Consider the following 53,148-nt stretch of genomic DNA (forward strand, 5'->3'; position numbering starts at 1 on the left):
ATAATCGACGTCTTCATATTCAACCTCTTCTGTTTCTCCCTCAATACGTCCGATCAAGGAGTTGAAGCCATAGGTTTTAAAAAGTTCCAACACATCACGTGACTGATATCCTTCATAGTTTAAATCCTCGATCGAGATTTCAATCGGTGAATCCGTGTTGATCGTTACTAACTTTTTACTCATGAAAGCATCGTCTTTATGATTTTCTAGATTTTCTTTCAGTTTCTTACCTTTGACCTCATCTAAATGTTCATAGACCTCTTCCAGCGTACCGAATTGTTTAAGCAATTTGACAGCGGTTTTCTCACCCACTCCAGGAACACCTGGGATGTTATCAGATTTGTCACCCATCAATGCTTTTAAGTCGATGATTTGTTCTTTAGTAATTTCCATTTTTTCTTCAATATAAGCTGGTGTGTATTCCTCGATGTCTGTGATCCCTTTTCGTGTTAAAGCGACCGTTGTCTTATCTGAGGCAAGTTGTAACAAGTCTTTATCACCAGAATAAACTAGCACATTTTGCTTTTTAGAAGTTGCCTGTTTGGAAATCGTGCCGATGATATCGTCTGCTTCGTATTGACTAAGCTCATAGTGCTTAATTCCAAAAGCATCCAATAACTCCTTCACGACTGGAAATTGCTCTGATAATTCAGGTGGTGTCTTCTGTCTACCGCCTTTATATTCTTTATACGTTTCATGACGAAATGTCGTTTTTCCTGCATCAAAAGCAACCAGCATATGACTTGGCTGTTGTTCTTCAAGTATTTTCAATAAAATATTAGCGAACCCGTACGCGGCGTTTGTATGTACCCCTTGATCATTGCTCAATAAGGGTAACGCAAAAAAAGCTCGGTACAGTAAACTGTTTCCATCAACTAGAATGATATCGTCTGCCACAATTAAACACCTCTCGATTTGATTCATTTCTGTAATTATAACAGAAATTATTATTGAATAGTTTGTGGGAGGCGTACAGTGATTGTCGTGCCTTCATCCATTTCGCTCGAAAGTTCGATGCTTCCTTCATGTGCTTCTACAATGTGTTTCACGATTGAAAGACCAAGGCCAGTTCCTCCTGAATGTCTGCTTCTGCCTTTATCGACACGATAAAAGCGCTCGAAGATTCGTCCTTGTTGTTCCCTAGGAATACCAATACCTTCATCACAAACTTCAATGATTCCTTCATTATTTTCCAAACGGTATTCACAAATGACTTTCCCCTCATCATTACTATAGTGAATGGCGTTCGATAAAAGGTTCATCATCATTTGATAAACCTTATCGCGATCAGCATAAAGAACTGGTGCTTCGGTTTCATTTATAATAAAATTAATATTTTTCTCTTCGATCTTTGAGGATAACACGATTCGTATTTCTTGGACTAGCTGCTCAAATGAGAATTCTGACCTGTTCAATACGAAATGATCTTTTTCCAATGTAGATAATTCCAGTAAATCTTGAATCAATTGATTAAGCCGTCTACTTTCCCTCTCAATAATAGTTAAGAAGTTTTCAACCGTCTCTTGATCATGGGTATTACCATCTAACAACGTTTCAGCAAACCCCTGGATGGAAGTGATCGGTGTTCTCAGTTCATGCGAAACATTAGCGACAAAGTCCTTACGAACATTCTCTAGTTGTTTAATATCAGTTATGTCATGACAAACAATGACGACACCTTTCCAATTTTCTTCTTCATTTCGGATGGGTGCTAAGTATACCTCGAAGTAAGTTCCGTCCTCTAAAGTGACCGATGTCTGCTTTTTCTGCTCCGTGAAGATCACTTCTTGGATGGCTGAATTGAGCTCTTGATGATTAATAACTTCATAGTAAGGTTTTCCAATATAAGTTTCAGTGTGATTGGTGAAATGTTTATAAAAAGATTCATTGGTGAGTCGCGTGATCCCTCGCTCGTTTATTAATAAAAGACCACTGTCCATATTATTTACAACTGTTTTCAAACGGTCATTTTGATTCTTATATTTAGACGTGATTGACCCCAAATTTCGAGCCAGACGGTTAACTGCTTGACTCAACTGTGACGCGATACCATACGGCGCATCATATATACGAGCTTCGTAATCTCCATCCGCCAATCGAGTTGCTGTGTCAGTTGCCTTTTGAATCGGATGGACATAGTTTTCATACACACGATTTCCGAAACTCCAGAGAAAAATAATTACTACAACAGCAACTCCAGCAATAATCCACCATATAGTTGCATTTACCATTGATAAGTTTCTCATGTCTTGAACGACGACTATTGTTTCCTCTGAACTCATTTGATAGGGATATAAAAGAGAATCTCCATAAGTCGTCCGGCTATTTACGTTTTCTTCTCGCAAGTGCTGTAAAATGTATAACTCGGCTCCTGCGAAGGTATGTACTTGTTCTTCAGATTGACTATTCTCATAAAATATATTTACTGGGAAAGAACGGCTATATTCAGCCATTCCTTGTTGAAGTTCGTTTAACGTCATATCATCACTAATGATCTCATCAGCCACATATGTCGCATGGTCTTCCACTTGGTTTTCAAAAGAGGCAACTACAAAAAACCTCGCTACTTGGGTGAAGACCACCCCAAGTGCAAGAACAAATACTAAGCTGAGTAAAATATAAATAACTAATGTGCGTTTTTCCATCAATTTGTTCATTATTATCCCTCTAACTTATAACCAATACCTCGCACTGTCTTAATCAGCTTTGGTTTTTTTGGCTCATCTTCCAACTTCTCACGTAGATGGCTAATGTGTACATCGACAATCCGTGTGTCTCCAATAAAATCGAAATCCCACACATCTTCTAAAAGGATTTCTCTTTTTACTGGCTTATTTAGGCGTTCTGCTAAAAATAAGAGGAGATCAAATTCTTTCTTAGTGAATTCGACTTTTTCATCGCCCTTGTATACTTCATAAGTTTCTATATTAATGGTCACATCTCCTGCTTTAATAACATTCGCATTTTCTTTGGTTGATCCGGTCCTTCTTAAAACAGCATTGATTCTAGCTATCAATTCCTTGGGGCTGAAAGGTTTCGTCATATAATCATCAGCACCCACGTCTAATCCAGCAATCTTATCTTCTTCCTGTCCTTTGGCTGTCAGCATAATAATTGGTGTATATTCACTTGATTGCCTTAGTGTCTGGCAAACATCAATTCCGCTTATTCCTGGTAACATCAAATCAAGCACAATTAGATTAAATGACTCTTTTTCAGCTTTCTCAAGGGCTGATTCACCATCATGGACAACAACTGTATCGAATCCGGACTGCTTCAAATTGTAGTTAATCAAAGTGGTAATCGACTGCTCATCATCAACTATTAATATTTTCTGGGTCATTGACTTCACCTCGTCATCATGAATGAAATAATGTACTTTAACTTTATCATATCAACCAGGAGATTAAATGATTCCTGAACCGAAATAGTGTTAAGATTTTGTAAATTAATTATGTGTAATTTTCAATATATATTCCGCCTGACCTCTTAACGATAATTTTCCTAATTATTGAGTCAGTTAACAAAAAAAGAGTGACTCATATTTGAGCCACTCTAACTGTTCTATGCTTTATAATCTTTCGGTTTGATTTCTTCACCATTTTTTCCTGCGTACCGTAATCCCCAACCTGTAATAGCTGCAATAAGCATTACAATCAGTAATCCCCAACCTTGGAATACAAACGGGAATACTTCTGTTGGATTGACTACTGGTATGAAATCGTAATTCTCAGCAGCTCCACGAATCGTCGTCCAAGCTAGCAATACTCCACCACTCCATGGGAAGATGTATCCTAAAGCTGAACTGACGGTGTCCAAGAAATTCGCTCGACGATAAGGATGCAAGTTCATTTCTTTACCGATTTTACTTACGAACGGTGCTGCAGCAATTTCTGCAGCAGTATTGATTGTAATAAATGAATTCAAAAATGCGACAATCGCAAAGATTGAAAGTTCTGCTCGTCTAGTTACTCCATTGATAATATTTAAGAAAAAGTCTTTGATACGTTCCATCGTACCAGCTAGCTCAAGTAGATATGAGGCTGATAAAATAAATAAGATTAAGATTGCCATGTTGAAGTAACCGCTAAGACCACTCATTAAAGCCCCCTCAGCAACAGCACCATCTTCTCCTTGATATATGTGCACGATGTCTGTTAGTGGAAGACCCAATATCACAAACATGACGATTGAAGTTACAATTCCCCATGTCAATGAAGTTAATAGATGGTGTCCGCTCAATGCTAAGTAGAGTACTAGAGCGAATGGGATCAGGAATATTAGTCCTCCGGGAGCAACTTCTTCTTGCAATTGAGCAAGTGCTGCTCCGTCACCACTTCCATCTCCGCCACCTAAAATGACGAATAAGATTAATGCTGGAATTGCAGCTGCGATTGAATACTTGAAACGGGAGCGAACCACCCCTGGAACATCAGCTTCCTGTGTAGTAGCTGATACGATAGTCGTATCCGATACCGGAGCTAGGTTATCCCCGAACACTGCACCTGAAAGAATAGCTGCAAGTAATATTACGGGGTCTGCACCAAGGACAATCCCCGCTGGATACATAAGAATACCGAACGCTGCAACCGTTCCGTAACCAGTACCTACTGCAGTAGAGAAGAGTGCAGCAAGTAGAAAAGTTAATCCCACAAATAGGCCAGCTTCTAATCCTGTCTGAAACCCTAACCATATCAAACCATCGACCAGTCCGCCTGCTTGTAGAAGAGTTGCAAACATGCCAGCCCAGAACCACGCTATGATTGCCACAACCCCAATAGGTTGCGCCATTCCATCAAATAACCCTTGAGCATAGTCAGACCATTTGGATTTGGATAATAAAAGACCCAAAATCAAACCAATGACCATACCTAGGATAAGAGCTTGTTCAGTCACCAACTGTGCTACACTTAATGAAATTGCCCAAACTATAAAGAATACTAGAGGGACTGTAGCAACAAATGGTCCACCGCGAAATTCTAATTTACTAATTTTTTTCGAAGCTGTAGCTTCATTCAATTCTTCATTCTTTTCTGCCATAATTGTTCTCCTCCCTAAATTTAATCCACATTATACAAGAAATCAGAAGCATATTCAAAACGGAAGTTTTCAATTTTTTCAAAAATAAAGTAGTTATTTGATTAATTTAACCTACATAACACCAAAAACACATACAATATAAAAAACTCCGAGCTTTTGAAAACTCGGAGTTTTTGTATGGTTCATAAATATTATTCGTTTTCTTTTAGTACTTTCATAACATTTTTCACTGAATCAGCTGATTTATCAAGCTCAGCTTTCTCCTCATCAGTAAGTTCTAGTTCAAGAATTTTTTCCAAACCGTTTCCGCCTAAGATAGTAGGTACACCAAGATACATGTCGTTATATCCGTATTCGCCATCTAATAATGCGATAGCAGGTAGGATACGACGCTGATCCTTTAAGATCGCTTCTACCATTTCTGTAATAGATGCAGCTGGTGCGTAATAAGCGCTACCGTTACCAAGTAGGCCAACGATTTCCCCGCCACCTTTACGGGTACGCTCTACAATCTCATCTAAACGTTCTTTGGAGATGAGCTTCTCCAAAGGAATGCCACCTGCGAAAGAGTAACGAAGCATTGGTACCATGTCATCGCCATGGCCACCAAGAACGAATCCTGTTACGTCCTTCACTGATACATTCAATTCTTGAGCGACGAAAGTACGGAACCTTGCTGTATCAAGTACACCAGATTGTCCAATAACTCTCTCTTTTGGAAGCCCTGCTTCTTGGAATACAGAGTAAGTCATTGCATCTACTGGGTTTGTCAGCACGATGATGATCGTGTCTGGAGAGTGTTTCACGATTTCTTTCGTTACACTCTTCATGATTTTGGAGTTCGTTGCGACTAAGTCATCACGGCTCATGCCCGGCTTACGAGCGATACCGGCCGTGATAACGACGACATCTGATCCTGCAGTGTCTGCATAATCAGAAGTACCAGTAATTTGAGAATCAAAGCCTTGCACTGGACTCGCTTCAAGCATGTCAAGTGCTTTACCCTTTGTCGGATCTTCCATATCAGGAATATCAACTAATACTACGTCAGCTAGTTCTTTTTGAGCAACCATCAATGCTGTTGTTGCACCAGTGAATCCAGCACCAATTACTGACACTTTTCTTCGTTTTATCGTCATGATTAGCCTCCTATGAACTTGTATTAATTAGCCCATATTTTTAATTAGTTCATCTGCAAACTCAGAACACTTAACTTCTCTTGCACCGTCCATCAAACGAGCGAAGTCATATGTTACAACTTTGCTTCCGATAGTCTTGTCCATTGATTTAGAGATCAATTCACTAGCTTCTCTCCAGCCTAAATGATCAAGCATCAATGTACCAGATAAAATAACAGATGATGGGTTTACTTTGTCCATACCTGCATATTTTGGTGCAGTACCGTGTGTGGCTTCAAAGATCGCGTGACCAGTTTCTTGGTTAATGTTCGCTCCTGGTGCAATACCGATCCCACCAACCTGTGCAGCTAATGCGTCAGATACATAGTCGCCGTTCAAGTTCATTGTTGCAACTACATCGAATTCTTTCGGACGAGTTAAAATTTGTTGTAGGAAGATGTCAGCAATAGCATCTTTTACGATAATTCTTCCAGCATCTTCTGCTTCACTTTGAGCCTTATCTGCTGCTTCTCTACCTTTTTCTTCAACAATTTGATCGTATTCTTTCCAAGTAAAGACTTTATCTCCATATTCACGTTCTGCTAAATCGTAACCCCAAGCTTTGAATGCACCCTCAGTGAACTTCATGATGTTTCCTTTATGAACTAGAGTTACACTCTTCTTGCCTTCTTCGATCGCGTAGTCAATTGCCGAACGGACTAAGCGCTCCGTACCTTCTTTAGATACAGGTTTTACACCAATTCCTGAAGTTTCAGGGAAACGGATATTCTTAACACCCATTTCGTCTTGTAAAAACTTGATAACTTTCTTAACTTCATCAGAACCTTCTTGCCACTCAACACCCGCATAAATATCTTCTGTATTTTCACGGAAGATTTGCATGTCCACATCTTCTGGACGCTTAACTGGGGATGGAACACCAGTGAAGTGGCGTACAGGACGTAGGCAAGTGAATAGATCCAATTCCTGGCGAAGTGCTACGTTCAATGAACGGATTCCACCCCCGATTGGAGTTGTTAAAGGTCCTTTGATAGCTACTTTATAGTCACGGATCGTATCTAAAGTTTCAGCTGGTAACCATTCACCTGTTTTATCGTAAGCTTTCTGACCTGCTAATACTTCTTTCCAAACGATACTCTTTTCACCGTTATAAGCTTTGTCTACTGCTGCTTGAAGTACACGAGAGGCTGCTGCCCAGATATCTGGACCAGTTCCGTCACCTTCAATGAATGGGATAATTGCGTGATTAGGGACATTCATCTGTCCATTTTCAACTGTAATTTTTTCACCTTGTGTCAATTTCATTACCTCCTAAGTATAATTTACATCACAATAGCCGGTTTCCCGGCTATTGTGTAAGTGTTTATTTTAATTAATAGAACCTATTAGCGTTGATCCATTGGTACATATTTCTGCTTGTTAGGACCAACATATTCCGCACGAGGTCGGATCAGACGGTTGTCTGCATATTGCTCAAGAATATGCGCTAACCAACCTGACACACGACTTGTTGCGAAAATTGGAGTGAATAAGTCATGGTCGATTCCTAAGCTGTGGTAAACAGACGCTGAATAGAAGTCGACGTTTGCAGGAAGACCTTTGTGTTCCTTGATATAGTCTTCAATTTTGACTGACATGTTGTACCACTTTGATTCACCAGTGATTTCAGTCAATTGGCGAGACATTTCACGCAAGTGTTTTGCGCGTGGGTCTCCGTTTTGATAAACACGGTGTCCCATCCCCATAATCTTTTCTTTTTTCTCAAATTTATCATTGATATAGTCGATTGCTTTATCTTCATCACCGATCTCAGATAGCATCGCCATCACTCGCTCGTTGGCACCACCGTGAAGTGGACCTTTAAGTGCTCCGATTGCTGCAGTAACACCAGAATACACATCAGATAGTGTTGCTACACATACACGAGCAGTGAAGGTAGACGCATTTAATTCATGGTCAGCGTGGAGAACTAATGCTTTGTTGAATGCTTCAATCTCAACATCCTTAGGTTCTTCACCGTTTAACATATACAAGAAGTTAGCAGCAAAGCCAAGTTCTTTTTTAGGTTGAACAGGATCCTTACCATTTCGGATGCGCCCGAATGCAGTTACGATCGTAGCAATTTTTGCTTGTAAGCTTAGAGCTTTTCTGCGATTCGCTTCTTCGTTCATTTCATCTGCTTCTTCATCATAAAGTCCTAACATAGAAACAGCCGTACGTAATGCAGCCATTGGGTGAACCGTGCTTAGATCATAAGACTTTAGATGATCTATGATTCCCTGAGGAACGGCCATTTGGTCTGCTAGTCCATTTTTAAAGTCATCTAACTCATCTTTTGTAGGCAACTTTTTGTTCCATAAAAGAAAGATAACTTCTTCAAAGCTTGAATTCTCAGCTAAATCATCAATTTCAAAGCCAACATAAGTTAACTGGTCATCAATAATAGAACTGATGGATGATTCAGTTGCAACAATGTTTTCGAGTCCTTTAGTGTTTGACATTTATTATCGCTCCTTTTCTAAATAACTGATCTGTGTCTTCAAACAGTGTATGTACACACCATTAACTAGTTAAAATCCTAGTCTTCATCCCACAGACCATTATAAACAAAATTTGTAGTAAAGTGAAATTTTTTATCTGAAAAAAATAGCTATTCACCAATGTTTTTGATGAAATTACCCATTTTCCTCACAAGTTTTTCATCTTACACGCTTAAAAATGGGACCACTCATATAAGTTGTCCCATTTGCATAAGCATTAATATATATTCCCCATTTGATGATGATTAAACTAACGATTCGTTAGGTGAAAATCCCGAGAACCGAATCAACAAGCTTCATAACCATGTATGCAATCCCCGCTCCTATCAATGGGCCGACTGCTACACCTTGGAAAAAAACCACTGCTAGAATCGTGCCGATGATCAGTGCCGCTGTCAAATGAGGATCATTAGCTAATAGAACTAATCCGTCTTTAGCGATATAAGCAACAAACATACCAGCTATTAGAGCGATCCACCCGTAATAGGACTTGATACTATTATAAAGCTCAGCAAAACCTATTTCACCAGTTGCGATTGGAACAAGCACCGCCACAGTGATGACTACCACCCCGATAAATATCCCCTTCGAATCAAGTAAAGGAAAGAGTTTATCATCTAACCTCAGTAACTTGATTCCTAACAAAATATATACCGCGATTAAGATCGCTTGGTTTTTTGCAATGTAGCCTAATCCTAATAATATCAATAAAAACAATGTAGACATTGAAAACATATATTCACCCTCAATCGGAAATGGTTAGCGGAAAGGAAATGCTTGTGAATACTCAAATTCATTATACCAATCTTGCTAAACTAATTTCATTGTTATTAATTTTAATATTTATTTGCTATCTATTTTTTACTCATTTGTTCCCTTTTGCTATCAGCATTTTACTGGCCCTGGTACTTCATCCTTTAGTCAAAGTTACTGAACATTTTCTGCATTTACCGAAAAACTTAGCTATCGTTATTGTTATATTAAGTTTCACTCTTACATTTCTTTCGATTTCAAGTTTGGTGCTTATAGAAACTTTTCATTGGTTGCAAAATATTTCTACACTTTTACCCCACTTGATTGAACAGCTGACTATCAAAATTCAATCTTTTCAGTCTAGCTTGTTCTCTAAATGGTCCGAATGGATGGATCACACAGCCGAACAATTTGACCCTCAATCTAAAAATTTAGTGGCATCTATTATAGATGCATTGCTTGAACATTTTAAAAGTACAAGTGAGGACACGGTAGCCAATCTCTCTCACCAAGTGATCACTTGGTTAACAGCAATCTTAAGAGGAGGCTATTATAGTCTTTTCATACTAATCAGTACATTTTTCTTACTAAAAGATGGTCCTACTTGGCTTAGCAAATTATCTGTTCATATACCTTCTTCTTTCCGTGATAGTCTCTTACTATGGAAAAATAATATTTATGTGATGTTCAAAAAATATGTAGCTTCACAAGTATTAATAGCAACGATTACAGCTTTTTTGATATTTATCACATTACAAATCATCAACACGAACCACGTAATCACCATTACATTTCTAGCAATTTTATTTGATTTAATCCCCGTTATTGGTATTGGACTACTATTTTTCCCTTGGATTATTTATACTTTGATCGCACAAGACCACCTGATGACAATCCAATTATGTTCATTATATATTTTTGTTGTTATTGTCAGGAACTTGATTGAGCCACGTTTAATTGGTGGCTCAATTGGCATTCATCCTCTAGCATTAGTCGTTGGAATTTTCATAACGCTGAAGGTTTTCGGACCAACAGGAGTGTTAGTTACACCGTTTATCCTCATGCTGAGTGGCGCATTTTTGAAAAGTGGTGGGTTTTCCCATATTAAAAAGTATATATTGAAGTAATTAGGCGATCCTCGACTAAAAGTTTTGAAGGCAAAACCCACTCATTGAAAACCCACTCATTGATTCTAATAACCTAAAAAAGTCATTGAGATTCAGTATTTACCGAACCTCAATGACCCATTAATTATCTTCTGAAAACAGTAATCTTGCCGCTTTTTACCATATTCTGTACAGTCTTTTTCGCCCACTGTTTAGCAGGACGTCTTGTAGGTGGGATCAGCAGCAGAAAACCAATAGTATCTGTCAGAAACCCTGGTGTAAACAACAATACTGCCCCGACCAAAATAGCGATACCATCGAAAATCTCTTCTGTTGGCACTCTGCTGTTAGACATTTCAAATCGTGCCCGATTTAACGTTCCGAGCCCTTGTTGTTTAGCCAAAAATGCTCCTGCAAGTCCTGTCAATATAATACCGAAGAGCACAATCCAGACATTGAATGCGTTTCCTAGGCTTACAAATATGGCTATTTCTATTGCTGAAACAACGATGATTAAGATAAATAGGATTCTAAACAATTGAAATCCCCCGAGAATAATTATATGACATTTGTACGACCTTGGTAGACTATTCCGTTAGAAGGATCGATGGTGATTTCTTCACCATTTTGAATTAGTTTTGTTGCATCATTCGTTCCTACGATTACTGGTATTCCTAGATTTATTCCCACGACTGCAGCATGACTCGTCAAACCGCCTTCTTCAGTAATTACCCCTGAAGCTTTTTCGACCCACGGCATCATATCACGGTCCGTGCTATGCGTTACCAAGATATCTCCTTCTTGAAAGTCGTGTTCTAATTTTTCAACATCATTTGTTACGATAGCTTTACCTGCTGTTCCAACTTTACCAATACCTTGTCCTCTAGCAACAATATTTCCAACTACATGGACCTTGATCAAATTCGTTGATCCACTCTCACCCACAGGAACACCCGCAGTTATTACTACCCGGTCTCCATGTTCAATCAATCCAGTATCAAGTCCTTTTTCAACTGCAAGAGCTAACATTTCGTCTGTTGAGGCTACTGTGTTACCCATAGTTGCATGAACACCCCATACTAGACTTAACTGACGATTAACATGAGGGTGTGAAGTAACAGCGATGACTGGAGACTGAGGGCGGAATTTTGAAATCATACGCGCAGTATGTCCGCTTTCAGTTGGTGTAATGATGGATTTGACCTCTAGACTCTTAGCTAAGTCAGCTACTGAATGACTGATCGCATTTGGTATCGTTAATCCAGCTTCTTCTTTATGATTATGGGACATGAAATAGTCGTCCAACGTCTGTTCCGTATATACAGCGATATTGTGCATCGTCTGAACTGCTTCGACAGGGTAGTCCCCGGCAGCTGTTTCACCTGATAACATGATCGCATCTGTTCCATCATAAATCGCATTTGCAACATCACTTGCCTCTGCTCTTGTCGGGCGTGGATTATGATGCATGGAATCTAACATTTGAGTAGCAGTTATAACTGGCTTCGCTGCTAAGTTACAAGCACGGATCAAACGTTTTTGTACAAGAGGTACTTCTTCTGGTGGTATTTCCACACCTAGATCTCCACGTGCAACCATGATTCCGTCACTGACACTAACAATTTGCTCAATATTTTCTACGCCTTCACGATTTTCTATTTTAGGAATGATTTTGATATGTTCAGCGCTATGTTTTTCAAGTAGTTCACGTATTTCCAAAACATCAGATGTTCTTCTTACGAAAGAAGCTGCGATGTAATCTACTCCTTGTTCAATTCCAAAAACAATATCATTCGCATCTTTTTCAGTAATACCAGGTAAATTTACACTGACATTAGGAACGTTCACACCTTTTCGGTTCTTGATTATACCTGTATTCAGCACTTCTGTTTTAATCTCACGCTTATTCTTATCGATTTCTTTAACCTCTAAAGAGATTAAGCCATCATCAAGTAAGATTTGTTTACCAGGCTCGACATCATCTACCAGCCCTTCATAGCTGACTGAAAAACGTTCACTCGTCCCTTCAACTTCTTCCATTGCAAGGTAGACGGTTGAACCTTTCTTCAACTCTACCTCTTCCTCTTTGAAAAAGCCTGTACGTATTTCAGGTCCTTTTGTATCTAGCATGATACCGATATTTGCATTCAATTCATCAGCAGCCTGACGAATGTTCGCAATTCGTTGTCGGTGCTCATCGAAATTGCCATGAGAGAAGTTCAAGCGTGCTACATTCATTCCTGATTTTATTATTTCTTTTAGCGTATCTACCGTTTCTGAGGCAGGGCCAATGGTACATACTATTTTAGTTTTTTTCATTTAAAATACCTCCTCAAACCTAGTTTCACCTTTAGATCGATAACTGATTCGACAATTCATAAACACCAGTATCGATATGATTCTTCTTGTTAAGTATTTCAATAATATTGTGATGAACGAGTTTATTCTGTTCAATCCCAACCATACGACCTTGTTCACCTGATATTAACAAATCAACTGCATAAGCTCCGAGGCGACTGGCTAGTACACGGTCATTTGCAGTCGGCGAACCTCCTCGTTGAACATGTCCAAGTACGGTGTAACGTGTTTGTACATTGAGCTTTTCATTGATTCGATCCGCATAATCCACAGCACTCCCGACACCTTCAGCAAGTAGAATGATGCTATGACGCTTACCTCGATCATGACCTCGTCTGATTTTTTCTACTACATCATCAAAATCAGATTCTACTTCAGGGATAAGGATACTTTCTGCCCCTGCTGCTAGTCCAGCCCAAAGTGCAAGATCACCAGCATCCCTTCCCATGACTTCGATGACATATATTCGCTCGTGGGATGTGGCCGTGTCTCGTATCTTATCCACCGAATGGATGACTGTGTTAAGCGCTGTGTCAAACCCGATTGTAAAATCTGTGCCCGGAATATCATTATCGATTGTGCCTGGTACTCCAATGCAAGGAAAACCATCCTCTGTTAATTTCATCGCACCTCGGAAGGTTCCGTCCCCTCCGATAACAACTAATCCATCAATCTCATGTTGTTTCAATTGATTTATAGCTTTTTTTCTACCTTCTTCAGTCTTGAATTCCTCTGAACGGGATGAATAAAGCATTGTTCCACCACGTTGAATAATATCCCCTACAGAGCCGATCGTTAATTTTTTAATCTGGCCTTCGATTAAACCTTGGTATCCGTAATAAATTCCGTAAACTTCTACTCCATTGTAAACACAACTACGTACGACTGAACGAACTGCCGCGTTCATTCCTGGAGCGTCTCCACCACTAGTTAAAATTCCTATTCGTTTCATTCCATTCACCTCGATACATGCTTCATTGTTCCATTTGTATGTTTCATTTTAAATCAAACGTTGTATAAAAGCCATGCAAAGATATTAACGTACGAATATAAAAAGGAGCTGAGTCAACAGCCCCTCTTTCCTTAACCCTCATTTTTCACAATTGAAGTCACCGCACCGATTTTTTGGTACTTTTCCCACCTAGCATCCAATAGCTTTTCCTCAGACATTGGACTAAGTTCGTCAATCGATGTTCGAATTGCTTCTTTGATCTTGGTAGACTGAGATTCAATATCACGATGTGCTCCACCTTGAATTTCGTCGATAACGGCATCTATAACTCCTAATTCTTCCAAATCATATGATGTAATCTTCATTGTTTCGGCAGCTTTTTGTGCCAATGTAGAATCTTTCCAAAGTAATGCAGCTGCGCCTTCAGGTGATATGACGGAATAAGTTGAATTCTCCAGCATAAATAAACGATCTCCAACACTTATACCAAGTGCTCCACCGCTACCGCCTTCACCGATTACAATACAAATGATAGGAACAGTTAAGCCTGCCATTTCACGTAGATTTCTAGCGATTGCTTCACTTTGACCACGTTCTTCAGCTGCTTTTCCTGGATAGGCACCTTTCGTATCTATGAAAGTGATAATCGGTCGATTGAACTTCTCAGCTTGTTCCATCAAACGCAACGCCTTACGATACCCTTCAGGGTGAGGCATTCCGAAGTTACGTTTAAGGTTTTCTTTCGTATCTTTCCCTCGCTGATGACCAATTACAGTTACTGGGACACCTTCAAACTTAGCAATCCCACCTACAATCGCTTCATCATCTCCATAGTTTCGATCCCCATGCAACTCCATGAAATTAGAAAATAAGTGTTCAATATAATCAAGGGTCGTTGGTCTCAGTGGGTGACGTGCCATTTGGACACGATCCCAAGGAGACATATTACCATAGACTTCTTTCTCTAAATGAACCAGCCTCTGTTCAAGGTTTGCGATTTCCTCAGAGAGATCCACATCACTATCATCAGTGAATTTATGAAGTTCTGAAATCTTTTCTCTTAATTCAACAACAGGCTTCTCAAATGGGAGAACATGCTTCATGCCTGTCCACCTCCCGCTTGGTGAATATCTAACACTTGATACAATGTTTGTTTCATATCTTTTCGGTGAACCACTTTGTCTAGCTGTCCATGCTTCATTAAAAATTCAGCAGTTTGGAAATCATCCGGGAGTTTTTCACGAATGGTCTGCTCAATGATTCTCCGACCAGCAAAGCCTATAAGAGCCTGAGGTTCAGCAAAGTTGATGTCGCCTAGTGATGCAAAGCTAGCAGATACCCCTCCAGTAGTAGGATGAGTCATGAAAGAAATATATAATCCACCCGCACGGCTGAATCTTTCTAAAGCTACAGACGTTTTGGACATCTGCATCAAACTTAGGACTCCCTCTTGCATCCTTGCTCCACCGGAAGCGGTGAAAATGATGATTGGTAAACGTTCTTCTTGAGCCTGTTCAATAGCAGCTGATATCTTCTCACCAACAACAGAACCCATACTTCCCATACGGAACCTGGCATCCATGACAGCAATGGCAGTAGGTAAACCGTCAATTGTACCTCTTCCAGTAACTACCGCTTCATTAATGCCTGTTTTCTTTCGATCTTTCTCTAACTTATCAGTATAATCGGGAAATTCTAAGGGGTTCTCTGAGATCATCCCTTCATTCCACTCTTCGAAAGACCCTTCATCAAATAGACACTCTATGCGCTCATGAGCAGACATTTGATGATGATGATCACAGTTCGGACAAGTCATTAAATTCTTCTCCAGTTCCCTGCGATAATATATTTTTCGGCAAGACGGACATTTGATCATCATTCCTTCAGGAACATCTTCCCGCTCTTCTTGTTTTGAAACAGTGGCATATTTTCTCTTCTTTTGAAAAATATCTTTTAGCAAGCAAATTCCTCCTTCGGCCATTGACCCTCTTACTATAAAACATTACATATGCAAAGCTTGTCAGAATTTAAGAGTAAATTTACCTCTCATATAAGTGCTCAACTTTTTCCATCGCTTGCACGGTCTCTCCGTGTCTCAATAGCTCTATCATTTCCTTGTAGAAATGAGGGTTTTTATCAACATCAAATTTCGTTTGGAAAAACCCATCAACCAAGTGCCATATTTTTAACAACAAACGATTCTCTGTCTTCTCAAAAATGTTCATAAAAAAGCAAGTATGCAGATATTCTGGTTGACTGTCGCATTCCTTGAGGTCGTGTACCATAGAATCTAAATCGCTTGATGTCAAAACACCAGCAGTCTTTAAAATCCCTTGCTGCTCCAACATGCTTTTAACTTCAACTAGTTCACTCTTAGTATTTGATTCTCTTAGAACAAATGTTGCTAACAATTCCACCGAATGATATGGTCGGTAAGTTTTCAGAAAGGTTCCCTCACCATGTTTGGTCTCAATTAACCCCAATAATTCAATAGCTCTCAAAGCTTCTCGAACTGAAGATCGACCAGCATTCAGTTGTTCTGCTAACTCACGTTCGGAAGGTAATCGATCTCCTTCAGATAATTCATTCTCTTCGATGAAAATTCTTATTTGCTCGAGCACTTCTTGATAGACTTTCATTTTTGATTGGTTGGTCATCATTGACACCTCTAGCATCCTTTATTTGGATGATTCATCAATAGAAGTTAATTGCTCGGTCTTTCTTTTAACTTCCTCTGGATCCACATTGATACGTGCCACACCAGATTCCATAGCAGCTTTTGCTACTGCAGCTGCTACTGCAGGGGCTACTCTAGAATCGAATGGGTCAGGAATCACATAATCTACCGAAAGCTTGTCTTCACTTACTAAGCCTGCTATTGCCTCCGCTGCTGCTACCTTCATCTTTTCATTAATTCTCGTTGCCCTTACATCTAATGCTCCACGGAAGATTCCTGGGAAGGCTAATACGTTATTAACTTGGTTTGGGAAGTCAGAACGTCCTGTACCTATCACTTTCGCACCCGCTTCCTTAGCGTCATCTGGCATGATTTCAGGATCAGGGTTTGCCATCGCAAAAATTATCGGGTCATCGTTCATGCTCTCGACCATTTCCTTAGATAGCAGGCCTCCTACAGATACACCAATGAAAACATCAGAACCTGACATGACTTCTGCTAAAGAGCCTTCTTCTTTATCTTTATTTGTCATTTTAGCTATTTCATCTTTTACCTCATTCATACCGTATGAACGACCTTCAAATATTGCCCCTCGGGAGTCACACATTACGATATCACGAACACCGAAACTATATAATAATTTGATGATTGCGATTCCAGCTGCACCAGCTCCATTAGCTACTACTTTTATATCTGAAAAAGACTTACCTGATAATTTCAATGCATTGATCAAGCCTGCAACTGTAACAATAGCAGTTCCGTGTTGATCGTCATGGAATATTGGAATACTTGTTTCTTTCTTCAAACGCTCTTCGATAATAAAACAATTCGGAGCTGCGATATCTTCCAAATTGACCCCACCGAATGTCGGCTCCATCAATTTAACCGTACGAACAATTTCATCAACATCATTTGTACCTAGTGCAATCGGGAAGGAATCTACTCCAGCAAATCCTTTAAAAAGAGCTGACTTTCCTTCCATTACGGGTAGGGAAGCTTCAGCACCGATATTTCCAAGACCAAGAACAGCTGATCCGTCCGTTACTACAGCGACCATGTTCCCCTTCATTGTATAATCCCAGACAGCTTCTTTATTATCGTATATAGCTTTACAAGGTTCAGCTACTCCTGGAGAATAAGCTAAGCTTAAATCCTTTGAATTCGTGATTGGAACTTTGGAGTGTGTAGCGAGCTTTCCTTTATTGACTTGATGTATGTGTAACGCTTCTTCTCTTAGACTAGCCACATATACCTCTCCTTTTTTATTCATCTTAAGTATAATTTTTAAAATATAAGTTCATTTGATTCATTTTAAAATTCCTGGTCTGTTATGTCATCAATTTTATTAATCAAGATTTATAATATATTAGCTTCATAAAAATTTGGTGTTGATACAGAAAAATAGCTCGCTTTCCACGGGCAACGCCTCAGCCTCCTCGAAAGCTATGCTTTCTGTGGGGTCTTCAACTGTTGCTTTTCCGACGGACAGGAAGTGCTAGTGTCGACGTTGGTCACAGGACGTGACCGAACTTAGTCGACCCGCAGGAGTCTCGCTTTTTTTCTATATCCAATAACAAAGCCAATTTTTTGAATAAACACGTATAAAAAATGGTCAGACCACTGACCTAATTTATTATAACAGAACCGCTATTTGTGTAAAGAGATTCATTATTTTTGAATACTTTTCACTACCACATGATCATCTTGGAAAATATCCCTAAGTGATTCTAAGTTTTCAGAAGTCAACTCAAGATCATAGGACTCAGACAACTGATAGCTTTTCTTTTGGGTGGGTGAATAGACAACCACCTTCGTTCCCCCTGGGTACTGAGAGCTTAAATCTCGTAATTGAGCCACTCCATCTTTTTCATTACCTTCCGTCAACTTGATGAAAATTTGTTGATCGTTGGTTTTTGGGAGATCTTCAATCGAAAAATTGCTTACTTCCTTTAAAATCAATTGTCGTTTATCATTCCGTTCTTCAATTGTTCCTTTCACTTGTACGATTAATCCTTCTTCGATCCAACGACCAATTTCCCTGTGTACATCCGGGAAGATGACCCCATCGATATCTCCTGTTTCATCTTGGAGTGTAACGAAAGCCATCTGTTCTCCACGTTTCGTTCTTATTGATTTAATCGAATCAATGGAACTGACCATTTGAATCGTCTTCTTAATTTGAACGGTAAACGCTTGAGCAATTGTTTGCATCCCTTTTCGTGTCAAAGCTCGTCGCACATGAGAAAGGGGGTGATCGCTCAATGTAAACCCGAGCACTTGTTGCTCCATTTGTAATTCTTTGAGAATAGGGAATGGCTCAACATCTGTATACTCGACTTCAATATTAAAAAGTTCCCTATCCCATGAGATTTGTTGATCCATATCTGAGAACAATTCGCCTTGTTCTATAGCTTGCATAATCGACGCCAATACTTGTGCTCGATTTCGGTTCGTTTCATCAAATGCACCTGCTATCACCAGTGTCTCAATCGTAGACTGATTGACAGCGGATAATGAAACACGCTGACAAAAATCGAATATACTTTCAAAAGGTTTCGGTTTTCTCGCTTTAATGATTTCATCAAGCGATTGTCTACCGAATCCTTTGATTGCAAGTAGTCCAAAACGAATGTGTTGATTATTCGATACCGTAAACTTACCGAAACTTTCATTCACTGATGGCGGTAATATCTTAATCCCCTGACGCTTAGCTTCTTGAATATAGCGATATAATTTTTCATGATCATGCATGACTGAAGACATCAACTCTGCATAGAAATAGGCTGGAAAGTTAGCTTTGAAGTAAGCTAATTGATACGAAATCATTGAATAAGCAACTGCGTGACTTTTATTAAAACCGTAATCCGCAAATCGTTCGATCCAATCGAAAATTTCCTGGGCTGTCTCTTGTTGATAATCATTTTGTATGGCCCCGTCAATAAACTTGCGCTTCATCTGTTGGATGGCTGGAAGATCCTTCTTACTGATCGCTCTTCGCAATAGGTCAGCCTCTCCATAACTGAACCCTGCCATCTTACTAACCACTTGCATGACCTGTTCCTGATAAACCAGTACTCCATAAGTATCTTTTAAAATTGGCTCAAGGCTTTGGTGGATATATTTTACCTTTTCCCGGCCATTTTTCCTTTTTGCATAAGTCTCTATGAACTGCATAGGGCCTGGACGAAACAAAGCATTGACCGCCACAATATCTTCGAATTGGTTCGGCTGAACTAGTCGTAAGACACGTTGCATACCGTTCGATTCTAATTGAAAGACCCCAGTTGTTAAACTATTTCTCAGTAACTGGAACGACTTTTCATCATTTTGATCGATATCTTTTAAATTGATATAGATTCCTTCTCTTTCCCCAATCTGTTTCATCATGCGTTCTAGTAAAGTTAAGTTACGCAAACCGAGAAAATCCATTTTCAATAGCCCGATCGATTCTAAATCTTTCATTGGGAATTGAGTCAACAGAACACCATCTTGGCCTTGAATCATTGGAACACGATCGGTCATCGGTTTATCACCAATGACTACTCCCGCTGCATGAGTCGAATGGTGTCTTGGGAGGCCTTCAATTACAAAAGCAGCTTGAAATAACTTGATCAATTGATTGGATTTCTTAACGTAAGTTTTTAATTCTTCGGACTCCTTCACCACCTTTTTCAACGAGGTGACTTGCTGAGGTAAGAATTTCAGTAGCTGATTGACTGTGTCAGAATCTATTTGGAAGACTTTACTTAATTCTCTTATTGTAGATCTTGCTTGGAAAGTCCCGAAAGTAATGATTTGGGCTGCTCTCCCGGCATCGTATTTTTCGTTGACGTAACGAATGATTTCATCTCTACGATAATCAGCGAAATCAATGTCGATATCCGGCATGGATGTTCTTTCAGGATTCAAAAAACGTTCGAATAGTAGTTCATGCTTCAAAGGATCTACTTCAATTATGTCGAGTAAATAGGCCACAATCGAACCTGCAGCTGAACCTCTTCCTGGACCGACCATAATCTTCTGTTGCTTAGCGTAACGGATAATGTCCCAAACAATTAAAAAGTAATCAGAGAACTTCATGTTTTGGATAACAGATAACTCATACTCCAGCCTCTGCTTTGCTTCAGCATGATTATTCTTATACTTATGATCAATCTGTTTATTACAGAGTGCTTCAAGTTGTTCATCCGAAGAATCATACTTTTGCTGCTCGAATGTTGGGAGTGAAAACCACTGCCTTGGGAACTCTATCTGACATTGATTTGCTAGCATTGCAGATCGTTCACATTCATTAAACCAGTCGCCATCTATTCGATTATTCAATTCATCAACGCTCAATAAATGTGTTGCTGAGTTTGTTTCTGTCGCCACCGCTTCAACTGTCGATGTTTTTTTCATCGCCAACATCGCTTCATATGCGCTCTTGTGATCTTCTTTTAAATAGCGTACATCGCATGTGACAACCAATTGGTCTCTTCGATTTTGTGTCAATCCATTCAACCACTCATTTGTTTGCGTTGAATTGATCCGCAATGGCTCCACGTTTATGTACCATTGCTCAAATACAGAATCCATTTGTTCAAAAACACTATAAGGCACTTCCTCCTGTTGTAAAAACAACATTTCCTCTAGAAAAGTATCGTAAATGTTCAAGATTGGAAGCACATCATGGCGAAATGCCTTGAAGTCTTCCAATCTTAATTGTTTGTTATTAACTTGCACAGAATTGGAAAGCTGGACCAATCCTTGATAACCAATCCAGTTTTTTGCTAGCAAAGTCATCCGACAAGGGCGTTTTTCATCTTCAACAAAAAAGTCGATTGTCATGCCGATAATCGGTTTAATATGTTTGGCAATGCATTTTTTATAAAATTGATAGGCGCCATGCAGGTTCTCGTGATCTGTAAGGGCAATCTCATTAAGCCCTTCTTCTGCCGCCTTTTCAACATAGGAATCTATATCAATCGTGCTCTCTAAGAGTGTATAACTACTATGTACTTGTAAATGAACATAACCCACGTTCATCACACCTTTTCTGTTCCAAATGAACAATTCTAATTCTATTATATCGAAGGTTCTATCAACTTGAAATCATCAGCATATAAATTGTTGGACTTTCATAGGATACAACAAGAGACAGGCTTGCAGATGAGGGATATTTTATGGAAGAACGTTTTTTTGCAGCGATTATTAAATGCTTTTTCATTTCGTTTGGCGTCCTTGCAGGCGGTGCCTTATTTGGAAGCCTGAGTGCATATATAACTGGTGATCCACCAATTTCCGAATTGTTGATTACCGCTAAAAAGTTACGCATTTGGGCGATTGTAGCAGCTATAGGTGGAACCTTTGACGCCATATCGACGTTCGAAAAAGGCATTTTGGATGCATCCTCAGTAGAATTGATTAAACAGATCACATTGATTATCGCCGCGATGGGCGGTGTGAAAGCTGCCATCATTCTAATCAGCTGGATTACCAGAGGGGAAATCACCTGATGCACTTTCCACCATACTACAAGAAAAAAACATGGCAAGCTTTTTTCATAGGGATTTTCGCTGGTACGATTATCGGTTACATGATTTTTATCTATATGTACGGGGTTCATACTGAAAGGTGGATTGAAGAAAATCTTACCCTCAGAAATGAACTGAGTGAAGTACAAAACGAAAATGAACTATTGAAACAAGACAAAGATGACCTAAGTGAGGAGAATGAAAAAAAGTTTACCATACAAAAAGTTGAGATAGAATGGTTGAATGCTACTGAACTTAAGTTAGACCGTATCACTTTGCTCCGTTTGAATGAGAAAGTTCAAGCCCAGGTACAGCCAGTCATCGGCAGAAGCATTCAGTCTGTACATGACCAAAAGGAGCTATTAATTAGAACGATAGAAAACAAAACTTACCCTTTAAACGATATCAACTATCAAATGGAAGTGGTACACATGACATTGTCGACCACTATGACAATTTCTTTGAATATTGATACGACTAATTAAATTTGTCTAATTTTCGAAAGTTATGTCAAAAGCCTATAAATCCAACTTTAATCGGGTACAATATAAGTAGAAAGTAAAAATGTTTTAAAGGGGTGAAGTTCATGCTTGTTTTACAAAAAAGGGAATTAGCAGATCAAAAGTTGAACCGCTTGAAAAACGGCTATTCTGCTTATGCAGAAACAGAAGAACTCAGCCGAATGATTAAACGTAGAATAACTTCACAAAAATTAGACATCCATATCGACAATACAGAGAACGGATATTGGTTCATCCCAGTAAAATAACCTTCCACAATTAGTGGGAGGTTATTTTTTATTATCTTCTATTCTTTTTGCTCAAAATCCAAACAAACTTGATCAAGTGCTTCAATCATTTTTTCAGTTTCATCCCAAGAATACACCTTTGCGCCTGAGGCGAGCGGATGCCCCCCACCATTGAACTGGAATGCAACATCATTGATGACAGGACCCTGGGACCTTAAACGAACGCGTATGACATCGTCTTCTTCTACAAAAAACACCCAAGCTACGATTCCTTCTATATCACCTGCAATGCCAACAAAAGCTTGTGTTTCATCAGCAGTCAATTCATATTTTTCTAGCATCTCCTTTGTAATCTTGAACACAGCTAAGCCACTTTCGCGAGGAATTAACTCTTGTAATAATACTCCTTTGAATTTAGCTACATTCAACGGGATTTTATACATATTTTCGTATAGCTCTGATCGATCGAATTTAAACTGTGATAATTCTTTTGCTGCATTAAACGTTCTTTCAGTAGTACTGGGATACAAAAATCGTCCAGTATCAGCAACGATACCCGCATATAGTAGCCGAGCACTTTCATCACTCAATTCCCAGCCCTGTTTACGGCCTTCTAAATACAGTTCATAAATCATTTCACTTGCTGAAGAAGCCTCAGGATCTACCCACATCAAATCTCCATAAGGTTCGCGGTTCGGATGGTGATCAATCTTAATCACTAGATCACCCTTGACATATCTTTGGTCACAGATTCGCTCTTTGTTTGCTGTATCGCATACGATAATCAATGCACCTTCAAATTCACTATCTGAAATATCATCTAATCGAGCCAGGAAATTCAGTGATTCATCTTCTTCCCCTGCTAAAAGCACCTTCTTTTCTGGATATGTGTTCTTGATCATTTCACCCAAGCCTGCTTGAGAACCATAAGCATCCGGATCAGGTCTTTCATGTCTATGGATGATGATTGTCTCGTATTTTTCTATTGTATCTATTATTGAACTTTTCATGAATTAGCTTCCTTTCTTTACATTTATGCTAGATATTTTTCTGCGTGGTCGTTACAATTAACCCATCTGAGTATTGAAGGGAGTATCAATTGTGCCATTTTTTATATCAATTATAGTTATATCTTTTATTTTATATGTCTTTTTCAAGGTTAGGATATTAAACGAGAAAGAACCAGTGAAAATGCATTATACTAATGCCAAAGCACGGATGGCTCTCGGAACTTTCATATCTGCTTTTGGTATTAATCAATACGTATTTTACGAAACACAGTTAGCACTTTTTATCGGGATTGTATTCCTGATCCTCGGAATAGCGCAAATTGTGTATGGTTATAAATTGTTTAAGCATTTCCGGAATGAACTATTAAAGGTTAGCGATCAATAAACTGAGTCATAACCATCGCTTTACCTACAAGTTCCTCACCTGAAGATACTTCGACGTCCACCTTCGCAAATTTACGTCCGAGTTCCAACACTTCAGGCTTAATTGATAATGAACTACCAATCTGAACAGGTTTCATGTAGTATATCGATAAATTTTCGATAACCATGTCACCTGTTTTTTCTTGTTTCAGTGTTTGATTACAAACTTCAGTTACGAAAGACGCGAAAACCCCATACGATAACGCACCTAATTGATTCGTCATTTGAGGCGTGACTTCAGTCATGAAATGTTGTTCCAACTCATCATAGGTCAATTGACTTTGAACAATATCATCAATCGTTTCTCCAATTTGTGGTTGGCGTTGATTACTTTGAAGACCTTTAATAACATCCTGTCTCGTAATGACGCCTTGGAAAATCATTTGTTCATCCACAACAGGAAGCAATTCTATCCCTTGCCACACCATAGTATGTGCTGCACTAGCTAATGATGTATTAGGTTTAACAGTAATCGGTTGCTTCGTCATCAATTTCTCGATTTTACTTTCTCTACTTTTACCAATAACATCTTTGGATGTGACGATTCCAACCACACGATTTTCACTGTCGATGACAGGATATCGACTGTGCTTAGTCTCAGAATTGAAGTCATACCATTTGGAAAGCGTATCTGTTTCATTCAATACATAAGTTTCACTGAATGGTGTGTAGATATCATCTACGATAATGATATCTTTCTTAATTAACTGGTCGTAAATGGCTCGGTTGATCATTGTGGCAACGGTGAATGTGTCATAAGTACAGGAAATTACAGGAAGTTCGTATTGATCTGCGAGTGCTTTGACTTTGTCAGAAGCATCAAACCCGCCTGTAATTAATATTGCTGCACCTTCGTTCAAAGCCTTCTCCTGAGCTTTTACACGGTTACCTACAATTAAGAGTGATCCTTTTTCTGTATATCGCATCATATCTTCTAACTGCATGGCACCGATAACGAATTTGCTCAACATCTTATGTAAGCCACTACGTCCACCTAATACCTGTCCATCGACTATGTTCACGATTTCAGCAAATGTCAGCTTCTCGAAATTTTCTTTTTTCTTTTTTTCGATTCTAATCGTTCCGACACGTTCGATTGTGCTTACGATGCCAACATTTTCAGCTTCTTTGATCGCTCGGTAGGCCGTTCCTTCACTTACCTTAATATCTTTCGCGATCATCCGGACAGAAATCTTTTGTCCAATTGGTAATGATTCTATATAATTCAATATTTGTTCATGTTTCGTGGACACACGAATCACCTATTTCTTTTTACTTAGATATGTTTATTATACATTTACGGACAAGTGGCTTCAATTTTATGTAATGGAGTAGCCCGGACGGACTACCCTTTGAGTGAATTATAACGATAGTTGATCTCCTGGTTTCATCACTTTTCCTACTCCTGATTGTAACGAATCTACAAATGATTCAGGATCTTGTTTAATTACATCGAAAGTGTCAAAGTGAATTGGTACTACCTGCTTGGCTTTAATCCACTCACAAGCTAATTGTGCGTCTTCAGGTCCCATTGTGAAATTGTCCCCGATTGGAACAAAAGCTAAATCGATATCATTGCGATCACCAATCAACTTCATGTCTGAAAACAGACCTGTATCTCCCATGTGATAAACCGTTTTACCACCGATGGTAAGAAGAATTCCACTTGGCATACCTGTGTATACAATTGAACCATCATCTTCAAAGAATGCAGAACCATGAAAAGCTTGAGTCAGCTTTACAGTTCCGAAATCAAATGTATGTGCTCCTCCTATATGCATAGGGTGTGCGTTCAACCCTTTATTTTCAAAGTAGGTCGCGAGCTCGAATGGTGCAATGATTAGAGCATCATTGTTCTTTGCAATCTGTTCAGTGTCTCCAACATGATCATTATGACCATGTGTCAACAAAATATAATCAGCCTTCACTTCATCAGCATTTAAGTCACATAACTCATTTCCTGAAATAAAAGGGTCGATAATAATTTTTTTGTCGTTGTCCTGAACCTGAACGACTGAATGACCGTGATAAGAAATATTCATAGAAACATCCTCCTAAAAAAGTTTTATAGAAATAGTTCTATACAGTTCATTTATTTCCCTTGTTTCGTTATGATTACACTTAAAGTCATCAAATATTAGGAGTGTTTATATGGAAAAACGAATAAAAAAAGTTCGAGAATCAATGAAGGAACGCGATGTCGATGCAGTGTTCTTAACATCTAAAGCAAATGTATTTTATTATTCAAACTTGTATGCCGAAGCACATGAACGCTTAATTGCTTGCTACATCGACCAAAACGGGAATCAAATGTTGATCGTTCCAGCATTAGAGAAAGAAGATGTGAAGAATGCTGGCTGGCAAGGAGATACTCTCACTTATTTCGACCATGAAGATCCATGGGATATATTCGCAAAATATTTACACGATCAAAATGCAAATGTCAAAACTATGGCTGTAGAAAAAGGGCAGCTCAATGTAGAACGTTTTGAACGGTTGGTAGGATTGTTGCCAGATGCACAGTTTGCTGATGGACAAGAAATGCTCAACCAAATACGTGTACAAAAAGATGAACAAGAACTGAAGATTTTAAAAGAAGCAGCAAGCTTTGCCGACTATGGAGTGGAGACAGCTGTTAAACACATTGCTCCAGGGAAAACTGAACTTGAAATTGTTGCTGAAGTTGAATACGCCTTGAAGAAAAAAGGAATTCGTCATATGTCTTTTTCTACACTGGTTCTTACTGGCGAGAAAACGGCCTCACCTCACGGAAATCCTAGCACTACAAAGATCCAGTCTGGTGACTTTGTATTGATGGACTTAGGGGTAGTTCATAAAGGATATTGTTCAGATATCACTCGAACCGTCGCTGTCGGTGAAGTTTCAGATGAGCAGAAAAAAATATACGAAACAGTTCTTGAAGCAGAATTAGCCGGACTCGATGCATGTAAAATCGGTGAACCTCTTGGCTCAATTGATCAAGCTGCACGTAATGTTATTACAGAAGCTGGATACGGGGAATATTTCACCCACCGCATTGGCCATGGGCTTGGAATAGATGTTCACGAATACCCTTCGATGGCTTCAAATAATCAGTTACCTTTAAGAAAAGGGATGACATTCACAATCGAACCTGGCATTTATCTACCTGGTGTTGGTGGTGTCCGAATCGAGGACGATGTTTACATGAGCGAAGAAGATGGTCCTGTTCGGTTGACTGAATATCCGAAGGAATTAATCATTTTATAGAAGAAAAGAGATACAATATACATGAAAGCTCCCTTGCGATTTCTTAAGCAAGGGAGCTTTTATGTTCAATACTATAAAGTTTTTCTCGCTCTTCTTTTTCTGAATTTACGGAACAACGGATAAATGATTGGTCCAAATTTAAAGATTTTACGTAATAGTCCCATGTTGTATCACTCCATTGATTTAGGATTTACTTTAGTATTCCTGAATCCAACCTTTTTAAAACATGTCCACTCAAAAAGAAACTTCGCAATAGGCTTTAAAGCCTTGCGGAGTTTAACTTATTAGTATTTTATAATAATTCATTCAGATCTTTGAAATCCAATTGATGGGCATCGGCTACTGCTTGATAAGTGACATATCCATCAAGTGTATTGATTCCTTTACGCAAATGAGCATTGTCATTAACGGCTTTCTTGTAGCCTTTATTAGCAAGTTGCATTGCATAAGGTACAGTAACATTAGTTAGTCCCAATGTAGATGTTCTTGGAACAGCACCAGGCATGTTAGCAACCGCATAATGCACAACTCCGTGCTTGTCGTATGTTGGAGCGTCGTGAGTAGTGATACGATCCACCGTTTCTACAATCCCACCTTGGTCGATTGCTACATCTACAATTACCGATCCTTCCGGCATATCTTTTACCATTTCTTCAGTTACTAATTTTGGAGCTTTAGCACCTGGAATGAGGACAGCCCCAATCAGTAAGTCTGATTTTTTCACTGCTTCGTGTATATTAAGTGGATTAGACATGACCGTGTTGATCGAAGTACCGAAAATATCATCTAGTTCGCGTAAACGTTCAGGGCTTAAATCGACAATCGTGACATCTGCTCCAAGACCCATTGCGATTTTCGCTGCGTTCGTACCAACAACTCCACCACCAATAACGGTTACATTACCGCGAGCAACACCCGGAATACCACCTAGAAGAATACCTTTTCCTCCACGTGATTTTTCTAGGAACTGCGCACCAATCTGTGAAGCCATTCTTCCAGCAACTTCACTCATCGGTGTTAATAATGGTAGCGAACCATTGTCTAGTTGAACCGTTTCATAAGCAATTCCAACTACTTTGTTATCGATCAGAGCTTTCGTCAATTCAGGCTCCGCAGCTAAATGAAGATAGGTAAATAAGATAAGTCCTTCATAAAAGTAATCGTATTCTTCCGGAAGTGGTTCTTTTACTTTCATGACCATCTCTTGAGACCAAGTTTCTTTAGCAGTAGAGGTAATTGTCGCCCCCGCTTCTTTGTACTGCTCGTCCGTAAATCCAGAACCCAAACCAGCCTCTGTTTCAACAAATACTTCATGACCAGCACTCTTGAAAGCAACCACTCCAGCAGGTGTTAATGCCACGCGGTTTTCGTTGTTTTTAATCTCTCTAGGTATTCCGATTTTCATGTTATAAACCTCCCATTTCAAAAAATATATATGTGTATTAATTTACCCTCAAATAAGTAATCGCTTTAACTATAACACTAGAAATCCAATTAGGGAATAGCTCTTTACAAATGCCTATGAATGACATCCAAACCGCCTGTAACCTCAATAACCGAACCAGTAATCATATCCGAATCATCTTTACAAAGGTATCCAACCGTCCGAGCAATATCTTCCCCTGTTCCAGGACGTCCGATAGGAGTCTCTGTCGAATTCTTCTTTCGACTTTCCTCAATGTTAGCTTCCTTCATTTCTCCAGAAATATTACCTGGAGCAACCATGTTCGCTGTAATACGGTTTTCTGCTTCCTCTAGTGCAACTGACTTTAACAAGGATGATAATCCGACCTTCGCAGCAGCAAATGCTGATCGATAGATCCAACCAGAACTATGATTGGCCCCTTGAAAGCCAAGGAAAACCAGTCTTCCAAACTGTTGTTTTCTCATAATAGGAAGTACATTTTTTAATATATGAAAAGAGGCATCCAAATTACCTCGGATCATCTCGTTCCATTCCGAATCAGAATAATCATGAAGCTTTTTCCGCTCGAAAATATATGGGCCAGCATTGTTAACAAGACAATCAATCCGGCCGAACTTTTGATAAGCACGACTAATGACTCGCTCTATTTGTGTCGGGTCCAGGACATCTAGTTGCTCTATGTGGATCCTGTCGGTATCATTGGGGTTCTCTTCTAATAATTGATCAGCTTTAGCCAGGTCCGAAAAATATGTAGCAGTGACACTGTATCCATGTTCTAGAAAATAGTCCGTCATTTTCTTCCCAAGACCTTTTGTGCCTGCGGTAATCACAACATGTCGCATATGAATCCTCCATTTGAACTAGATTGAACTATATTTTATCACGAGTGGTTCACGAACTGAAACCAATTAACTTCACTGAAAAATTATTAGATCTCCTTATACATTTTGAAATTATGTAAGAAATTAAAACTTGAAGGATTAGCATTCGGAGGAAGCTAAATTTTTCTCATTATTAAAAATTCTTAATGCATGATATACTAAACTTAAAATAAGGGGGTGCCAATCCATGGCTTTCGAATATCATGATATTGTCATAGCTGTTGATGGTTCCAAGGCTTCCGACTTCGCTTTTCAAAAAGCAATCGATATTGCCAAAAGGAACCATGCAAAACTGATTATCTCCCACGTAGTCGACACCCGTGTATACTCAACAATTGAAGCTTATGACCGAAGTGTTTCAGATCGTGTTCAAAACGATGCAATGGAATTATTGAAAAGCTATCAAGAACGGGCAGAAAAAGCCGGAATAGATAATGTTGTCGTCGATTTAGAACATGGATCGCCCAAAGTCAAAATTGCAAAAGAAGTTGCACCTAAACATGGCGCAGATTTAATCATCTGTGGGGCAACTGGAATGAACACCGTCGAAAGATTCTTCATCGGAAGCGTATCAGAGCACATCACACGTTATGCAAAGGTTGATGTTCTCGTTGTCCGTCCTGAAGATATGGTCCAGTAATGCATGTAATTTAAAGTATTGAGAAAAACTTGGCTTATCGCCAAGTCCTAATGGCGAAAGTCTTTGTTCTTCACACACTTTAATCCTTTAACAAAGTTAGACATTCTTAAAGTATAAAACGAATGGATGGAGTTATTTACTCCATCCATTTTTCTCATGAATCAACCGGTATTGGTAAAATTTCTTTGCAAAATCACTCACTTGTTTCGCTAATTTATAATTAGAGACAGCCCCTATCCCAACACTGACAATCGGTATGCCTTGCAACATTTTTTTCTTGAACATCACAATCGCTAGCGTCTTGAAAAGGTTTTGAAGAGGTGGTTCTAACCAACTCTCGTCAGTAATCCATTCCTGTTCATCCATGATTCCTTCCAGCTCTTCCATACTACCCTTCAACTCTTCCCAAGCAAGGTACTGCATTCGCTTTGGCATCGCTCCCGCATGAAATACTTTCAATGCAAGTATCATTTCAAGAGGGTTGTGCATGTTGTAACCAAAACATGTGCCAATCAATTGAACACTCCGAAGGTTAAGAGCAATCATCATAGGAAAATCGAGTCCAAGAAGCAGCCAACCGCCCGTACCAGTGATTCCTCCTTGGGAAAAAGCATATAACCGATTGCGTGCAACTTGCTGATCAGCCATATAAGTCAGCTTCTCAATCGAAATCGACCGCAAATCCTCCACTCTTTCAATAGATTCGTCATACGTCCGACCGACTTGCAAAATACGGTTCGTGGCATCCACTTGAGCGTTTGTGCTTTGCAAAAATGTGTACGTATACAATATCCATTGGTCCATCACTTCAAAAAAACGATGCTGGGTGTTGTCTGGCAATTTAGCGAATTGATCTTTTACCCATATCTCATAGACTTTCTCAAAATCATTGGATACATAATCAGATAATTCTAGTTCCCAGGTGGAAACTTCCCTCAAAATTCGTTCCTCTCCCAATTCCATCGTCTCCTTTTTAAAAGTTCAGTAAGATCAGATCTTTTTATCTAACGATCGTTTTTAAACCATTCGTTAATCTGTTCCAACATTCCATTCATCGCATGAGCATCTTTGAATGAAGGTAGTTCAGCAAGCATCACTTTTTTAGGGTCTTTCGTTTCAGTACCTTTTTTCTGCAAGATAAATATACTTTTTTGATGCTGTTTATTTTTGAACATGGATTCAGGAAGTTCTAACAGACCCACGATATGAGCATTTTCTTTTAAGAAAGACTGGAGTTGTTCTTTTTGCTCACTTTCAAACAAAAAGCTAGGTACAGTCAGAAATAAGTAACCCGCTTCTTTTGTATACTTCAGACTTTGTTCGATAAATAGATGATGGGCAAATGAATGATCTTCCTCTGCTTTCAAATCATATCCACTCGCTGTTTCATCATCCGGATAATATCCGACTGGTAAATCGGAAATCACGACATCGACTGGCTCTAGTAAAATCGGTTTTAAACTATCCTGGTGGAAATACTCCACGTGACGCTCTTGAAGGTTTGTGTTGTTAAATGCAAGTCTCATTAATGTCGCGTCTACTTCACTACCAAAAGCGGCAATTTCAGTGCCTTTTTGCTGATTAAGGACGGCAAGGAGTAAGTTTGACGTACCGCACGCAGGATCGAACATCCGATATGACTTTTCCCCTTGCATGAATTTCTGCACTAAGTACCCCATGAACATTCCAACCGTATCAGGTGTAATGTAATGGTGTTGTTGGGTAGCGCCTTTCATCCCTTTAAGAATGGCTAATTGCATAGCTTTACGGCGAACTTCCATTTCAAAATCTTTCAGATGAACTTTACCGAGTTGATCCTTCAAACTTTTATCATATGATGGTTCCAAGTCATCAGGCATTTCACGATCAAACAAAAGTTGACTAGCCGCTATTACAGCTTCTAAATAAGGAACGTTTTCTTCTTGTTCTATTATTGTTGCTGTCTGGTCTATCCACTGAAAGAGTTGTTCGATTTGTTCTTCCATTTTCGTCCCTCCACATTGCTACTTATAAATGAATCACTGTATATATTTTAGCAAAGTTCGAAATTGGAAGATAGAGCTAACCCTTACTCAGGTGTATTCGGCATATCCTTTTTTCGATTATTATTTTGAGACATCAGATGTTGAATTTTTTCAACTGCCTGAGGTGCAAGGTCGATCAGCTTCTCGACCAAATGAGTGTTTTCATCTAGGTGGACCATTTTCACATCATGTGCCTGCACAATTAGAAATGCGACTGGTGTAATGGATACACCACCACCTGTTCCCCCTCCAAAAGGTAAAGAAGAATCTGATTGTTGATTCTGATCATTGCTTCCTCCTTTAAATTGACTTCCACCTGCTGCATAACCGAATCCCACTCTGGACACCGGAAGTATTACTGTAGATTTGTCTGGTGTCTCAATAGGGTCTCCTATAATCGTATTGACATCAATCATGTCCTTCAAATTTTCCATTGCTGTTGCCATCATATCCTGTATTGGATGTTCGTTCATTCAAATCCCACCTTTTTCACTTTTTGATATTGCTTCATGATTTTAAATGCACTACGCATAATGTCACCGATTTTAAAAGATAATATGCAGTTGAAATCTATTTCAAAGTATTCTCTTGAATAAACGGCATGATTTTGAAACAAGGGGGTCGAAGCTTTTTTAATATTAGAAGCTAATATTTGATATATCACAGCTTGAATAGAATAAATTTGACCGATGAGTATAGCTGTATGGTCCGCCCTTCCTAAACCTATTGAGGAGGAACATTCGAGATTCCTGATTTCGAAAGTAGATAATATCCTTTTTACTTGTGGAAAAAAATCAGTTGTTGTACGAATTAACTTATTAACGTCTTCCAATTGATTTTTCATATCCTGCAGCGTAAACTTTTTTCGCTTTTCTCTACCTTCTACTGCAAGGGGATCATCTTTTTCTAGCACTTCAAGAGCACCCTCTTCTAAGTTAAGTTCGATTAGAGGAATAATTCGCTTGAATATCCGCATACCAAACCAACTTACAGTAAATATTAAGTCTTTTTGTTCTTCTGCGTATGTAAAATATATGTCCACAGTTAGCTTTGAGAGCCAGATCACAGAAATTATTAAGCATATGATGATTAAGATTGAAATAACCCATACCATTACTTTCACCTCGTTAATAGCATGAGAAGATACTGGAAAAATTATGTATAAGTATTGTTGACTTTTACATATTGGTTAATGGGGAAGTCCACAATCGATGCGTTTTTACATAAAACAAAGAAAAACACTGAGAATCCTGGCCGACTATATTCGGTTACGTCCTGTGACCAATATCGACACTAGAACATCCAGGTCGTCGGATAGCGAAGTGTTTTTCTTTGCGTAGTCTTAGAACACTATAAACACAAAAATCCGAACAAATTGTTGTTCGGATTTTTGTGTGCTAAATTTCTTTATTCTAGCCTCTTATTACTATTTACTATATACGATTTCTTCACCGACTATTGTCCGGGTTACTTTAATTTTATGAAGATCAAGAGAATCTACTTCGAAGGGATCCTGGTCTAAAATAACAAAATCAGCGAAGTGTCCCTCACGGATTCGCCCTTGTTCATCACTTTTGCGTATGACTTCTGCTGGTTTAACCGTATATAATTCAATTGCTTCAAATACGGACAAACACTGTTCCAGACCATAGGGTTTACCATCGAACGACGAGCGACGATTAACAGCTGCATCAATTCCTTCCAATGGATTGATATGTTCGATGGGGGCATCAGATCCACCTGCACAAATAATCCCTGCCTCAATATACGTTTTCCACGGATATGACGTTCGAATCAAATCTTCTCCTACACGATCGATTACCCACGGGAAATCTGAAGCGACGAAGGTAGGTTGCACATCTATGATCACCTGTAACTTTTTCATTCGTTCGATTAATTCTGGTCTCATAATTTGCGCATGGATGATACGGTCGTTTTGCCCTGATGGCACCGGATGTCTTTCAATCATATCAACGATTTTTTCAACGGCTTCATCTCCGATTGCATGGACAGCTACTGCCATTCCCATACTACGCGCTTTTATCACTAGTTGTTCAAGCACTTCATCGGAGTGGATCGCGACACCTCTTGTTTCAGGATCATCTTTATAAGGTCGGGATAATAATGCGGTTCTTCCACCAAGTGCCCCGTCCACAAAAATTTTCATTGCTCCAAACTCAAGCCAGTCATCTTTTACAGTCGCTTCATATCCTTCTTTGTAAAATTCATCCACAGCATCATGGTGAACCAAAAGGTGAGCACGAAAATTCTTTTGCCGCGTTATCACTTGTTTAAAAGCATCAAATGTATGTTTAAAACCTCCATAATAACTGAGGTCTTCACTATGTCCACCGACGATTCCGTATTTCAATAAATCATCGATTGATGTTTCGATCGCCCGTTCTAAATAATTCTGGCTGACAGAGGGCATGGCTTCTTTTATCAACTCTTGAGCTTGGTCAAAAAATGAACCATCCAGTTCTCCCGTTTGATCACGTCCAATTACTCCCCCAGGGATATCTTCGCTTTTGTCATCCACACCAGCGATTTCCATTGCTTTTGTATTTACAACTAAAGCATGTCTGCATACCCTTGAGAGCATGACAGGGTGATTAGGACTTCGCTCATCCAGTTCTTTCCGATGTATCACAACGGGGTCATCCCAGTAATTTTCGTTGAACCCTTCTCCTATCAACCATTCTCCATCGGTTAAACCTGAAGCGGCCTTTTCAACAGCAGTCAGTACCTCTTCACGAGTTTCTATATTTCCTAAATCTAACCGAATAAGCCGTTCACCATGTCCGATAATGTGCATATGACTATCTATAAATCCTGGAAGCATCACACCATCAACTTCAATTTCCTCTGTAATTCTATCTTGATATGTAGATTTTAAGTCCTGCAATGTTCCAGTAGAAACGATTTTGCCATTTTCAGTGAATACCGCTTCAACAGAATGACCTTCTTCAGCCATCGTATATATTTTATTACCATGGAATAATTTCCCCACCATTCACGCCTCCGAACTATTTACTTTTAATCCTTTTTTGACACCAAAAAGGACAACGCTTATTAACGTTGTCCTTATTGTATAACGTTATTGTTGTTGATTGCCATTAAATTGCTGTTCTGCCTGTTGAACTAGACGTTTTGTGATTTCTCCGCCAACAGAACCGTTCGAACGAGATGTTGAATCAGGACCTAGCTGAACCCCAAACTCCTGAGCAATTTCATACTTCATCTGATCAAGCGCGGCTGCAACGCCAGGCACTACTAATTGATTTGATGAGTTTTGGTTTGCCATGTCTATCACCTCCTCGATACTATTGTTAGATATCGAGAAGAAATCATTCAAAGTAAAACATGGAAATTATGAAGAATTACAAAATCTAAAATAAATCTTCGTAAAGTTCTTCTTTCGATTTCTTTGAAGAATCATAAGTTACTGTCTCCAGTTCACTTAAAGCTTTTTCTATTTCCTTAGAGAAATCCATGCTTGATTCTATCGCATTAATTTTCTCACGCTTAGGTTTCGTTTTCGGTGCTTTTGGAACAAAGATTGTACAGCAATCTTCATAAGGACGAATTGAAATATCATACGTATCAATCGATTTCGAAATATCAATAATTTCTAGCTTGTCCATCGCCACTAAAGGACGGATGATTGGATAGTTCGTCACCTCATTGATCGTATGCATGCTTTCCATCGTTTGACTTGCTACTTGGCCTAAGCTTTCACCAGTTGTTATTGATAAAATGTCTCTTTCCGCAGCGACCCGCTCACTAATACGGAACATTAAACGCCTCATAATGGTCATACCATAATAGTCGGGTGCTTCTTTAAAAATTTTCTGTTGAATTTCAGTGAAAGGAATAAAATGCACCTTCATTTTTCCACTAAAGTTCGTTAACTTTTGAGCTAAGTCTTCAACTTTTTGTTTTGCACGCTCACTTGTAAAAGGCGGAGAGTGAAAATGGATTGCCTCCAACTCTACCCCGCGCTTCATAGCTAGATAACCAGCGACTGGACTATCAATTCCACCAGACATCAATAACAATGATTTGCCGGTTGTTCCTACTGGCAATCCACCTTTTCCAAGTATCTTCTTCGCGGTAATATAAGTGGCTTCATGTCTGATTTCAACTCGAATTTCTACATCAGGATTATGAACATCCACTTTCCACGTATCCGTGTTGCTAAGTAGGTGTCCACCTAGTACTTGGTTCATTTCTTGAGAGTTCTTCGGAAATTCTTTATAAGATCTTTTACAAGTTACCTTAAATGTCTCGCCTGCTTCTTGTTTCAATGCCTCTAAAGCAGAATTTTTTATAGACTCTTCATCATTCTCAACTTTCATTGCCAAACTGAATGACTGTATGCCAAAGACATCTTTACATTGATCAAGAACTGCTTCATAATCTTCCCCGTTCAATAAAATATACATATGATCCCGACTTGTACGTACCTTTGTTGCAGGAAAATCGACTAATTTGCGTTGAACTTGCTCCTTCAACTTTTGCACGAACATTTTTTGGTTTTTTCCTTTTAATGATAGCTCTCCATATCTGACTAGAATATGATCATAATTCATGTAGATTACCCCATTATATTTTCGTATTTCTTCAAAATTTTATTTATCGCTTTAATGAAAGCGTCAATATCTTCTTCAGTTTGCTCTATATGCATGCTCACTCTCACTGCAGTCGCTGCTTGATCATCAGTATGACCACAAGCAGCGAGAACATGACTAACATCATTCTTCTTAGAAGAACATGCAGATTTAGTTGAAATATAAATATTTTCCTCGCCGAGGGCATGAATCAACACTTCTGGTTTGAAGTTCTTCACTGAAAAGTTCAAAATGTGCGGTGCACCTTTTTCAGGTGAGAGAATTGTAATCGATTCATGAAGTTCAAGCTCATTTATCAATCGTTTTCTGAGCTCATTTATTCGATTAACCTGACTCATTTTCTCCAAAGCCTGTCTCATTGCTTTAGCTAACGAAACCGCACCAGCCAAATTTTCAGTTCCTGGTCTAACTTGTCCCTCTTGAGAACCACCATGAAACAATGAATGTAATTTCACGGGAGACTTTTTAACTAAACATCCTGTCCCCCTCAGTCCATGTATTTTATGACCCGAAATAGTTATCAAGTCTAGACCTTCATGTTGGTAATTCAGTTTCACTTTTCCGAATCCTTGGACGTGATCAGTATGAAAGAAAGTTTTAGGATAATTTTTCAATAATTCCGCAATATCCTCTATCGGCTGAATCGTGCCGATTTCATTGTTCACGTGCATAATTGTCACTAAAATAGTGTCTTCCCTTAGAGCTTCTTTCAGCTCATTTAACGATATCTTCCCCTGATGATCAACTTTTAAGTAAGTCACTTCGAATCCATCACTTTCCAAGTATCTGCAAGCTTCCAATACCGAAGGATGCTCCACCTGGCTCGTGATAATGTGATTACCACGTTGTTTGTGTTCACGGGCAATTCCTTTTATAGCTAAGTTATTACTCTCAGTTCCACCTGAAGTGAAAACAATTTCATTCTCTTTTATTTCTAATAATGAAGCAACTTGCTTTTTTGCTTCTAATAATAGTTGCTCAGATTTGCCGCCCAACTGGTGAATTGAAGAAGGGTTAGCATAGAAATCAGTTGCTACTCTACTGAATGTGGACAATACATCTTCGGATGGTTTCGTCGTTGCACTATTATCCAGATAGATCATTCCATCCATCTCCTTTAAGTCTCTTTCTTTCCAACGATTTATAATATCACACCATGGAACATTGTTGCAATTTCCCTATTTAATCATTGCAAAGCTTTAACATGAACAAAAAGTAAAAACTACCCAATTGTATTATTGGGTAGTTTCTTCATTGATTTCGTCAGTTAAGTCCAGCCAATCCAACAGTTCATCAATAGATACGCCTTCCTGTTGGGGAAATTGACTCTCTAACCCGTTAGATAAAGAAGCAGACTCGCTTTTCTCCATTGTTGGTGCGTTCTTCTCTTCATCAATTTTCTCTCGTTCTTCGATGATACTGTAGAAATCTGTCGATTGCTTGTCTATTATGGCTATTTCCTCGGAAATATTATGTGGGTTCGCTACCAACGGGGAACTACTGTCTTGAAAAAATAAAAGTATAACAAAGGTCCAAGTAAGTACGAAAAGCACCGTACTAGCCCCAACGATTACTCTCTCCATTTTTAATTCTCTCCCTACTAGGATACAGAAGTCTCAGTGACTTTTTCTATTCTTTCTAGGGCCCCTGGTTCAATTTCCTCTAAAGTATTTCCGGCCTTTTCTAGAGCAGTTTCATACTCATAATTCCTAAAATGAGTCTCAGCTTCAGAAATGTTCGCTGCAAGTACTGGATACTTACTTCTATATCGATTCGCATATTGAATCACACGTTCAGCCAAATAGGCTTGTTCTATAAGGAATTTTGTTTGTTCAACTGCATGATTTACACATTTCTCAGCCTTTGTTAAATTCATTTCAACCTGCTCCATATCTAACGGCTGATCTTCTAATGAGTCATAAGTCTGCCCGATCAACGACCTTGCTTGTTCAACGAGGTCTAAAATATAACTAGGGATACCTGGCAGGTTACTTTTCTGCAATTGCTGTCTTACATTAGCGATTTTCTGCTTCAAATTGTCAATGCGTTCTCTAGCATCAAGTTCATCTTTTCGCAGATTGTGTAAGTAATAGTCAAGCTTTTCTTGAGGCTCACGCCATGCCTCAAAATCAATCAACCATTGCTCAAGGTCTATCCTGATCTCAGAGAATGGCTGATCTCCATTTTCCACCATTTCTCTAATTCTCATCGCTTCTTTATTCAGCTTCTCTATTGTCTTTTCCAACTGATACTGCTGATCGTAGCGATCATCTGTCAAATGATAATTTTCTTTCACGGCAATGATATTATCTTTCGTTTCAGAGAAAGTCTCTCGAGCTTCTTCCATTTGTTCATCAACTTTTTCCAAACGTTGAACAACAAACTTTTTATCCAAAGCTTCATTTTCTAATTGGTCATAAATTTCCACTATCCGAGCTTTCATCTGTTCGATTTTTTCTTCCACACCATCATCGAAACCTTTATCCAACTGATCAATCAGTAAATGTAACGTCTCATGATGAGTATGTATTTCTTTTTCAATGCCTAAATGTTGGACTCGATACCCTTCTTCTCTCATATCGCGGACTCCATTTTGCAGATGATCTAAATCTTCTGGCATTGAGTGTTTACACAGACGATATAAATGTGGAAATACATCAACTTTCCGTTCTAATTCATCTAGTCTTGCTTTCAGACTATTCACCAATTCATATGCATCAGTGTAATTACCAGAAGCAGCTACTTCTTCATAACGACTCATTTCTTGTTCAATTTCATCAAGTTCTACTTCGAATACAACTTCTGCTTTACCAAGTTGATACCCATTTTGTAAAACCTTCTTTCTCACTTCACGAATTCGAGGATCCAATTTTTTAGCTTCTTCTCTACTGTCTTGCTCTGAGTGAAGCAAACGGTCTACCTCTTGGTAAATTTCATCAATTGTATGTTCAACTTCATTCAATTTTTCATCCACGTGCTTTAACGTACGGGATGCTCTACCGAAACGATACTTTTCAGCTGATTCCTCAGCGTCTAAAAGTTCTTCTTCAACATTCGCGAACACTTTTTGATTGATATCGTCCCATTCGCTTCTCCAAGTTTCAAAAAGCTCTTCAGTTTCACCAGTTAAATTCAACCCTCGAACTTTTCCTAATTCATCGGCAACACGTCTGTTCATTAAAAGGACTTTTTTCTCTTCTAGTTCGTCTACTCGTTGATACACCCTTTTGCGCATAAAAACTCCAGTTAATATAAATAAAACAATTACTATGAAAATTCCGAGTATATATTCCATCAAAAGCCCCCTTACAATACACAACTATTGACTTAAATCCATTTCCCTTTATGATAGCATGTTTTGACAAAATATTGCTAAATATTTTGTGTTTTTACATGAAAAAGTTGATATTTCGCGAAAAAACACGAATAAAACTTAAGTACTTGCCGGAAACCACTTTCTCAACGTATTGATATAAGTCCTGATGAAGAGTCTTCCACTTTGATCCCAGTTATAGTGGTTTTGCCAATCGTTGGCGTAAGTAAAGGGACCATTCAACACGCTTTTCAATTGAATATAGAACGTTTCCTGCTCGATTTCATTAAGTCCGTAACTTTTCACCATTTTCTCGACCGCCTCATCAAAATAATATTTCTCTTTTGCTAAGTAAGTCGAAGACATTTCACGTATGAAAGTATTATCAAGAGACAACTCTCTTTGAATAAAACAAGTAAATTGAAACTGATCATATTTATAATGTATAATTTCTTCAATTAGATTAAAGAATTGATTGGAGTCATCGATTGAGTTCTCGACTGATAATTGCTCTAGTAATTCCAAATATTGTTCGAAATAATCAACGGTCATTTTTTCAAGCAAACCTTGCTTATTTTTAAAATAATAGCTGATCAATGAGACATTCACTTTAGCCCGATCGGTTATCGCTCTGATTGATGTCCCTTTGAAGCCGTTATAATAAAAGAGTTCGGCAGCCGATGACATGATTTTTTCTTTTGAATTTTTTTCTGACACGTAATCACCCTCTTATCATCTAGAATTCGATGATTCTATACAAAATACCTTCTAATTTATTCTACTACATAATAAGTTTTTTCAAAGGAGATGAAGGCACAATGTTTGAAAGTATACAATATCCTGGCACAAAAGAAGAGAATTATCAATTATTGAGTAAACAGTTAGATAGTTTGTTAGAAGGTGAGCCCGACACTACCGCAAACCTTTCCAACGCAAGTGCACTACTTAATCAATTTTTAGAACAAGTGAATTGGGTTGGGTTCTATTTAATGAAAGATGGTGAACTTGTCCTTGGACCTTTCCAAGGCCTTCCAGCATGTGTACGGATTGCTGATGGAAAAGGAGTTTGCGGAACGGCTACAAGTGAAAAGAAGACGATGCTAGTCGATGATGTGCATCAATTCCCCGGCCATATCGCCTGCGATGCTCAGAGTCAATCTGAAATCGTCGTTCCTATCATTAAGGATGGGAATGTATATGGTGTTCTTGATATTGATAGTCCAATCAAAAGCCGTTTTGATGAAAACGATCAAAAAGGGTTAGAAGCATTTGTAGATGTATTGAAAAAACATATATAAATCTACTGATATGTATTGACGAAAAGACGAATATTTTATATACTATTCGTTGTGTAAAATAAATGGCAGCCTTCGTGAACTTACTATGTCATATTTTGTTCCTCTTCAATGAGGTGTATCGCGTAACTCTCTGCTGCTGGAGCGAAGATACATGAAAGCAAAATCAGCATGGTACGGGACACACGGTATTTTATTTTATACAAAATAAAATATAAAGGAGGAGAAGCTAGTGGCACGTTTCACAGGTTCTCTATGGAAAAAATCTAGACGCTATGGTATTTCTCTAACTGGTACAGGAAAAGAGTTAGAAAAACGCCCTTACGCACCGGGTCAACATGGTCCAACACAGCGTAAAAAGCTTTCTGAATATGGTATTCAGTTGCAAGAAAAACAAAAACTTCGTTTCATGTTTGGATTGACTGAACGTCAATTCCGTCGCATGTTCGACGATGCAGGTAATATGAAAGGTGTTCATGGTGAAAACTTCATGATCTTACTTGAATCTCGCCTAGACAACCTTGTTTACCGCGCAGGTCTTGCTCGCACTCGTCGTCAAGCTCGCCAATTAGTTGGTCATGGTCACGTAACTGTAGATGGTGGTCGCGTAGACATCCCATCTTACCGCGTGAAGCCTGGTCAAGTAATCGGTATCCGTGAAAAATCACAAAATCTTGACATCGTTGCAGAGGCAATCGAAGTCAACAACTTCGTTCCAGAATACTTAACATTCGACGAAGACAAAAAAGAAGCAACTTATAACCGCTTCCCTGAACGTTCTGAATTACCTTCAGAAATCAACGAAGCGCTTATCGTTGAGTTCTACTCAAGATAATATACTTGTACGAAATCCCACAACATTTGGTTGTGGGATTTTTTTGCTTTCTAAGAATTAAAATTCATTCCAACGGGTAAAGTTGTTAGTAGGATCAATGGATGTAGTCATTACTTTGGTGATTTACTGTTCTCCCAAACTTTAAATAATTGTGCAAATTTTTTTGCAACCAAGAATCATTGTGTTATATTGGGCATATAGTAAATCATACTAAACTTATAGGAATTATTAGTTAAGGAGGAGTTTATTCATGTCAGAAGAAAATCAACAACATGTAAGCATGCCTCGTATCGGAGATCCGGCTCCAAAGTTTGAGGTCAATACGACACACGGGCCAATTCGATTAGAAGATTATAAAGGGAAATGGTTGGTGCTTTTCTCACACCCTGCTGACTTTACACCTGTATGCACGACGGAGTTTGTTGAATTCCAACGAATTTATCCTGAGTTGAAGGAATTGAATACTGAATTATTAGGCTTAAGTATAGACAGCGTGCAATCTCATATCGCATGGGTAAGAAATATTGAAGAAAAACTGAACGTACAAGTAGAATTCCCTGTTATTGCGGATTTGAATAAAGACGTGGCTTCCAAGTACGGTATGATCCACCCCGAAGAAAATACGACAGAGACCAATCGTGCAGTGTTTGTCATCGATGATAAGGGGATTATCAAATCCATCATTTATTATCCATTGACAACTGGACGAAACATGGATGAAATTGTTCGTTTGGTTAAAGCGCTACAGACTACAGTAAAACATCAAGTTTCTACACCAGCCAATTGGCAGCCAGGTGATAAGGTCATCGTGCCGCCACCTGCTTCTAAACAACAAGCAGAAGAACGTGCAAATGATCCGAACCTTGAAGTTGTTGATTGGTATCTAGCTAAAAAGTCACTAGACGAATAATATTTTTTCAAAAAGCTACTTTCCCTATGAAGGATTTGATACAATCTTTCATAGGGCTTTTTTATGAAACCAATTCGCCTTTCATACGTATTTATAGTAAGAATTCTTTAGGGGGAGAGATATGGACAACGGAGAAGAATTTTTCAAGAAAATGAATGAGAAACAACAACAAGGTATGAGAAGTATCACCAAATGGGCAAAGAGAATCTTTCTTATCATGTTACCTATCATATTATTAGGTGGACTAAGCTTCAGTTGGATCACTGATTACATATGGATGGATTCGTTAGGATTTGAAAATGTCTATACAACGATCTTGACGAGTAAAGTGCTCTTAGGTGCCGTAGGCTTTCTATTATTCTTAGGTGTGTCATATTTCACACTGAAATGGATTCATAGATCTTATGTTACTTTCTTAGATCAAAGCATGCTACCAGACCTTATACTTAACAAAAAAACTAGTAGGTCAGCCATTTTGATAATTTCAATTATCCTCGGGCTTATTGGAATGCCCTTGGTACAAGCTTTGGGTTGGGAGCCTGCTCTAAAGGTTATCAACTTCGAACCTTTCAATGAGGTAGACCCGTATTTCGGAATGGATATTTCGTTTTATTTGTATGTCCTTCCTTTCTTACAATTTGTCATCAACTTATTTATGAGTATTAGCATATTTGCATTAATCGGTGTTATAACCGCTTATTCAGTCTTCGGTATGTATAAAAAGAGCCGCCTTGCTCAAACCCATATCGTTATCACGGTCGGTTTCATCGGTTTACTACTAGCCGGTCATCACTTACTACAACCGTATGAAACGTTGTTGACCAATCAAGTTAGTGTTGTTCAAAACAGTGTAGTGCATGGATTAAGTTATACAGATGATTTGATCAACATTCCAAAGGCTTATGTTCTAGCTGCAGCCGCAATCATCGCAACGATATGGATGATCATTGCTTTGAGTCGAGGTCGATTGATCGGTATGATTATTCCTGTCGCTGCTTATGTGTTAATTGTTTTACTCGGCCAAGGTGCATCTATGGTTGTGCAACAATTTGTTGTATCACCAAATGAATTTTCACAAGAAAGCCCTTATCTAGAAAACAATATTGACCTGACTCGTCAGGCCTATGGATTGAACGATATTACCGTTAATGATCACCCTGGTAACTACACGTTGGATGAAGAAATGATCGAACGAAACGAGGGTACAATCAGTAATGTGAGAATCAATGATGCTCGTCCTTTGCTAGATGTATATAACCAGCGAGAAACTTTCCGTCAGTACTATGAGTACAATGACATCGACGTCGACCGCTATGTTATTGATGGTGAATATCAGCAAGTGTTCACAGGGGCACGTGAATTGAACACGTCCGGTTTACCTGATCAAGCAAAGACTTGGGTGAATGAAAACTTAAGATACACCCATGGTTACGGCATTACGATGAGTCATGCTAACCAAATAACTAATCAAGGACTACCTGAACATTTAGTCAATAACATACCACCTGAAGGTGAACTGAATGTGGAACGTCCGCAGATTTATTTTGGCGAAGAAACGAACAAAAATGTGATTGTGAATGCTGAGTCGGATGAGTTTGACTATCCAGCTGGTGAGGTGAACGAATCTACAAGGTTCTCAGCGGAGTCAGGGATTGAGTTAGGAGGCCTGAACCGCCTATTGTTCGCAATTAAAGAAGGATCGTTCCGGATGTTCGTATCTGATCAGCTATCTTCTGAGAGTCAGTTTCTTGAAACAAGAGATATTATGGAGCGAGTAAATAGAATTGCACCTTTCTTTGATTACGATCAAGACCCTTATATTGTGGTAAGGGATGATGGTTCACTTGCTTGGATCATAGATGCATACTTAACTGCTGAGAATTATCCGTACTCAGAGAATTATGAGGGCGACAATAACTTTATCAGAAATTCTGTGAAGGTTGTCGTTGATGCTTATACAGGTGAAGTTGACTACTATGTTGTAGATGAGGAAGATCCTCTGTTGAAAACATATGCTAATATATTCCCTGATTTATTCTCATATGGTGTTCCAGAAGATATCCAAGCACATTTCAGGTATCCCGAAATGCTGTTCAAAATTCAGGCAGATATGTATGGAACTTACCATATGTCAAATTTAGAAGTTTTCTATAACCGTGAAGATGCTTGGGAATTCCCTACTGAGAAATATTTTGATACAGACATTACAATGGAACCTTATTATATAACGATGCAACTTCAAGAAGAGGATACTGAAGAATTTGTTCTCATGCTCCCATATACACCGAAGAATAGACAAAACATGATTGCATGGATGGGTGTACGTAATGATGGAGAAAATTATGGTGAACTGATGGTACATCGATTCCCTAAACAAAGAAATATTTATGGACCACAACAAATTGAGAACAGAATCAATCAAGACAGCACGATATCCCAACAACTCAATTTATGGTCTCAAGGTGGTTCTTCAGTTATTCGAGGAAACTTGATAGTGCTCCCAATCGAAGATACCGTTATGTATGTCGAACCGATCTATATCGAATCGTCTAATGCAACCTCACTACCAGAGGTTAAACAAATTGTCATTGCATACGGTGATTACATCGTAATGGAAGAAACATTCGACCGTGCATTGAACCGTATTCTTCAACTGATTGAAGCAAATGGTGAAGTCGATTTTTCTGAAGAGGATTTAGAAGATATTGAAGATCCGGCTCTTGGGGCTGAACAAAAATTACAAGACATCGCTGAACTATTCGAGAACTACCAAGAGGAACTGTCTAATGGTAACTGGACTGAAGCTGCTGAAATTTTAGTTGAATTAGAAAATGAATTAGCAGATGAAATGCCAGATGAATTAGAAGAAGAACTTGGTGAAGAACTTGAAGGTGATCTAGAGGAATCTAGCGAAGAAAATTCAGAAGAATAAAATGAAGGCCTAGTCACATTGAAGTGACTAGGCCTCTTTTATTTCCTATGCTATTGTCCAGCGACATCTCTTTTCGTGAAAAATACCCACGAAAGTATAATGAAAATTACGTAGTAGACAAGCAAGACAGTAATTGAGAACGACAACGACATACCTTGAAGCATGGTGTTCCCCGTCTCATATTGCTGCAGATTCGTATTTGCAAATAAAATAAATTTTGCCCAATTGCGGTCCGCAAAAAAGGTTACGATCGTATTTCCAGATAACATGAGGAAAATAGCTAAGCCGATTGCCAATGAACTTTGACGGAAAATTGTTGATATCATGAATGCGAACGTAGCCATCATCACTAAGTTAACCAATCCGTAACCATACGTACTCATAATTTGACCGAATAACGTCACTTCCTCAAACCCATCCGGGCGGTCAACTACGGTTGAAGCAGTAAAGCCCTCGAATCCGAAGAACATCATTCCTACGACTAAAGAGAATACCCAGACAAATAACAGGGTAAAGAATGCAAACAATAAAACAGAAACGTATTTAGATAATAAAATATTCGTTCGTGTTATTGGTCTAATTAATAGTAATTTGATCGTCCCCCATTTAAATTCGTTGGAAACAATTCCTGCAGCTACAATAATGGTCAGTAAACTGACGAGAGATAGCAAAAAGGCATTTTCCAGTACGAAAGCCCAAGCGCCATATTCGTTAGGAGCTACATCATTTTCAATGCGGAAGTTATTCTTGGCAATTTCATTCTCATTGTACTCGATGCCAAAATCACCCATGCCTTGCTCATCTTCTCTAAGTGCATTTTGTCGTTCCAATTGTTCATTCTGTTCCTGTAATGAACTTTCCCAATTTTCATCCACAGTGGCTGGGTCATTGTAAATATAATTCATAGTTGCGATACCGACAATCAGTGCTGCAACCAAAATGTACATTACCCAGGTTGATTTTTTTATATATAATTTGACTTGCTCGTTAAAAACTTGCTTAAAAAATTTACTCAATGACATTCTCTCCCATCATTTCAAAGAATCGGTCTTCTAACGTGCCTTTAGAAGCAACCACTTGATAGACATCGATGCCTGAATCCACAAATGCCTTGATGATTAGTGGCATCTGCTTTTTATCAGCTTTGAATGTCAGATACTGTTCTTGAATCTCTGCACCAAGATCAAATTGCTGAGTTAAAATCTCTTGAGCTTTTTCTACAGGAGAGACCTCCAGTTGGACATTAACTACACTTCCACTCTCTTCTTCTGTGTCATGTACCGATTGGACATTGACCATCTCACCGTGTTGGATGACCCCGATACGATCACACATCAGTTCAATTTCTGAAAGCAGATGACTAGATATAATAACAGCTACATTCTCTTGTTCTGCCAAACGGCGGATGTACTTACGGATTTCACGGATACCTGAAGGATCCAATCCATTGGTAGGTTCGTCCAGAATCAATACAGATGGTTTATGTAAAAGAGCCTGAGCTATTCCTAAACGCTGACGCATACCTAACGAGTATTTCTTCACTTTTTCATTAATCGGCTTTTCTAAACCTACTAGCTTAATCACTTCTTGAATTCGCTCTTTCGATACGCCTTCATTCATTCGTGCGTAATGTTTCAAGTTTTGCATTCCTGTCATGAAAGGATACATTTCAGGATTCTCAACTATCGCACCGACTTCCCGACTTGCTTTCTTATAGTCAGTCTGGATGCTGTTACCGAGAATTTTAATATCCCCTTCAGTAATCTTCATCAATCCAACCATCATTCTAATGGTCGTCGTCTTACCAGCTCCGTTTGGTCCGATAAAACCGAACACTTCCCCTTGATGAATTGAAAAATCAAGGCCATTGATAATTTCTTTTTTACCTATCTTTTTGCGAACATTTTTCAGTTCCATTGCGATTGGCTGCAAATGATTTACCTCCCTTAAATTTCTTGTACCAACTAGTGGTACGATTGAAGCATAAAAACGTTTCACAATTACCTAAAAAATTTGTCGTTTCGTTTAAAGTGGCGCAATACTGACTGAAAGTAGCGCAATACCTCCTAAATAACTTCCATTTACAAAGATTTCATTCAAAAATATTTGATTTCACCTTTAAAAGCAGCGCAATAAAAAAGCTGCCCGAAGAGTCGGACAGCTACAAACGTATTCTTTACACATGTCTAATTAAGAAATATTTTTTCTTACCACGGCGGATGACTGTAAATGCATCGTCAAGAGCATCTTCTTGATCCACCACGTATTTCAGGTCTTGTTGACGGTCGCCATTAATGTAAATCGCTCCGTTTTGAACATCTTCACGGGCTTGACGTTTAGATGATGATATTCCCGCTTCAACCAACAAATCGATCAATCCTTTTTCTGATTCACTCATTTCAAATGACGGTACATCTTTGAAACCTGAAGCAATATCGGCTTTATTCAAAGATTTGATTTCTCCGTTGAAAAGAGCATCAGAAATACGGATAGCTTGTTTCAATGCTTCTTCATCATGTACCATTTTGGTCATTTCTTCAGCCAATCGACGTTGTGCTTTCCGCTCTTCCGGACGTTCTTGGACTTCTTTTTCCAACTCAGCGATCTCATCTAGAGATAGGAAAGTGAATGACTTCAAAAATTTCACTACATCTCGGTCATCAGTGTTTAGCCAAAACTGGTAGAACTCGTAAGGTGTGGTCTTCTCTTCATCTAACCAAATCGCTCCTCCAGCAGTTTTACCGAATTTCGACCCGTCTGCTTTCGTAATCAAAGGTACAGTTAAACCAAATGCTTTAGCAGAGTCACCTTGCTCGCTTGTACGACGAATCAATTCAAGACCCGCAGTAACGTTCCCCCACTGATCGCTTCCTCCTATTTGGAGTGTACAATTTTCTTGTTGATGCAAACGAAGGAAATCAAGCGATTGTAACAACATGTAAGTGAACTCTGTAAAAGATATACCATTCTCTATTCGAGACTCAACTGACTCTTTAGCTAACATGTAATTGACGCTGAAATGCTTTCCGACATCACGAAGTAAATCAATTACTGACATTTTTGATAACCAATCGTAGTTATTAACAACGATTGCCCCACTTTCAGAATCCTCGAAATCGATCAACTTGGAGAGCTGATCTTTTATTCGGTTACTCCATTCAATGACAACAGATTCTTCATTCAATTGTCGTTCTTCATTACGTCCACTCGGGTCACCAATCAGGCCTGTTCCACCACCTACTAACGCAATAGGACGATGCCCAGCTTCTTGGAAACGTTTCAACATTAGTACAGGCAGCAAGTGACCTATGTGTAAACTGTCAGCCGTTGGGTCGAATCCACAGTATAATGCAACACGGTCATTTGCTAAATGCTTCTCCAAACCTTCTTCATCAGTAACTTGGTGCACCAGACCCCGACTTTTCAGATCATCGATTAAATTCATCTTTCTTCCTCCTTTTTTGAACACAAAAAAGCCCCTCATCCATCATAGGGACGAGGGACCCGCGTTACCACCCTAGTTGTAGCCTAAAAAGCTACCACTTCATTACGTTATCGGAATGAACCGCTCTTAAAAAGAGAGTGCTCCCAGACGTAATTCAGAGTATGCCATGCACTGATTCACACCACCCATCAGCTCTCTTAAGTCATTCGCATAATCCTACTTCAACTGTTCTTCGCACGTACTATTCAATTGCTATGAATTATTTTTAGCATAATTAATAAAAAATATCAACTAGATTCATACTTTTTATTGATAGGATGGACCTCCAAATTATGCTATAATTAATTAGATATTTTTAGGGGGTACGGTTATGAGTGATAATGGTTCAAAAAATAAATTCTTAGCTTTTTTCCAAGAAGGGAAATTCCCGACGATTACAAGAATTACATTGGATGTTACGTGGAACGTCCTCTTATTCTTCCTTGTTATCGGTCTAGTAGGTGGGTTTTTCGTTGGCGGTCTCGGCTTAGGGTACTTTGCTTCCCTGGTCGATGAACGCCCAGTAGAAGACCAAGAAGAAATGGAACAACTGGTCTATAACTATGAAGAAACTTCAGAGATCTATTTTGCGAATAACGTCTTTATGGGTGACTTCCAGACAGATATCGTTCGTGAAGAAATTGAACTTTCTGAAGTATCACAACACCTTAGGAATGCAATTATTGCAACTGAGGACGAATACTTTAAAGAACATAAAGGTGTAGTTCCTAAAGCAATCATGCGTGCGCTTTACCAGGAATTCACTAATGCAGCCAACCAAACTGGTGGTAGTACATTAACTCAACAATTGGTTAAAAATCAAATTTTGACGAACGAGGTCTCTTTTGAACGTAAAGCAAAAGAAATCCTAGTTGCTCTTCGTCTAGAGAACTATTTCGAAAAAGATGAGATTTTAGAAGCTTATTTGAATGTTGTTCCTTTCGGGCGTGATTCATCAGGCCGCAACATTGCTGGAGTTCAAGCCGCAGCGCAAGGATTATTTGATGTAGACGCGGATGAATTGAATATTCCTCAGGCAGCGTACATAGCCGGTCTGCCTCAAAGCCCCTCAATTTATACACCGTTTATGAATGGTGGAGGTGTAAAATCTCAAGAGTCCCTAGAAGAAGGTCTTGACCGGATGGAGACTGTGCTTGATCGGATGCTACGCGCAGAATACATCACTGAAGATGAATACAATGAAGCGATGAATTATGACGTCATTGGTAATTTAACAGATAAGAAGGAACAGATTTATGAAGACTATCCTTTCTTAGCTTCAGAGATCAACAGAAGAGCAGTACGAATTATGTCGAAAGAATTAGCACTAGATGAAGGAATCACGGAAGAAGAATTTGATAACGATTCTGAAATTAGAAGTGAATATAGAACAATAGCTGCAAGACAGATCAAGCAAAACGGTTACGAATTCCATACGACAATCGATAAGGAAATCTATGATGTTTTCCAAGAAAAAACAGCGGAGTACACAAACTTCGGACCTACTAAAACGATTCAAGTCTATGACCCAGAGACTCAGGAACCAATGATTGATGAGGAAACCGGAGAAACAATGACTAAAGAAGTTCCGATTGAAGTCGGTGCCTCATTGATAGATAACGAGACAGGTAGAATTATTGCCTTTGTCGGTGGTAGAGATTATGAAGAATCTCAATTCAACCGATTCTCTCAGCATGCTAGACCTATAGGTAGTACGGCTAAACCGTTAATAGGCTATGGGCCAGGTATTGAACTGGGGCTAATTCACCCGGGTTCACCCCTACCTGATGTTAAATTTGAGATTCAACCACCAGGTATGACTGAACCTTGGAGTCCGAGTAACTACATCTCAGGACAAGAAAATGGATTAACAAGCGCAAGAGATGCCTTAAAAAGATCGGATAATATCCCAGCTGGTCGTTTAATGCTAGAACTATTAGAGAAAGATGGAGACCCGGCTCGTTTCTTACAAAAAATGGGTGTCCCATATGCACAGAATAATTATTCAAACGTTTTAGGTACAGATTATATTACAGTCGAAGACAATACGAATGCTTATACGACCTTTGCCAATCAAGGCCAGTTCAAAGACGCTTTCATGATTGACAAGATCGTCGATCGTGATGGTGAAACAATTTATCAAAAAGAAGTTGAGCCAGTGGAAGTGTTTTCACCTCAAACTGCGTACTTGACTACCGATATGATGAGAGATGTCATCTCAAGTGGTACAGCTGTATCCCTGAAGAGTTACCTAACGAATCCAGGGGTTGACTGGGCTGGAAAAACTGGTACTTCGCAAGGTTTTCTTGATGCATGGTTTGTCGGAACTAATCCAAATGTAACCCTTGGAACATGGTATGGTTTCCGTCAAAATGATATTGACATGGATGGATTTGTTTCCGAATGGGAAAGCAATATATTAAATTTAAATAACTGCCCTGAATGTTCAGTAAGCTACAGTAATCGAAATTTAGGTTTGTGGGCAGATCTTGCAAATGCTGCTACAGAAATCGATCCAGAATTAATGGCACCAGAAGAAAGACATGCAAGTCCTGGTGGCATAGTTTCTAGAGAATATTGTCAAATCTCTGGTAAGCTTCCAAGTGACACATGTAGAGAATTAGGTTTAGTAAAAACTGATTTATTCAACGTCGAACAAGTCCCAACTGAAGAAGATGATAGCATCACTTCAGGGGATTTTGTGACAATCGAAGAAAAAACTTATGAAGCACTTGAAGTGACTCCAGAAGAGTTCACTGAATCCGGAGCATTTCTCAACCCAGATTTCTTAGATGAAATGGGTTGGGTTGATATTGAAGATATGAGTGAACTATTACCAGATACTGATATATGGGATGATTTAGTCGCTCCGGAACCTGACCCACCAGCAGACAACGGTTCTCCAAGTGCACCTGGTGGAGTGTCTATCAGTGGTGGCACATTGAGCTGGAATAGTGTAGGCGGAGATGTTATCGGTTATAGAGTATTTAGAGCGAAGTCACGCGGTGGAAGCTTTACTCAAATCGACTCAACAACCGAAACTTCAGCTGATTTACCGAGCAAAGGTAGCATTTACGCAGTAAGAGCTGTCGACTTCTACGGAAATGAATCAGCATTGTCTAGCCGCGAAGTTTTCGGTAGCTTAGAAAGTGACGATGACGAAGAGGATGAAAGTACAAATAGAGATGATAATCAATCCTCTGATAATGATAATGATAATGATGACTCCGGTGGCGATGGCTCCGGTGATGATGGCTCCGGCGGCGATG

The 53,148-nt window shown here is 39.0% G+C and carries 47 protein-coding genes and 1 other annotated feature (1 of these 48 only partly in view); of the genes, 12 read left to right on the forward strand and 35 right to left on the reverse strand.

The annotated features are described in order from the left end of the window. The 8 genes from polA to CEY16_RS05870 form a co-directional block, all read right to left on the reverse strand. Positions 1 to 924 carry the beginning of a DNA polymerase I gene (polA, locus tag CEY16_RS05835; protein WP_238378763.1) on the reverse strand. Its footprint begins 1,728 nt before the window's first position, so only the first 924 of its 2,652 coding nucleotides appear in the window; the start codon lies at positions 922 to 924; its stop codon lies off the left edge, out of view. Between the two features lie 23 nt (positions 925 to 947). Further along, entirely contained in the window at positions 948 to 2,657 is a 1,710-nt protein-coding gene (gene pnpS, locus CEY16_RS05840) for a two-component system histidine kinase PnpS (RefSeq protein WP_101331004.1), read from the reverse strand. 2 nt (positions 2,658 to 2,659) lie between these two features. Beyond that, on the reverse strand, positions 2,660 to 3,343 hold the full coding sequence (locus CEY16_RS05845) for a response regulator transcription factor (RefSeq protein ID WP_101331005.1): 684 nt from the start codon (positions 3,341 to 3,343) through the stop codon (positions 2,660 to 2,662). A gap of 221 nt (positions 3,344 to 3,564) precedes the next feature. Then, entirely contained in the window at positions 3,565 to 5,040 is a 1,476-nt protein-coding gene (locus tag CEY16_RS05850) for a Na+/H+ antiporter NhaC family protein (protein ID WP_101331006.1), read from the reverse strand. A 191-nt stretch (positions 5,041 to 5,231) separates the two neighbouring features. Beyond that, complete coding sequence (gene mdh / locus CEY16_RS05855) at positions 5,232 to 6,179, reverse strand: malate dehydrogenase (RefSeq protein ID WP_101331007.1); 948 nt, start codon at positions 6,177 to 6,179, stop codon at positions 5,232 to 5,234. A 27-nt stretch (positions 6,180 to 6,206) separates the two neighbouring features. Beyond that, positions 6,207 to 7,478, reverse strand: coding sequence for an NADP-dependent isocitrate dehydrogenase (icd, locus tag CEY16_RS05860; protein ID WP_101331008.1), 1,272 nt, complete (start codon positions 7,476 to 7,478; stop codon positions 6,207 to 6,209). A gap of 86 nt (positions 7,479 to 7,564) precedes the next feature. Next, positions 7,565 to 8,680 (reverse strand): citrate synthase, encoded by a 1,116-nt coding sequence (gene citZ, locus CEY16_RS05865; protein ID WP_101331009.1) that lies wholly within the window; start codon positions 8,678 to 8,680, stop codon positions 7,565 to 7,567. Between the two features lie 300 nt (positions 8,681 to 8,980). Then, positions 8,981 to 9,454: a DUF441 domain-containing protein gene (locus CEY16_RS05870; RefSeq protein ID WP_101331010.1), complete on the reverse strand. Its 474-nt coding sequence runs from the start codon at positions 9,452 to 9,454 to the stop codon at positions 8,981 to 8,983. Between the two features lie 44 nt (positions 9,455 to 9,498). Between CEY16_RS05870 and CEY16_RS05875 the strand changes: the two genes are divergently transcribed. Further along, entirely contained in the window at positions 9,499 to 10,599 is a 1,101-nt protein-coding gene (locus tag CEY16_RS05875; RefSeq protein WP_162297870.1) for an AI-2E family transporter, read from the forward strand. 124 nt (positions 10,600 to 10,723) lie between these two features. Here the strand turns inward: CEY16_RS05875 and CEY16_RS05880 are convergent, their stop codons facing one another. From CEY16_RS05880 to dnaE, 8 genes are all read right to left on the reverse strand, one after another. Then, positions 10,724 to 11,116 (reverse strand): FxsA family protein, encoded by a 393-nt coding sequence (locus CEY16_RS05880; protein ID WP_101331012.1) that lies wholly within the window; start codon positions 11,114 to 11,116, stop codon positions 10,724 to 10,726. A 20-nt stretch (positions 11,117 to 11,136) separates the two neighbouring features. Continuing rightward, complete coding sequence (pyk, locus tag CEY16_RS05885) at positions 11,137 to 12,897, reverse strand: pyruvate kinase (protein WP_101331013.1); 1,761 nt, start codon at positions 12,895 to 12,897, stop codon at positions 11,137 to 11,139. Between the two features lie 31 nt (positions 12,898 to 12,928). Beyond that, positions 12,929 to 13,888, reverse strand: a complete 960-nt coding sequence (pfkA, locus tag CEY16_RS05890; protein ID WP_101331014.1) for a 6-phosphofructokinase — start codon at positions 13,886 to 13,888, stop codon at positions 12,929 to 12,931. Positions 13,889 to 14,019: 131 nt separating this feature from the next. Beyond that, positions 14,020 to 14,991, reverse strand: coding sequence for an acetyl-CoA carboxylase carboxyl transferase subunit alpha (accA, locus tag CEY16_RS05895; RefSeq protein WP_101331015.1), 972 nt, complete (start codon positions 14,989 to 14,991; stop codon positions 14,020 to 14,022). Further along, on the reverse strand, positions 14,988 to 15,848 hold the full coding sequence (gene accD / locus CEY16_RS05900) for an acetyl-CoA carboxylase, carboxyltransferase subunit beta (RefSeq protein ID WP_101331016.1): 861 nt from the start codon (positions 15,846 to 15,848) through the stop codon (positions 14,988 to 14,990). Before accD ends, accA begins: the two co-directional genes overlap by 4 nt. Before the next feature lie 79 nt (positions 15,849 to 15,927). Next, positions 15,928 to 16,545 carry a FadR/GntR family transcriptional regulator gene (locus tag CEY16_RS05905; RefSeq protein WP_101331017.1) on the reverse strand — a complete coding sequence of 206 codons (618 nt, stop codon included), beginning with the start codon at positions 16,543 to 16,545 and terminating at the stop codon, positions 15,928 to 15,930. A 21-nt stretch (positions 16,546 to 16,566) separates the two neighbouring features. Beyond that, the gene (gene ystJ, locus CEY16_RS05910; RefSeq protein ID WP_238378764.1) at positions 16,567 to 17,811 is read right to left on the reverse strand and encodes an NADP-dependent malic enzyme; all 1,245 of its coding nucleotides are present in this window, start codon (positions 17,809 to 17,811) and stop codon (positions 16,567 to 16,569) included. A 422-nt stretch (positions 17,812 to 18,233) separates the two neighbouring features. After that, entirely contained in the window at positions 18,234 to 21,584 is a 3,351-nt protein-coding gene (dnaE, locus tag CEY16_RS05915; RefSeq protein WP_162297871.1) for a DNA polymerase III subunit alpha, read from the reverse strand. A 143-nt stretch (positions 21,585 to 21,727) separates the two neighbouring features. On the opposite strand from dnaE, the gene CEY16_RS05920 reads away from it, so the two are divergent. The 3 genes from CEY16_RS05920 to CEY16_RS05930 all read left to right on the forward strand — a co-directional run bounded on the left by CEY16_RS05920 (position 21,728) and on the right by CEY16_RS05930 (position 22,847). Then, positions 21,728 to 22,060, forward strand: coding sequence for a YtrH family sporulation protein (locus tag CEY16_RS05920; protein ID WP_101331020.1), 333 nt, complete (start codon positions 21,728 to 21,730; stop codon positions 22,058 to 22,060). Then, positions 22,060 to 22,563 (forward strand): sporulation membrane protein YtrI, encoded by a 504-nt coding sequence (ytrI, locus tag CEY16_RS05925; protein ID WP_101331021.1) that lies wholly within the window; start codon positions 22,060 to 22,062, stop codon positions 22,561 to 22,563. The genes CEY16_RS05920 and ytrI overlap by 1 nt, the downstream gene beginning before the upstream one ends. Before the next feature lie 101 nt (positions 22,564 to 22,664). Further along, positions 22,665 to 22,847 (forward strand): YtzJ family protein, encoded by a 183-nt coding sequence (locus CEY16_RS05930; protein ID WP_101331022.1) that lies wholly within the window; start codon positions 22,665 to 22,667, stop codon positions 22,845 to 22,847. Positions 22,848 to 22,885: 38 nt separating this feature from the next. Here the strand turns inward: CEY16_RS05930 and CEY16_RS05935 are convergent, their stop codons facing one another. Continuing rightward, positions 22,886 to 23,836, reverse strand: coding sequence for a DHH family phosphoesterase (locus CEY16_RS05935; RefSeq protein WP_101331023.1), 951 nt, complete (start codon positions 23,834 to 23,836; stop codon positions 22,886 to 22,888). Between the two features lie 91 nt (positions 23,837 to 23,927). On the opposite strand from CEY16_RS05935, the gene CEY16_RS05940 reads away from it, so the two are divergent. Beyond that, positions 23,928 to 24,221 (forward strand): YtpI family protein, encoded by a 294-nt coding sequence (locus CEY16_RS05940; protein WP_101331024.1) that lies wholly within the window; start codon positions 23,928 to 23,930, stop codon positions 24,219 to 24,221. Here the strand turns inward: CEY16_RS05940 and CEY16_RS05945 are convergent. Continuing rightward, a complete protein-coding gene (locus CEY16_RS05945) occupies positions 24,208 to 25,512 on the reverse strand; it encodes a DRTGG domain-containing protein (protein ID WP_202908600.1) in 1,305 nt (434 codons plus the stop codon). The genes CEY16_RS05940 and CEY16_RS05945 overlap by 14 nt on opposite strands. A 108-nt stretch (positions 25,513 to 25,620) precedes the next feature. Continuing rightward, on the reverse strand, positions 25,621 to 26,301 hold the full coding sequence (locus CEY16_RS05950) for a metal-dependent hydrolase (protein ID WP_101331025.1): 681 nt from the start codon (positions 26,299 to 26,301) through the stop codon (positions 25,621 to 25,623). 109 nt (positions 26,302 to 26,410) lie between these two features. Between CEY16_RS05950 and CEY16_RS05955 the strand changes: the two genes are divergently transcribed. Continuing rightward, complete coding sequence (locus CEY16_RS05955) at positions 26,411 to 27,508, forward strand: M24 family metallopeptidase (protein WP_101331026.1); 1,098 nt, start codon at positions 26,411 to 26,413, stop codon at positions 27,506 to 27,508. 292 nt (positions 27,509 to 27,800) lie between these two features. Here the strand turns inward: CEY16_RS05955 and ald are convergent, their stop codons facing one another. Both ald and CEY16_RS05965 read right to left on the reverse strand, forming a co-directional pair. After that, positions 27,801 to 28,913 (reverse strand): alanine dehydrogenase, encoded by a 1,113-nt coding sequence (gene ald / locus CEY16_RS05960; RefSeq protein ID WP_101331027.1) that lies wholly within the window; start codon positions 28,911 to 28,913, stop codon positions 27,801 to 27,803. 104 nt (positions 28,914 to 29,017) lie between these two features. Continuing rightward, positions 29,018 to 29,776, reverse strand: a complete 759-nt coding sequence (locus tag CEY16_RS05965; protein WP_101331028.1) for an SDR family oxidoreductase — start codon at positions 29,774 to 29,776, stop codon at positions 29,018 to 29,020. Between the two features lie 226 nt (positions 29,777 to 30,002). Between CEY16_RS05965 and CEY16_RS05970 the strand changes: the two genes are divergently transcribed. Then, positions 30,003 to 30,455: a universal stress protein gene (locus CEY16_RS05970; RefSeq protein ID WP_101331029.1), complete on the forward strand. Its 453-nt coding sequence runs from the start codon at positions 30,003 to 30,005 to the stop codon at positions 30,453 to 30,455. A gap of 132 nt (positions 30,456 to 30,587) precedes the next feature. Here the strand turns inward: CEY16_RS05970 and CEY16_RS05975 are convergent, their stop codons facing one another. The 11 genes from CEY16_RS05975 to refZ form a co-directional block, all read right to left on the reverse strand. Further along, positions 30,588 to 31,412 carry an EcsC family protein gene (locus tag CEY16_RS05975; RefSeq protein WP_238378765.1) on the reverse strand — a complete coding sequence of 275 codons (825 nt, stop codon included), beginning with the start codon at positions 31,410 to 31,412 and terminating at the stop codon, positions 30,588 to 30,590. Positions 31,413 to 31,459: 47 nt separating this feature from the next. Continuing rightward, positions 31,460 to 32,440 carry a class I SAM-dependent methyltransferase gene (locus tag CEY16_RS05980; RefSeq protein ID WP_101331031.1) on the reverse strand — a complete coding sequence of 327 codons (981 nt, stop codon included), beginning with the start codon at positions 32,438 to 32,440 and terminating at the stop codon, positions 31,460 to 31,462. An 83-nt stretch (positions 32,441 to 32,523) separates the two neighbouring features. Continuing rightward, positions 32,524 to 32,952 (reverse strand): GerW family sporulation protein, encoded by a 429-nt coding sequence (gene ytfJ / locus CEY16_RS05985; RefSeq protein WP_101331032.1) that lies wholly within the window; start codon positions 32,950 to 32,952, stop codon positions 32,524 to 32,526. Next, positions 32,949 to 33,593, reverse strand: a complete 645-nt coding sequence (locus CEY16_RS05990) for a hypothetical protein (protein WP_101331033.1) — start codon at positions 33,591 to 33,593, stop codon at positions 32,949 to 32,951. The genes ytfJ and CEY16_RS05990 overlap by 4 nt, the downstream gene beginning before the upstream one ends. Before the next feature lie 312 nt (positions 33,594 to 33,905). Beyond that, a complete protein-coding gene (locus CEY16_RS05995) occupies positions 33,906 to 35,492 on the reverse strand; it encodes an amidohydrolase (RefSeq protein WP_238378766.1) in 1,587 nt (528 codons plus the stop codon). Positions 35,493 to 35,576: 84 nt separating this feature from the next. Continuing rightward, positions 35,577 to 35,783 carry an alpha/beta-type small acid-soluble spore protein gene (locus CEY16_RS06000; protein WP_101331034.1) on the reverse strand — a complete coding sequence of 69 codons (207 nt, stop codon included), beginning with the start codon at positions 35,781 to 35,783 and terminating at the stop codon, positions 35,577 to 35,579. 85 nt (positions 35,784 to 35,868) lie between these two features. Then, positions 35,869 to 37,071, reverse strand: coding sequence for a tRNA uracil 4-sulfurtransferase ThiI (gene thiI / locus CEY16_RS06005; protein ID WP_101331035.1), 1,203 nt, complete (start codon positions 37,069 to 37,071; stop codon positions 35,869 to 35,871). 5 nt (positions 37,072 to 37,076) lie between these two features. Next, positions 37,077 to 38,213 (reverse strand): cysteine desulfurase family protein, encoded by a 1,137-nt coding sequence (locus CEY16_RS06010; protein ID WP_101331036.1) that lies wholly within the window; start codon positions 38,211 to 38,213, stop codon positions 37,077 to 37,079. Between the two features lie 132 nt (positions 38,214 to 38,345). After that, a complete protein-coding gene (locus CEY16_RS06015; protein WP_101331037.1) occupies positions 38,346 to 38,693 on the reverse strand; it encodes a hypothetical protein in 348 nt (115 codons plus the stop codon). 17 nt (positions 38,694 to 38,710) lie between these two features. Continuing rightward, positions 38,711 to 40,405 carry a septation ring formation regulator EzrA gene (locus CEY16_RS06020; protein ID WP_101331038.1) on the reverse strand — a complete coding sequence of 565 codons (1,695 nt, stop codon included), beginning with the start codon at positions 40,403 to 40,405 and terminating at the stop codon, positions 38,711 to 38,713. A gap of 138 nt (positions 40,406 to 40,543) precedes the next feature. Then, a complete protein-coding gene (gene refZ, locus CEY16_RS06025; protein ID WP_101331039.1) occupies positions 40,544 to 41,140 on the reverse strand; it encodes a forespore capture DNA-binding protein RefZ in 597 nt (198 codons plus the stop codon). 101 nt (positions 41,141 to 41,241) lie between these two features. Here refZ and CEY16_RS06030 point away from each other — a divergent pair, with 101 nt between their 5' ends. The 4 genes from CEY16_RS06030 to CEY16_RS06045 all read left to right on the forward strand — a co-directional run bounded on the left by CEY16_RS06030 (position 41,242) and on the right by CEY16_RS06045 (position 46,395). Further along, complete coding sequence (locus tag CEY16_RS06030; RefSeq protein ID WP_101331040.1) at positions 41,242 to 41,721, forward strand: GAF domain-containing protein; 480 nt, start codon at positions 41,242 to 41,244, stop codon at positions 41,719 to 41,721. A 229-nt stretch (positions 41,722 to 41,950) separates the two neighbouring features. Next, positions 41,951 to 42,553: a 30S ribosomal protein S4 gene (rpsD, locus tag CEY16_RS06035; protein ID WP_101331041.1), complete on the forward strand. Its 603-nt coding sequence runs from the start codon at positions 41,951 to 41,953 to the stop codon at positions 42,551 to 42,553. Between the two features lie 250 nt (positions 42,554 to 42,803). Continuing rightward, positions 42,804 to 43,463, forward strand: a complete 660-nt coding sequence (locus CEY16_RS06040; protein WP_101331042.1) for a peroxiredoxin — start codon at positions 42,804 to 42,806, stop codon at positions 43,461 to 43,463. Positions 43,464 to 43,584: 121 nt separating this feature from the next. Continuing rightward, entirely contained in the window at positions 43,585 to 46,395 is a 2,811-nt protein-coding gene (locus CEY16_RS06045) for a UPF0182 family membrane protein (protein WP_101331043.1), read from the forward strand. A 50-nt stretch (positions 46,396 to 46,445) separates the two neighbouring features. Here the strand turns inward: CEY16_RS06045 and CEY16_RS06050 are convergent, their stop codons facing one another. The 3 genes from CEY16_RS06050 to tyrS all read right to left on the reverse strand — a co-directional run bounded on the left by CEY16_RS06050 (position 46,446) and on the right by tyrS (position 49,840). Then, the gene (locus tag CEY16_RS06050; RefSeq protein WP_101331044.1) at positions 46,446 to 47,411 is read right to left on the reverse strand and encodes an ABC transporter permease; all 966 of its coding nucleotides are present in this window, start codon (positions 47,409 to 47,411) and stop codon (positions 46,446 to 46,448) included. After that, the gene (locus tag CEY16_RS06055; RefSeq protein WP_101331045.1) at positions 47,404 to 48,327 is read right to left on the reverse strand and encodes an ABC transporter ATP-binding protein; all 924 of its coding nucleotides are present in this window, start codon (positions 48,325 to 48,327) and stop codon (positions 47,404 to 47,406) included. Before CEY16_RS06055 ends, CEY16_RS06050 begins: the two co-directional genes overlap by 8 nt. Positions 48,328 to 48,571: 244 nt before the next feature. Then, positions 48,572 to 49,840 (reverse strand): tyrosine--tRNA ligase, encoded by a 1,269-nt coding sequence (gene tyrS, locus CEY16_RS06060; protein ID WP_101331046.1) that lies wholly within the window; start codon positions 49,838 to 49,840, stop codon positions 48,572 to 48,574. A gap of 43 nt (positions 49,841 to 49,883) precedes the next feature. Further along, positions 49,884 to 50,082, reverse strand: a binding site (T-box leader). A gap of 128 nt (positions 50,083 to 50,210) precedes the next feature. Here tyrS and CEY16_RS06065 point away from each other — a divergent pair. Next, positions 50,211 to 53,148, forward strand: a 2,938-nt coding sequence (locus tag CEY16_RS06065) for a transglycosylase domain-containing protein (RefSeq protein WP_101331047.1), incomplete at its 3' end; no start/stop codon positions are given.

It is taken from the genome of Halalkalibacillus sediminis (genome assembly GCF_002844535.1).
GTDB classification, from domain to species: domain Bacteria; phylum Bacillota; class Bacilli; order Bacillales; family Alkalibacillaceae; genus Halalkalibacillus_A; species Halalkalibacillus_A sediminis.

Coding starts and splice junctions, on each gene's coding strand:
- accA (WP_101331015.1), bottom strand. CDS start 14,991: ATGAAGCATGTTCTCCCATTTGAGAAGCCTGTTGTTGAATTAAGAGAA.
- CEY16_RS05935 (WP_101331023.1), bottom strand. CDS start 23,836: ATGAAAAGTTCAATAATAGATACAATAGAAAAATACGAGACAATCATC.
- CEY16_RS05870 (WP_101331010.1), bottom strand. CDS start 9,454: ATGTTTTCAATGTCTACATTGTTTTTATTGATATTATTAGGATTAGGC.
- CEY16_RS05965 (WP_101331028.1), bottom strand. CDS start 29,776: ATGCGACATGTTGTGATTACCGCAGGCACAAAAGGTCTTGGGAAGAAA.
- tyrS (WP_101331046.1), bottom strand. CDS start 49,840: ATGAATTTAATCGATGATCTGAAAAGTCGGGGTCTGGTGCACCAAGTT.
- CEY16_RS05950 (WP_101331025.1), bottom strand. CDS start 26,301: ATGAATATTTCTTATCACGGTCATTCAGTCGTTCAGGTTCAGGACAAC.
- CEY16_RS06040 (WP_101331042.1), top strand. CDS start 42,804: ATGTCAGAAGAAAATCAACAACATGTAAGCATGCCTCGTATCGGAGAT.
- mdh (WP_101331007.1), bottom strand. CDS start 6,179: ATGACGATAAAACGAAGAAAAGTGTCAGTAATTGGTGCTGGATTCACT.
- CEY16_RS06020 (WP_101331038.1), bottom strand. CDS start 40,405: ATGGAATATATACTCGGAATTTTCATAGTAATTGTTTTATTTATATTA.
- citZ (WP_101331009.1), bottom strand. CDS start 8,680: ATGTCAAACACTAAAGGACTCGAAAACATTGTTGCAACTGAATCATCC.
- CEY16_RS06045 (WP_101331043.1), top strand. CDS start 43,585: ATGGACAACGGAGAAGAATTTTTCAAGAAAATGAATGAGAAACAACAA.
- CEY16_RS05930 (WP_101331022.1), top strand. CDS start 22,665: ATGCTTGTTTTACAAAAAAGGGAATTAGCAGATCAAAAGTTGAACCGC.
- CEY16_RS05905 (WP_101331017.1), bottom strand. CDS start 16,545: ATGACCAACCAATCAAAAATGAAAGTCTATCAAGAAGTGCTCGAGCAA.
- ytrI (WP_101331021.1), top strand. CDS start 22,060: ATGCACTTTCCACCATACTACAAGAAAAAAACATGGCAAGCTTTTTTC.
- CEY16_RS05920 (WP_101331020.1), top strand. CDS start 21,728: ATGGAAGAACGTTTTTTTGCAGCGATTATTAAATGCTTTTTCATTTCG.
- ald (WP_101331027.1), bottom strand. CDS start 28,913: ATGAAAATCGGAATACCTAGAGAGATTAAAAACAACGAAAACCGCGTG.
- CEY16_RS05845 (WP_101331005.1), bottom strand. CDS start 3,343: ATGACCCAGAAAATATTAATAGTTGATGATGAGCAGTCGATTACCACT.
- CEY16_RS05970 (WP_101331029.1), top strand. CDS start 30,003: ATGGCTTTCGAATATCATGATATTGTCATAGCTGTTGATGGTTCCAAG.
- CEY16_RS06030 (WP_101331040.1), top strand. CDS start 41,242: ATGTTTGAAAGTATACAATATCCTGGCACAAAAGAAGAGAATTATCAA.
- CEY16_RS06010 (WP_101331036.1), bottom strand. CDS start 38,213: ATGATCTATCTGGATAATAGTGCAACGACGAAACCATCCGAAGATGTA.
- CEY16_RS05995 (WP_238378766.1), bottom strand. CDS start 35,492: ATGGTGGGGAAATTATTCCATGGTAATAAAATATATACGATGGCTGAA.
- pfkA (WP_101331014.1), bottom strand. CDS start 13,888: ATGAAACGAATAGGAATTTTAACTAGTGGTGGAGACGCTCCAGGAATG.
- CEY16_RS06000 (WP_101331034.1), bottom strand. CDS start 35,783: ATGGCAAACCAAAACTCATCAAATCAATTAGTAGTGCCTGGCGTTGCA.
- pyk (WP_101331013.1), bottom strand. CDS start 12,897: ATGAAAAAAACTAAAATAGTATGTACCATTGGCCCTGCCTCAGAAACG.
- thiI (WP_101331035.1), bottom strand. CDS start 37,071: ATGAATTATGATCATATTCTAGTCAGATATGGAGAGCTATCATTAAAA.
- CEY16_RS05980 (WP_101331031.1), bottom strand. CDS start 32,440: ATGGAAGAACAAATCGAACAACTCTTTCAGTGGATAGACCAGACAGCA.
- CEY16_RS05990 (WP_101331033.1), bottom strand. CDS start 33,593: ATGGTATGGGTTATTTCAATCTTAATCATCATATGCTTAATAATTTCT.
- ytfJ (WP_101331032.1), bottom strand. CDS start 32,952: ATGAACGAACATCCAATACAGGATATGATGGCAACAGCAATGGAAAAT.
- pnpS (WP_101331004.1), bottom strand. CDS start 2,657: ATGAACAAATTGATGGAAAAACGCACATTAGTTATTTATATTTTACTC.
- CEY16_RS06015 (WP_101331037.1), bottom strand. CDS start 38,693: ATGGAGAGAGTAATCGTTGGGGCTAGTACGGTGCTTTTCGTACTTACT.
- CEY16_RS05955 (WP_101331026.1), top strand. CDS start 26,411: ATGGAAAAACGAATAAAAAAAGTTCGAGAATCAATGAAGGAACGCGAT.
- CEY16_RS05850 (WP_101331006.1), bottom strand. CDS start 5,040: ATGGCAGAAAAGAATGAAGAATTGAATGAAGCTACAGCTTCGAAAAAA.